Consider the following 50,417-nt stretch of genomic DNA (forward strand, 5'->3'; position numbering starts at 1 on the left):
TGATCGGGATGCGCATCGCGGCGGAGCGGTTGCGCTGCGAGTACACCAGGTTGACCGGCGCCTCGAAGCCCGGCACCAGGCGGTGGTACGAGTTCACCGTCGGGTTGGTGAACGCGAGCAGCGACGGGGCGTGCTTGAGGATGCCGCCGATGTAGTAGCGGGCGGTGTCCGACAGGCCCGCGTAGCCGGCCTCGTCGTAGAAGAGGGGCTGGCCGCCGGCCCACAGGGACTGGTGGACGTGCATGCCGGAACCGTTGTCACCGAAGATCGGCTTCGGCATGAAGGTCGCGGTCTTGCCGTTGCGCCAGGCCACGTTCTTCACGATGTACTTGAAGAGCTGGAGGTCGTCGGCCGCGGCGAGCAGCGTGTTGAACTTGTAGTTGATCTCGGCCTGGCCGGCGGTGCCCACCTCGTGGTGCTGGCGCTCGACCTGGAGGCCGGACGCCTCCAGCTCCAGGGAGATCTCCGCGCGCAGGTCGGCGAAGTGGTCGACCGGCGGGGTGGGGAAGTAGCCGCCCTTGTAGCGGACCTTGTAACCGCGGTTGTCCTCGACCGCACCGGTGTTCCAGGCGCCTGCCTCGGAGTCGATGTGGTAGAAGGACTCGTTCGACTTGGTCTCGAAGCGGACGCTGTCGAACACGTAGAACTCGGCCTCGGGACCGAAGTACGCGGTGTCGGCGATGCCGGTGGAGGCGAGGTACGCCTCGGCCTTCTTCGCCACGTTCCGCGGGTCGCGGGAGTACTGCTCGCCCGTGATCGGGTCGTGGATGAAGAAGTTGATGTTGACCGTCTTGTCGCGGCGGAAGGGGTCCACGCGCGCGGTCGACAGGTCGGCGCGGAGCGCCATGTCGGACTCGTGGATGGCCTGGAAGCCACGGATCGAGGAGCCGTCGAAGGCGAGTTCCTCGTCCGGGTCGAAGGCCGCGGCCGGCAGTGTGAAGTGCTGCATCACACCCGGCAGATCGCAGAATCGGACGTCGACGAACTTGACGTCCTCGTCCGCGATGAATTTCTTGGCCTCGTCGGCGTTCTGGAACATCCACTCCTCCTACTCCCGACCGTCCGTGCCGGGGTGGTAGTTCGTTCGTGCGGCCAGTGCGGTGGCACACGCTGGACCCGACCTTAGGGACGGGGGATTTCTCTGGCGTGACCCATTTGTTTCGCCCAAGTTAACCGGTCCCGGCCCCTCGGGCCCCTCCTGTCCGCATGGCAGTACGAGGGCAGTACCGTGGACGGGTGGACAACAGGGATGCAATCGGCTCATGGCTCTCCGGGCCCCGCGAGGCCGCGGAGCGAGCAGGCGTCGACTTCGGTTACCGCGGCGAGCAGCTCGGTCTGCCCGAGCAGGGCCCCGGTTCGATCGCCCGTCCCGGCCGCCGCCTCGGCGCCCTCGCCGTCGACTGGGCACTGTGCCTGCTGATCGCATACGGCCTGGTCACCCACGGCTACAAGCCGGGAGCGACGGGCAACTGGGCCCTCCTCGTCTTCTTCGTCCTGAGCGTCCTCACGGTCGGCACGATCGGCTTCACCCCGGGCAAGCGCCTCTTCGGCCTCCGCGTCCTCGCCCTCGACACCGGCCGCCCCCACCTCCTGCGCACCCTGCTCCGCACCGCCCTCCTGTGCATCGCGATCCCGGCCCTGGTCTGGGACCGGGACGGCCGGGGGCTGCACGACCGGCTGGCGCGCACGGTCGAGGTGCGTATCTGACGGCGGTCCTGTCGTACGACTGCCGTGCCGGGCGGGTGACGGTGGGCCGCGCTCGGCCCGGGGTCCGGGAACCGGCGGGCCGCGGCCGGGACACTGGCGCCGTTCCCGACGGAAGTGGTGCGCAGTGGAGAGCAGGATGCCGGCAGTCGACACGTCGACGATCGTGACCCGGGCGCCGATGGTCGCCGAGATCGCGGCGCGGTGCGCGGAGGAGGCGGAGACCGCGCGGCGTCTCTCGCCGGAGGTGGTCGAGGCGGTACGGGAGGCGGGGTTCGCCCGGCACTTCGTCCCCTCGGCGCACGGCGGCGAGGCCGGCGGTTTCGCCGAGGTGACCTCGGCGGTCGGCCTGGTGGGGGAGGGCTGCACCTCGGCGGCCTGGGCGGCGTCGCTGGCCGCCTACGCCGGGCGGTACGGGGCGTTCCTGCCCGAGGAGGGGCAGGCGGAGATCTGGGCGGACGGGCCGGACGCGCTGCTGGCCGGGGCGCTCATGCCGTCCGGCAAGGCGGAGCCGGTGGCCGGGGGCTGGCTGCTGAGCGGTGAGTGGAAGTACATCAGCGGGGTGCACTTCGCGGACTGGGCGCTCGCCTGCGCGGCCGTGCCCGCCGAGGGACCGGTGGATGCCGACGCCCGGCCCGAGGTGCGGTTCTTCGCCGTGCCGCGGGCCGACTTCACCATCGAGGACAGCTGGTTCACCGTGGGGATGCGCGGCACCGGCAGCGACACCCTCCTGCTGACCGACGCCTTCGTGCCCGAGCACCGGACGCTGTCCCGGTCGGCGGTGCACGCGGGCCGGGCGCCCGCCTCGGACGCGCGCTGCCACCTCGTCCCGATGCACGCCGTGAACGCCCTGCCGTTCGCCGCCCCGCTGGTCGGCGCGGCCCGGGGCGCGCTGCGGACCTGGATCGCGCGGACCGGGCCGCGCGTCGACCGCCGGGGACAGGCCGTGGCCGAGAAGCCCGCGACGCAGGTCTCCCTGGCCCGCTCGGCGGCCGAGGTGGACGCCGCCGAACTCCTGATCCTGCGTACGGCGGCCGTCGCCGACGGCACCGAGCGCCCATCGGAGGGCGAGGCCGCGGTGCGGGGCGCCCGGGACCTCGCGCTCGCGGTGGAACTGCTGGTGTCCGCCGTCGACCGGGTCTTCCGCGCGGGCGGCACGTCCGGCCAGTCCTCGGCCGACCCCGTGCAGCGCTTCTGGCGCGATGTGAACAGCGCCGCCTCGCATGTGGCCCTCTCCTTCGAGACCACGGGCGCGGCCTACGGCGCTTGGGCGCTGTCCGGCGCGGAAGGGGAGCGGGCGGCGGCCGTGCGCTGAGGCGGCCGTCCCCTTGTCCCGTTCCTGTTCCCGGTTGCCGGTCGGGGGCGCGGGCCGCATAGTCGATCTGAACCCGGGTGACGATTTCGATCACCGTCGGTGAGCCGTGTCCGTGGCCGCCGAACCCGCGAAGGCCTCTTCGGAGGCCCGACAGGTGGTGCCCGTCATGACGGAGCGTCAGGATGTACTGGAAGCCCGACCCGCGGTGGAACCAGGGGACTTCCGGGCGGCGATGGCCCGCTTCCCCTCCGGTGTCGTGGTCGTGACCACGTGCTGCGAGGACGGAACTCCCCGGGGTTTCACGGCCAGTTCCTTCTGCTCGGTGTCGCTGGAGCCGCCGATGGTCCTGGTCTGCCTGGCCAACTCCGCTGATTCGGCACCGTCGTTCGAGCGCTGCGACCGCTTCGCCGTGAGCGTGCTGGCCCCGGACCACCGCCCGCTCGCCGTGCGCTTCGCGACCAAGGGCGGCGACAAGTTCGCCGCCGGCGGCCTGGGCCTGAGCCCGGCCGGCCTGCCGACGGTCGAGCGCGCGCTGTCCGAACTCGACTGCACCGCCCACGCACGACACCCGGCCGGGGACCATACGGTCCTGATCGGCCGGGTGACGGGTGTACGCCTCGGGGAGGGCTCCCCGATGGTGTACTACGACCGGGATTTCCGGACGCTGGCCTGACGGGGGCGGGTGAGCGCCTCAGGACGACGGCGAGGGGCGACCGGATCGGATCCGGTCGCCCCTCGCCGTGGAAGTGGGGAGGTGGAGGCTGTCAGCGGGCCTTGCCGCCGCCCTTGGGGAGCTTCATGCCCTTCGGCATCGGGCCCTTGGGGAGGGGCATGTTGCTCATCAGGTCGCCCATGGCGCGGAGGCGGTCGTTGGTCGCCGTCACCTGCGGGCCCGTCAGGACGCGCGGGAACTTCAGCATCGTCGTGCGGACCTTCTTGAGCGGGATCTGGCCCTCGCCCGTGCCGACCATCACGTCGTGCACCGGGACGTCCGCGACGATGCGGGCCATCTTCTTCTTCTCGGCCGCGAGGAGGGACTTCACCCGGTTCGGGTTGCCCTCGGCGACCAGGACGATGCCGGCCTTGCCGACCGCGCGGTGCACCACGTCCTGGCTGCGGTTCATCGCCACCGCCGGAGTGGTCGTCCAGCCTCGGCCGATGTTGTCCAGTACCGCGGCGGCCGCGCCCGGCTGGCCCTCCATCTGCCCGAAGGCGGCCCGCTCGGCCCGGCGTCCGAAGACGATCGCCGACGCGAGGAAGGCGAGCAGGAGACCGAGAATGCCCAGATAGATGGGGTGCCCGAGCAAGAAGCCGATCGCGAGGAAGACACCGAAGGTGACGATTCCGACAGCCGCGAGTACAAGGCCGATCGTCTTGTCGGCCTTGCGGGTCATCTTGTAGGTCAGAGCGATCTGCTTGAGTCGCCCGGGGTTCGCAGCGTTGTCCGCTGTCGTGTCCTTCCTCGCCATGCCAAGAGTCTACGTGGCTCCCGGAGCGCCGACGACGGCGGTGCCCGAAGGACGGTGAAACAGGAGTGGGAATCAGGAGCGGGAATCAGGAGCGGGATCAGGAGTGGGAGGTGAGGGCCTGGTCGATGACGAGCTGTGCCTCGACCCGGTCCTTGGCACGCCGGCGGTCCTCCAGGACGGAGGTCCACGCGTTGCGGCGGGCGGTCCGCTGGCCGCTGCTCAGCAGCAGGGACTCGACCGCGCGGAGTGCGTCGGTGAAGGACGGGATGGCGGTGGCGCGAACGGGCGCGGCCTGCATGGTGGAGGTCCCCCCTCGGAACGGCTCTGGGTAAGGGTCTACGTGCGGTAAGTCGAGTGTCACTGTTTGGTGTTACCAGGGCGTGACCGACCGGTCAAACACCAATGAAGCCTTGATGCGGAGGGCCCGAACGCTGACGCGGCCCTGATGGGCGCCCTCAGCTGCGAGGACGGTCAGGGCCGCGCCGACGATGCCTATTACCCGCGAGTAGCCGCTTGTGCGCGAATTCACACGGTCTGGGGCCGACCGGGATCGGCCGGGATCAGACCGCCTGCGAGGCCACGTACGCGCCCCGCTTCTCGATCGCCATCTGGTACAGCCGTCCCGCGCGGTACGACGAGCGCACGAGCGGGCCCGACATGACCCCGGAGAAGCCGATCTGGTCGGCCTCCTCCTTGAGCTCGACGAACTCGTGCGGCTTCACCCAGCGCTCCACGGGGTGGTGCCGCACCGACGGCCGCAGGTACTGCGTGATGGTCACCAGCTCGCAGCCCGCGTCGTGCAGCTGGCGCAGCGCCTCGCTGACCTCCTCGCGGGTCTCGCCCATGCCGAGGATCAGGTTCGACTTCGTGACCAGGCCGTGGTCGCGGGCCTGGGTGATGACCTTCAGCGAGCGGTCGTAGCGGAAGCCGGGGCGGATGCGCTTGAAGATGCGGGGGACCGTCTCGACGTTGTGCGCGAAGACCTCGGGGCGGGAGGAGAAGACCTCGGCGAGCTGCTCCGGGACCGCGTTGAAGTCGGGGGCGAGGAGCTCGACCTTGGTGTGGCCGGTCTCGCGGGACGACGTCTGCTCGTGGATCTGGCGGACCGTCTCCGCGTACAGCCAGGCGCCGCCGTCCTCCAGGTCGTCGCGGGCGACGCCGGTGATCGTGGCGTAGTTCAGGTCCATCGTGACGACGGACTCGCCGACCCGGCGCGGTTCGTCGCGGTCCAGGGCCTCGGGCTTGCCGGTGTCGATCTGGCAGAAGTCGCAGCGCCGGGTGCACTGGTCGCCGCCGATGAGGAAGGTCGCCTCGCGGTCCTCCCAGCACTCGTAGATGTTGGGGCAGCCGGCTTCCTGGCAGACCGTGTGCAGGCCCTCGCTCTTCACGAGCGCCTGCATCTTCGTGTACTCGGGACCCATTTTCGCCCGGGTCTTGATCCACTCGGGCTTGCGCTCGATGGGGGTCTGGGCGTTCCGGACCTCCAGGCGCAGCATCTTGCGTCCGTCGGGTGCGACTGCGGACACGATGGGCTCCCTAGCGATTGATTCCTCGGCGTGACCCAGGGTACGCCCGTTGATTTGGTGGTTCCGAGTTGGTGCTGACCTCCAGGGGCTGCCGCCCCCGGACCCCCGCGTCGGCCCCGGAAGGGCCTCGTCCTCGAACGCCGGACAGGCTTTTTCGCGCGGGCCCTCCTCCGAAGCAACGCCGGAGGGCCTGATTTATGCCCGCGCCCTGGCGGAAAGCCGGAGGCGCCGGCGCGGGCCGGCCTACGCTCCCGCCTTCGTCGCAACGCCGGCCGGGGCGGCGGCGTCCCGCTTCTCGATCTCCCGCGGCTTCAGGTCCGCGTTCTCCAGCACGTCCTTCAGATGCCGCTCGACCACCGGCAGCACCTCGGCGATCGTCACGTCCCGGCCCAGTTCGGCGGCGAGCGACGCGACCCCCGCGTCACGGATCCCGCACGGGATGATGCGGTCGAACCAGCGGTTGTCCGGGTTCACGTTGAGGGCGAAGCCGTGCATCGTGACGCCCTTGGCGACGCGGATGCCGATCGCGGCGATCTTGCGGTCCTCGCGGCGCTGGCCGGCGTTCGACGGCGCGTACTCCGGGCCGTTCATCCGCGGGTCGAACTCCTCGTCGTGCAGACGGGGGTCGAAGTCGAGGGAGAGTCCACCGATCGACGGGCGCTGCTCGACCGGGTCGCCCAGCACCCACACCCCGCTGCGGCCCTCGACCCGGCTGGTCTCGACGCCGAACTCCGCGCACACCCGGATCAGCGCCTCCTCCAGGCGTCGTACGTGGGCGACGACGTCCACCGGGCGGGGCAGCTGCTGGATCGGGTAGCCGACGAGCTGGCCGGGGCCGTGCCAGGTGATCTTGCCGCCGCGGTCGACGTCGATCACCGGGGTGCCGTCGAGCGGGCGCTCGTTGTCCTGGGTGCGGCGGCCGGCCGTGTAGACCGGCGGGTGCTCCAGGAGCAGCACGGTGTCGGGGACCTCGTCCGCGAAGCGGGCCGCGTGCACCCGGCGCTGCTCGTCCCACGCCTCCTGGTACTCGACGGCCTCCGCGCCGAAGCCCAACCGGACGAACCGCAACTCACCCACGGCAAGCGCCTCCTCAGCAGCACCTACGAGTCGTAAGGCACGAAACATGCCTACGCCACTGTACGACCGGCCGCTGACGGCCCACCGGGCGGCCGGGGCCGTCAGCCCTGCAACCAATCCTCACACGATCGGATGAATGCACGTCGGAATGTGCGACGTGATGCTTACGCTCCGCTACATTCGCGCCGTTCACGAGGCCAAAAGGGCTGCTCACAGGCAATCCGGGCAGGCAGTGGCCGCATCGGCCTCTGTGAGGCCCGAAAGGCAGGAGACCGCACCGCAGATGACGGAACGACCCGCGCAGCGCACGCCCAACCGCCAGCTCGCCGCGCTCATCGCAGAAGCGGGGTTCTCCAACGCAGGTCTCGCCCGTCGCGTGGACCAGCTCGGTCTGGAGCACGGACTCGATCTCAGATACGACAAGACATCCGTCACCCGGTGGCTGCGCGGCCAGCAGCCCCGAGGCACCACGCCCGCCCTCATCGCCGAGGTCTTCACCCGACGGCTCGGCCGCCGGCTCACCGCCCAGGATCTCGGGCTCGACGCGTGCGCGCCGGTGTACGCCGGGCTCGAGTTCGCCGCGACCCCCGAGGAGGCCGTCGACATCGTCAGCGGGCTGTGGCGCAAGGACTCCGGCAGCCACGCCGAACTGCGGAAGATCGCCTTCACCCCGGCCGGGCTCGTGGTGCCCAGCCGGGACTGGCTGATCGGCCGCGCCGACGACCGGGTCGGCCGCGCCGACGCCACGAACCGGGTGCCCCCGCAGGGCCGCCCCGTCGTCCCCCGCCAGCGCGGCCAGGGCGCCGAGCGCGGGCCGGGACAGAAGGTCACCGGCGGCGACATCTCCGCCCTCCGCTCGGTCGGCGAACTCTTCCGCACCCTCGACAACGCCTACGGCGGCGGCCACGCCCGTCAGGCCCTCGTGCGCTACCTGGAGCACGAGACCGAGCCGATGCTGCGCGGCACCTACGGCGAGCAGACCGGCCGGCGCCTGTTCGCGGCGGCGGCCGACCTCACCCGGCTCGCGGGCTGGACGTCGTACGACATCGCGGCGCACGGGCTCGCGCAGCGGTACTTCGTGCAGGCGCTGCGGCTCTCCCAGGCCGCGGGGGACCGGGCCTACGGCTCGTACGTGCTCATGACCATGAGCCGGCAGGCCGTCTACCTCGGGCACGGGCGCGAGGCCGTGCAGCTCGCGCGGGTGGCGCAGCAGGGGGTGGGGACCAGTGCGCCGCCCGTCGTGCAGTCGCTGCTGCATTCCGTGGAGGCGCGGGCGCACGGGGTGCTGGGGGAGGTGCGGGCCTGCACGTCGGCGCTCGTGCGGGCCGAACGCGCTCTGGAGACGGCGCGGACCGGGGACGAGGTGCCGTACTGGGCGCGGTTCTTCGACGAGGCGCAGCTCGCCGACGAGTTCGGGCACGCGCACCGGGATCTGCAGCAGTTCCGGGCGGCGGCGCAGCACGCGGAGCGGTCGTTGCAGTTGCGGGCGCCCGCGTTCGCCCGGAGCCGGCTGTTCTGCCGGGTCGTCCTCGCCTCCGCCCGGCTCGGGCTCGGTGAGCTCGATCAGGCCTGTGTCCTGGGGGCGGAGGCGGCGGGGCAGGCCGCGGAGATGCGGTCGGTGCGGGCGATCGAGTACGTGCGGGACTTCGAGCGGCGGCTGGAGCCGTACAAGGACGCGGCGCCGGTACGGGGGTATCGCGACAAGGTCGCCGCGTACGGGTGAGCGCGGGGCGTGGTGGGGCGTAGTGGTGGCTGGTGGTGCGTGGGGACTGCGCGGCGCCGTCGTGGCCGGTCGCGCAGTTCCCCGCGCCCTCGGTCTCAGGCGGCCCGTGCCGTCGGGAGGGGGTCCGCCCGGTGCATCGGCGTCGCCGCGCCCAGGTCCTTCAGGATCGCCGTCGACGCCCGGTGCCCCGAATGCAGCGCACCCTGGACCGTGCTCGTGTCGCGGTGGTCGCCGCAGACGTAGAGGCCGGCCAGCAGGCGTACGGGGCGCCGTAGATCGTGCGGTGGGCGCATGACCGGCACGGCGGCGGGGGTGTGGTGGACGGCGAGGGTCTCCCAGCGGGCGGTCGAGGTGCCGTAGAGGCGGGACAGATGGGTGCGTACGGCGGTCTCGACGTCCGGTGGGGGAGGGCCGAGGACGGTCGAGGAGACGAGGGCGCGGCCCGCGGGCGCGCGGCTCGGGTCGACCTCGCTGACGATCGCCGTGTGCGCGACCGGGCCGCCTCGGTCGGAGTCCAGGAGGAGGGCGGCGCCGGTCGCGGGCGGGTCGTCGGTCGTGTGGTGGACCACCGTCACCGGGTGGAAGTCCGGTACGCGCAGGCCGGGGAGGAGTTCGGCCGCCGCGCGCGCGTCCGTCGCGACGAGCACCGCCCGGCACCGGATCTCGCCGTGCTCGGCCGTGGTCACCGACGTCGTCGCCACGGCCGTCGCACGCACCCCGGTGTGCACGGTGCCCGGCGGCAGCGCGGCGGCGAGCACCTCGGGCAGCATCTCCGCGCCGCCCTCCGGCAGGCACAGCCGGCCGCCCGCGAAGGCGCGCAGCGCGAGGTCGGCGCAGCGGCTAGAGGTGGTCAGCTCCGGGTCGCAGAGCAGCGCGGCGAGCAGCGGACGCAGGAAGCCGTCGATGGTGCGGGCCGGTACGCCACGGGCGGCGAGTGCCTGCCCCGCGGCCGACTCGGGGCGGGCGAGGAGGCGTTCGACGGGAGTGGTCGCCAGCCGGGTCAGCGCGGTGCCGAGCCGGGCCTGGTCGACGGGGCCGCCGAGCGGGGCGCCGGACCGGGGCCTGGGTACGGCGGTGGCCCGGGTGTCGGCCGCGCGCTCCTTGAGCGTGGGGCCACCCCAGGAGGAGTCCGGGCGGGCCCTGAGGGTGGGTGCGCTCCGGTCCCTGAGCGTGCGACCGCCCCACGGCGAACTCGCTCGGCCCCGTGTTGCCGGGCCGCCCCACAGGGGTTCCCTCCGTACCGTGCCCTGCCTGGGGGCGCTCGCCAGGGCGCGCACCGCGTGGAGTGCGCCCCATGCGCTCCCTCCGGGCGCCGGAGTGCCCGCGTGGTGATGGCGGCCGTCGCTGTGCAGGAGCACGCCCGGGGCGAAGGGGCGCAGCAGCAGGGCGTCGAGGCCCGGGGTCAGGCGCAGTTCGGGGTACGAGGTGGACAGGAACTGTCCGATCCGGTCGAGCCGGAACCCGTCGACCTTCTCGGTCGACATACGGCCCCCCACGTAAGGGGCGGCCTCCAGGACTACGGTCGTTACTCCTGCGCTGATCAGCCGATGAGCCGCGGCGAGTCCGGCGACCCCGGCTCCCACGACGACGACGTCCGCCTGGTACGCGGGCTCAAGCACGTGCCCCTCCTCAGGGTTGCGCGGCCGGTGAAGGCGTCATGCCCCCAACAGCCTCCAGGGATACCCGAGTTCGGGTCGAGGTTAGGGCCACGCTCGGTCAAGGGAAGTCGCGCATCGACAGGGCACGGTCGCACAACGGTCGCATACGGTCGCCGTGTGTCATCACGTGAAGGGTTGTGGGACTGAGGTGTTCAGAGGGCGTACCCCACCCCTCACACCGCCGCCCGAATCGCCCCCTCGATCTCCGGGAACGCGAAGGTGAACCCCGACTCCAGCAACCGCTTCGGCAGCACCCGTTGGCTGCCCAGCACCTCGGCGGACATCTCGCCGAGCGCGATCTTCAGGGCGGGGGCAGGCACCGTGAAGAGGGACGGGCGGCGCAGTACCCGGCCCATGGCCGCGGAGATCTCACGGTTCGTCAGAGGGTTCGGGGCGGTCAGGTTGAAGGGGCCGGACAGGCCCTCCGTGTCGATGAGATGGCGGATCGCGGCCACCTCGTCGTGCAGGGCGATGAACGACCAGTACTGCCGGCCGTCCCCGAAGTGGCCGCCGAGGCCCGCCTTGTAGAGAGGGAACAGCTTGGCCCAGGCGCCGCCCTCGCGGGCCACGACCAGACCGGTCCGTGCGAACGCGGTACGGATGCCCGCCTCCCGCACGGGTGCCGTCGCCTCCTCCCACTCCACGCACAGCGAGGGCAGGAAGCCGTCACCCGGAGGCGCGTCCTCGTCCACGGCGCGGTCGCCCGTCTCGCCGTAGAAGCCGATCGCGCTGCCGTTCACCCACACGCGCGGCGGCCGGTCCAGCGCGGCGACGGCCTCCGCGAGGGCCGCCGTGCCGAGGACGCGGCTGTCGCGGACCTGCTTCTTGTACGCGTCCGACCAGCGGCGGTCGCCGATCCCCGCACCGGCGAGGTTGACCACCGCGTCACAGCCGTCGAGCCCGGCCGCGTCGACGTACTGCCCCTCGGGGTCCCAGCACACCTCCGCCGCGCTCCGGGCGGTGCGCCGCACCAGGCGCACCACCTCGTGGCCGTCGGCGGTCAGGGACCGCACCAGTGCGCTGCCGATGAGACCGGAGGCGCCGGTCACCGCGATTCGCGAGCGTTCCATGCTGCCCATCCTGCCCCGTTGATCCGTAAAACCCCCATGAGGGCCACGGCGCGCCCGCCGTACCCTGGCCCACATGTCCGAGCCGAACATACGTACAGCCCTGCCCGACGACGACGAGGAACTGGGCGCACTGGACCGCGCCACCTGGTCCCACCTGCACGCGGTCATGCCCCGCCCGCAGCCGCCGTACCGCCCCTTCTTCGACGAGCGGCACGCGCCCGGTGACCATCTCGTCGCCGAACTCGACCGCCGCATCGTCGGGTACATCCGGCTCGCCTTCGCCACCGAGCTGGCCTGCAACGCGCACGTCCGGCAGATCCAGGGCCTCGCCGTCGCCGACGAGGCGCGCGGGCACGGGGTCGGCCGCGCGCTGGTCCGGGCCGCCGTCGAGGAGGCCAGGCGCCGCGGCGCCCGCCGCCTCACCCTGCGCGTCCTCGGCCACAACACCCCCGCCCGCACGCTCTACGAGGCGGAGGGCTTCGCCGTGGAAGGCGTACTGCCCGAGGAGTTCCTGCTCGACGGGCGGTACGTCGACGACGTCTTCATGGGCCGCGCCCTCTGAGCCGCTACGAGGTGACCAGGTCGCCCGTGTCCACCCGGGCCGTCGCGGTCGCCGCCCGTTTCGCGTCCCCGGAGACCTCGTCCGCCGTGAGCACGTACCCCGTCTCGTTGTCCGAGGTGGAGCGCGCGAAGACCACGCCGTAGACCTTGCCGTCGGTCGTCAGGAGGGGGCCGCCGGAGTTGCCCGGGCGGACGGTGGAGCGGATCGAGTAGATCTCGCGGGTGACCGTCCCGTTGTTGTAGATGTTCTGGCCCGTCGCGTTCACCCGGTTGGCGACCGTCGCCGCCTGGAGGTTCAGGTCGCCGTCCTGCGGATAGCCCGCGACCACGGCCGAGTCACCGCGCGCCGCGCTGTCGTCGAAGCGCAGCACGGGCGCGGACAGCCCCGGCACGTACAGCACGGCCACGTCCTTCTGCGGATCGAAGAGGACGACCCGCGCCTCGTACGACCGCCCGACCCCGCCGACACGGACGGTCGGGTTGTCGATGCCGGCCACCACGTGCGCGTTCGTCATCACGTGCCGTGCCGCGTACACGAAGCCGCTGCCCTCACGGCCCTGGGTGCCCGAGGAGCCCTCGATCTTGACCGTGCTCAGCTTGGCCGCGTCCGTCGCGGCGGCCGTGACGGAGTCGCCGGTGGGCTTGGCGACCTTCGCCGTCGACTCGTTCTCGAACGGGTTGAAGACCTGCGGGAAGCCCGCCTCGGTGAGCGCGGAGGTGGCCCGCGAGAACCACGTCGGCGTGGTGTCCGGCATCAGCTCCTGCACGCTGCCCAGCAGCTTCGAGTCCTGGATCGCCGTCGTCACCGTCGCCGACGAGGACGCGCCCAGCACGCTCGCCGCCACCCACGCGACGAGCATCACCGCCACCGAGTTCGCCGCGGCCCCGCCGATGCCGTCGGCCACCCGCAGCGGGCCCTGGTCCAGCTCCTTGCGCAGCTTCAGCGCGAGCCGCCCCGCCAGCTCGTGCCCGACCACCGCCGGCGTCAGGACGGTGAGCACGGCCGTCACCGTCGCCGCCGTCGTCCCCGGTGTCACCAGGTCCATCAGCCACGGCAGCACCCACACGCCGACGACCGCGCCGCCCACGAACCCGGCGAGCGACACACATCCGGCGACGAGGCCGCGCCGGTACCCCGACGCCGCGTAGGCGAGGATCACCAGCAACAACAGCAGGTCGAGCAGGTCCACGGAGCCGCCTTTCTCTCGGAACCCTTAGTACGCGAGGAACGGGCCCACTGATCAGTCCCGCACGCGTGGCCCCCGGGAACCCACCACGCGTGCGTGTACCCCCAGAAACGTGCCCGACCAGGACGATGGTTCCACCGGGTGGCACAGCACACATCGCGGGCGGCGCGAATCCGGCCGAGAGTGTGACCATGCGTGTCCTGAGAAGAACGCCGGGTGCCCGGCGTCGCCGCCGGGTACGGATACCGCGCTCCGCGCTCGTCCTGCTGGCCTGCCTGCCCGGCCTCGCCGCGGTCCTGGTCCTCGCCCTGTGCGCGGACGGCATCGGACGCCGGGCCACCGCCGCCGTACGGCCGCCCGTCGCGGCCCGGCCCGCCGCCGCGCCGCACACCGCGCCCAGGCCGCGCATCGTCCCGCGGTCCGCCTGGCTCGACGCGCTCTCCCGGCACGCGCAGCCGCCGCCGCGGTACGACGACCGGGTCGTCGCCGTCTTCGTCCACCACACGGACTCGCCCAACGGGTACGACTGCGCGGACGCGCCCCGGATCATCCGCTACCTGTACGCCGGCCAGACGGGGGTCCGCGACTGGGACGACATCGGGTACAACTTCCTCGTCGACCACTGCGGGACGATCTACGAAGGGCGGGCGGGGGGCGTCGACCGGGCCGTCACGGGGGCGCACACGCAGGGGTTCAACCATCGGACGGCGGGGATCGCGGCGATCGGGACGTTCACGGCGGGGTCGGTCGTTCCGCGGGCCATGACCGAGGCGATCGCCGCGCTGGCTGCCTGGAAGCTGGGGCTCGCGGACGTCGATCCGCGGGGGAAGGCGCGGCTGGTGTCCAGCAACAGCCTCAGCCGGTATGCCTCCGGTACGACCGCGGTGCTGCCGGTGCTGGCGGGGCACAAGGACGGGTACATGACGAGCTGCCCGGGGGCGGCTCTGCTGGCTCGGCTACCCGAGGTACGGGCGGAGGCGGCGCGGTTGCAGGGACGCTGACGGTCGCGTGCCGGGCGCGGGCCGGTGAGGGCCGGTCGCGCTGTTCCCCGCGCCCCTGGGAGCGCTCCTCCAGGGCGCTGCTATCTGCGGGACAGGTAGACGCTCAACGCCTTTTGCAGGACCTTGCCCTGGGATCCCACCGGGCGTTCCCATTCTCCGAGGTACTCCACCGCCTGGCCGCCCGCGCCCGTCTTGAAGAGGAGGCGGGCCACCAGGCGGTCCTCGGCCCGTAGGGACGGGGTGACGGAGCGGAGGTCGTAGGTGTCCGCGCCCGAGTCCAGGGCCTCGCAGAGCATGCGCCACAACAGGAGGCTGCTGGGCCGGAGTTCGCGGCCCCGGCGGGCGGACGCGGGGTAGGAGTGCCAGACGCGGGGGCCGGTGCTGATCATCAGGGCGGAGGAGAGGACCTCGTCGTCGTACTCGGCGAGGTAGAGGCGGAGCCGGTCCGGCTCCTCGGCGTTCAGCGCCTGCCACATACGGCGGAAGTAGTCGAGGGGCCGGGGCTTGAAGCCGTCGCGTTCCGCCGTGGCCCGGTACAGGCGGTGGAACGCGGGGAGGTCGTCCGCCGAGCCCCAGAAGACCCCGACGCCGCCGGCCTCCGCCGTCTGCAGCGACTGCAGCCAGTGGGGGGAGAGCGCGGCACGCAGCTCGTTCACCGACCGTCCGGCCAGGGGGATGTGGCAGGCGTAGCGCGGCTGCCCGAGGCCGAAGCCGCTCTCGTCCTCCTCCGCGCACCGGCGCCACCCCAGGCGCCGCAGCCGCTCCGCCGCGTCCAGCGCGTAGCCGTCGATGCCGTCCGTGGGGAGATCGCGCAGATGCCGTACGGAGGGGTCGGCGACGCCCGCCGCGACGGTCGCCGGGTCCCAGCGGCGGACGACCAGCGGCGGGCCCATGCGGACCGAGAACGCGCCCTCCTTCTCCAGATGCGCGATCAGCGGGTCCAGGTACCGTTCGGGGCGCTGGCCGCGCCAGTCGATCGCGGGACCGTCGGGGAGGTACGCGAGACAGCGCCCGGTGCCGGGGAACGCGCGGTACAGGACGAGCGCCACGGCCGTCAGCGCCTCCCCCTCGAACCAGCCGACGCTCTCCGCCGTCCAGTCGGGCTTCACGTCGGCCCACTCGGGGATCTGGAGGTGGCTCGCGTCGGGGTGCAGCCGGAGATGCGCGAGGTGTTCCTCGCGGGTGATGCCCTTCACGTACGGGCTGGTCATGGCGCGCGCTCCTGTTCGGCGGCGGCCACCGTACGCCGGGTGTGACGCCGCCGGTCAAGACCTCACGTCTGTGCAGCGGGCGAACACGTGGCCCGCCACGCTCACAGGTTTCTCGCAGGTCACTCACCGGGTTCCCCTGGCCGGCCTCCCTATCGTCATGCACACGCACTGAGCTGGAGGTGGGGAAGATGAACAGCAGTGACTCCGACACCACGGAGAAGTCGGCCGGCTGGGCCAGGTCCGCCCGCGGCCCCTGGGCGGTCGTCTGCGCGGTCGCCACCGTGATCCTCGGCCCGGCCGCCGTCACGGCCTCCGCGCTCGACCAGGCCAACGCGGCCCCGATGCGCCACGCGGTCAAGGTCGAGCAGCCGCAGGCCTACATCCCGGCGGACACCAGCCGCCGCCGTACCGCCGCCTGACGGTCGCGTCAGCGGGCGGCGACCGTCTGCTGCGTGCTGGTGACCGTGCCGTCCGGGTGCTGGGTGAGACGGAGGACCAGGACGTGCCGGCGGTCGGCCGGGGCGGTCACGTAGAGGGGGCGGCCCTTGTTGAGGCCGGGGGCCTTGAACTGCATCCGGGACCCGAAGGCCCCGGCGGCGCTGTTGCAGCCCTTGGCCAGGGTGCGGCCGAAGGGGTCGTGGTCGTGGCGGGTGGCGTCGACGTCGTAGTCGACGAACTTGTCGTCGGGCTCGGAGACCGTGCCGATGTTCATCGTGACCCAGGCGTGGACCTTCACGTCCGAGCAGACGGCGACCTCGCTGACGGCCTGCGGGTCCGGGTCGGCGAGGTTCGAGCCCTCGGCGTCCTTCCCGGCGAACAGGAGCGCGCCGCCCAGCGCGGCGACCCCCACGACGACGACGGCGGCACCGAGCAGGATCATCGAACGCGTGCGGACGATCGGGAACATGACCCCTCCGAGGGGTGAACTGGCTTACGTTGTCGCCCAGTTGGAGGTTCACGGTCCCGGAGTGGTTCTGGCCCCGGTGGCATCAGGACGTTTCTGTGACACTCCTGCCGAGGTCCAGGTACTTCTCGCCGACCGGGTCGATGTCCACGCCGAGGCCGTTCAGGAGACCGGCGAGCATCGTGTAGTAGCCGACCGTCGTGATCACCTCGACCAGTTGACGGTCGGTCAGATGCTTGCGGAGCGCGCCCAACGTGCCGTCCGTGAGCGCGTGGTGGGTCACCAGCTCCTTGGACGCGGTCAGCAGCGCCGATTCGAGCTCGTCGAACTCGCCGTCCTCGGGCCGGAGTTCCACCACCGACGCCAACTGCTCGACGGTGAGCCCCGCGTGCAGCGCGATCGGGCGGTGCTGGACGATCCCGTAGGCGCAGTCGGTGTGCGTGGCCACCGCCATCACCACCAGCTCGCGCAGCCGCACCGGCAGCGAGGTGCCGAGCACCGCCATGCCCAGGTCGATCGCCGGGCCCGTCAGATCGGGGGCGTGGGACAGCATGCGGAACGCGTTCAACGGAGTGGGAAGCGCGTCGACGGCCTTGGCGGGGCGCTCCGGGTACGGTATTCGGGCCACGGTGACCTCACTGGGATCGGGTCGATCGGAGAGCGGGCACCCACGCCAGTACCCCGGCTCAGTCCTGCCGGAACCTCTCCCTGAGCTTCGGGAAGCGCTCCGCGAGCACCGCGTCGTTCTCCAGGTCGAGCGGTGCCCCGAGCGGCTCGGCGGGCGCGGCCGGAATCCCCAGGTCGGGGGCGACGGCACCGGTCAGCTGCTCGTACGCCTCGTCCGCCGCGTAGCCCAGTTCCTCCCCGTCGCCGTCGATCTCGTCGTCGAAGTCGTCGATGAGTTCGGCCAGCGAGTCCGGGTCGTGCACGGCACCCTCGTACACCTCACGGCCCTGGCCGATCAGCCAGCACCGGAAGAAGTCGAACGCGTCGTCGCTCGCGCCGTCCAGCAGTACCCACGCGGCACCCCACAGGTCCCAGGTGTAGGCGCGGTTGTAACGGGCCTCGAAGTGCCGGGCGAAGTCCAGGACCAGCTCCGGGTCGAGCAGCAGCAGCCGGTCGACGAGCAGGTCGGCCTGCTCCTCGGGGTCGCCCTCGGCGGCCTCGCGGGTGCCGTCCACCAGCTCCCAGAACTCCGTCTCGTCCATCACGGGTCAAGCATCGGTCCTTGAGGGGTGGTACGCACGTGGAGTGCAGCGGATTGTCACCTGGAGCGGGGCAGATCGTTATCGGCGGAGGCACGGGGGCCGTGTGACGGGGGTGGCGCGGGTGGTCAGGTCCCGTACAGCTCGGCGAGCCGGGCCGCGTCCCTCGCGAACCGGGCCCGCAGGCTCTCCGGTGCCAGCACCTCCACCTCCGGGCCCAGTTCCGCGAGCTGGCCGCGGGCGACCTCCTCGGACTCCACCGGGAGGGTCACCGTCACCCAGCCGCCCTCGTTCCGCGGCGCGTCCGCCGCCTTCAGCGCCTCCCGCGCGGCGGCCGGATCGACGGCGTACGGAAGTCTTCGCGCGCCGTCCTCGGACAGCCGCACGACCACCTCGGCCCGCAGGATCGACCGCGCGAACTGCTCCGCCCGCTCGTCCCAGAACGCCGGGAGGTCGAAGTCCTCGTCCCGTACGAAACGTTCCTCCGCCTGATCCATCGCCGTGAACCGGTCGATGCGGTAGACGCGGAAGGCGTCACGGTCGGCCACGCGGGCGCACAGGTACCAGACGCCCGCCTTCAGGACCAGGCCGTACGGTTCCAGCGGGCGCTCGACCACGGTGTCACCGCGCCGGTAGCGGGCCACCACGCGCCGGTCGTCCCACACCGCGTCGGCCACGACGGGCAGCAGTTCGGGCGTCTTCGGCTCGCGGAACCAGGCCGGGGCGTCGAGGTGGAAGCGCTGGGCCGCCGTGTGCGAGGCGTCACTGAGGGAGGGGACGAGGGCGGCGGACACCTTCAGGCGGGCCGCCGATGCCGCGTCCTCCAGGCCCATCTCGCGCAGGGCGCCCGGTACTCCGCTCAGGAACAGGACCTCGGCCTCGCTGCGGGCCAGGCCGGTGAGGCGGGTCCGGTAGCCGCCGACCAGGCGGTAGCCGCCGGCGCGGCCCCGCTCCGCGTACACCGGGACGCCTGCCTCGGAGAGGGCCTGCGCGTCCCGGGTGACCGTGCGCTCGGAGACCTCCAGTTCCCGGGCCAGTTCGGCGGCGGTCATGGTGGCGCGGGACTGGAGCAGCAGCACCATTTTGATGAGACGGGCAGCGCGCATACGTCCCATGATGAGGGATCTCGCCCCCGCCGCCCCTACCCGGCCCTGGGGGCCGCCGCCCCCGGACCCCCGCTTCGGCCTGGACGGCCTCGTCCTCGAACGCCGGACGGGCTGATGCTCCAGCCCCTCCGGCGTTCGAGGAGACAGCCCTACAGCCCGTACCGCTCCCGCGCTTCCTTCACCGACGTCGCCTTGACCTCGCCGCGGCGCGCGAGCTGGGCCAGCGCGGCCACGACGATCGACTCCGCGTCGACGCCGAAGTGACGGCGGGCCGCGTCCCGGGTGTCGGACAGGCCGAACCCGTCCGCGCCCAGCGAGGACCAGTCCTGCTCGACCCACTGCGCGATCTGGTCGGGAACCTGCCGCATGTAGTCGGACACCGCGAGGACAGGCCCCTCGGCCCCGTGCAGCGCCTGCCGCACGTACGGCACCCGCTCCTCGCCCCGCAGCAGCGCCGCGTCCGCGTCCAGCGCGTCCCGCCGCAGCTCGGTCCAGGACGTAGCCGACCAGACGTCGGCCGCGACACCCCACTCCTCGGAGAGCATCCGCTGCGCCTTCAGCGCCCAGTGGATCGCCGTACCGGAACCGAGCAGCTGGATCCGCGCCGCGTTGGCGACCGGCGAGAGCCCGGCGGACTCGGCCGTGTTGAAGCGGTACAGGCCCTTGACGATGCCCTCGTCGATCCCGAGGCCGGCCGGCTTGGCGGGCTGGGGGATCGGCTCGTTGTAGACGGTGAGGTAGTAGAAGACGTTCGGGTCCTCGCCCGGTGCCGCCTCGCCGTACATCCGGCGGATGCCGTCCCGCACGATGGCGGCGACCTCGTAGGCGAACGCGGGGTCGTACGACAGGGCGGCGGGGTTCGTCGCCGCGATGACGGGGGAGTGGCCGTCGGCGTGCTGGAGGCCCTCGCCCGTCAGGGTCGTACGGCCGGCCGTCGCGCCGACGAGGAAGCCGCGGCCGAGCTGGTCGCCGAGCTGCCACATCTGGTCGGCGGTGCGCTGCCAGCCGAACATCGAGTAGAAGATGTAGAAGGGGATCATCGCTTCGCCGTGCGTCGCGTACGACGTCGACGCGGCGATGAAGTCCGCCATCGAACCGGCCTCGGTGATCCCCTCGTTGAGGATCTGGCCGTTCTTGGCCTCCTTGTAGTACATGAGCTGGTCGCGGTCGACGGGCTCGTACGTCTGGCCCTTCGGGGAGTAGATCCCGAGCGACGGGAACAGGCTCTCCATGCCGAAGGTGCGCGCCTCGTCGGGGACGATCGGCACCCAGCGCCTGCCGGTCTCCTTGTCGCGGACCAGGTCCTTGACGAGACGGACGAAGGCCATCGTCGTCGCCACGTTCTGGCTGCCGGAGCCCTTGTCGAAGGACGCGAACGCCTTCTCGGCGGGGGCGGGCAGCGCGGGCAGCGGGTGGGTACGGCGAGCGGGTGCCGGGCCGCCGAGCGCAGCGCGGCGCTCCTGGAGGTAGCGGACCTCGGGGGAGTCGGCGCCGGGGTGGCCGTAGGGCACCACACCGTCGACGAAGTCGCTGTCCTTGATGGGGAGTTCGAGCAGGTCACGCATCTGCTTGAACTCGTCCGTGGAGAGCTTCTTCATCTGGTGGTTGGCGTTCTTCGACGCGAAGCCCTCGCCGAGCGTGTGGCCCTTGACCGTCTGCGCGAGGATGACCGTCGGGCCGCCCTTGTGCTCGACGGCCGCCTTGTACGCGGCGTAGACCTTGGACGCCTCGTGGCCACCGCGCGAGAGGTGGAAGCACTCCAGGATCTTGTCGTCGCTCAGCAGCTTCGCCAGCTCGACGAGCGCCGGGTCCTTGCCGAAGAAGTCCTCGCGGATGTAGGCCGCGTCACGCGTCTGATACGTCTGCACCTGGGCGTCCGGTACCTCGCGCAGCCGGCGTACCAGGGCGCCGGTGGTGTCGAGCCGGAACAGCTCGTCCCAGGCGTTGCCCCACAGCGACTTGATGACGTTCCAGCCGGCGCCGCGGAACTGGGCCTCCAGCTCCTGCACGATCTTGAAGTTCGCGCGGACCGGGCCGTCGAGGCGCTGGAGGTTGCAGTTGATGACGAAGGTCAGGTTGTCCAGACCCTCGCGGGAGGCGAGGGCGAGGGCCGCCGTCGACTCGGGCTCGTCCATCTCGCCGTCGCCGAGGAACGCCCAGACGTGCGACTCGGAGACGTCCTTGATGCCGCGCGCGGTGAGGTAGCGGTTGAAGCGGGCCTGGTAGATCGCCGACAGCGGGCCGAGGCCCATCGACACCGTCGGGAACTCCCAGAGCCAGGGCAGCCGGCGGGGGTGCGGGTACGACGGGAGGCCGTTGCCGCCCGCCTCCTGGCGGAAGTTGTCGAGGTGCGTCTCGGTGAGGCGGCCGTCGAGGAAGGCGCGGGCGTAGATGCCGGGGGAGGCGTGGCCCTGGATGTAGAGCTGGTCGCCCGACCCGTCGGCCTCCTTGCCCTTGAAGAAGTGGTTGAAGCCCGTCTCGTACAGCCAGGCCGCGGACGCGAAGGTCGCGATGTGGCCGCCGACGCCGTGTTTGGCACCGCGGGTGACCATCGCCGCCGCGTTCCAGCGGTTCCACGCGGTGATCCGGCGCTCCAGCGCCGCGTCGCCGGGGGCGGCGGGTTCGGCGGCGGTCGGGATGGTGTTGACGTAGTCCGTCTCAAGCAACTTGGGCAGCGCGAGGCCGTTGCCCTCCGCGCGCTCCAGCGTGCGGCGCATCAGGTACGCGGCGCGGTGCGGGCCAGCGGCCTTCGCGACGGCGTCCAGGGAGGCCTGCCATTCGGCGGTCTCCTCGGGGTCGCGGTCCGGGAGCTGGTCGAGCTCGCTCGGCTGGATGGCGTAGGGGTCGGTCATAACGCCGCCTTCCTCAGTCGAAGGGGGGTTCCCTCGTCGGCAAGGGGATGTCGGGGGTGCCCTTGGTCTTTGGCAGGACAGGGCGGCGGGCTCTGTGGTGGGAGCCCGTCCGTGACTGTAACTCCCTGATCGATGATCGATCAAAGGTTCCCGGGCAAAATATCTTGATTACCGGAAAGTCGGCACGGGGTGCCTTGAGCGGCGGCACAGGGTGTCGTGGAAATCCGGGGTTTTCGCAGGTGAGCCAGGGTGTGCGCAGATGTGCCCGGCCGTGTCACGGGCGCGGGGCGCACCCCAGAACATGCGCCTTCACCAGCTCCGCGATCCGCGGATCCCGGCGCCGGAACGCGGCCACCAACTCCTCGTGCTCCTCCGCGTACGACTGCTGCACGGTCCCCAGCCACCGGATCGACAGCGCCGTGAAGACCTCGATGCCCAGGCCCTCCCAGGTGTGCAGCAGCACGGAGTTGCCCGCCGCCCGCACCAGCTCGCGGTGGAAACCGACGGTGTGACGGACCTGGCCGGTGCCGTCCGCGGCGCGGTCCGCGTCGTAGAGCGCGGCGACGTGCGGCTCCAGGGCCGAGCAGTCCTCGGCCAGCCTCCCCGCCGCCAGCTCCGCCGCGATGGCCTCGAGACCGGCCCGCACCGGATAGCTTTCCTCCAGGTCGGCCGCCGTCAGATTCCGTACCCGTACGCCCTTGTTCGGCGCGGACTCGATCAGCCGCAGCGACTCCAGCTCGCGCAGCGCCTCCCGCACCGGCGTCTGGGACACCTCCAGCTCGGTCGCGATCCGCCGCTCCACGATCCGCTCGCCCGGCTTCCAGCGACCGCTCACGATCCCCTCCACGATGTGCTCGCGGATCTGTTCGCGCAGCGAGTGGACGACGGGCGCGGTCATGAGAGCTCCTTAAGGGCGTTTGACGTTTAGACAATAAGGCCGCACGCCCGCTCGGGAGGGGCGCACGGGGGCGCTTTCATGCAGGTGAGACGAGACTTACACGCCGACGGCACGATCGGCGCGATGGCCGTCCGGGGCGTCGGGGGCGCCGCGGAACAGGGGGCTCGGGGCGGGAGTGGCGGTGGTGGCGTCCGGGACTTCGTGAGACCGGACGGCGCCCGGGAGTCCGGCCGAGTCGGCCGGGGTCCCCGCGTCGCGGCGGCGGCATCGGCGCGCGCACGACGGGATCGTACGCCCGGACCCGGGACGGCGGGCGAGGCGGCGCACCCGGAAACGCGCGGTGCCCCCGCCCGGAGGACTCCGGAACGGGGGCACCGTACAGACAACGGACCTGGCGGCCGACTACAGGCCGAGCTCGACCTCGAACTCGCCGGCCTCGAGGATCGCCTTGACCGCCGTCAGGTAACGGGCCGCGTCGGCGCCGTCGACCAGGCGGTGGTCGTAGGAGAGGGTCAGGTAGGTCATGTCGCGCACGCCGATGACCGTGCCGTCCTCCGTCTCGATCACGGCGGGGCGCTTGACCGTGGCGCCGATGCCGAGGATCGCGACCTGGTTCGGGGGCACGATGATCGTGTCGAAGAGCGCGCCGCGCGAACCGGTGTTGGAGATGGTGAAGGTCGCGCCGGACAGCTCGTCCGGGGTGATCTTGTTCGCCCGGACCTTGCCCGCGAGCTCGGCGGTGGCCTTGGCGATACCGGCGATGTTCAGGTCGCCCGCGTGCTTGATGACCGGGGTCATCAGGCCCTTCTCGGAGTCCACCGCGATACCGACGTTCTCGGTGTCGAAGTAGGTGATCGTGCCGTCCTCGACGTTGATCCGGGCGTTGATGGCCGGGTGGGCCTTCAGCGCCTGGGCCGCCGCCTTCACGAAGAACGGCATCGGGGAGAGCTTGACGCCCTCGCGCGCGGCGAAGGAGTCCTTGGCCTGGCCGCGCAGCCGCATCAGCCGCGTGACGTCGACCTCGACGACCGAGGACAGCTGCGCCTGCTCGTGCAGCGCCTTGACCATGTTGTCGCCGATGACCTTGCGGATGCGGGGCATCTTGACGGTCTGGCCGCGCAGCGGGGAGGCCTCCAGGACGGGGGCCTTCCTGGCGGCGGCCGGTGCGGCAGCCGCGGCCGGAGCCGGAGCGGCGGCGGCCTTCGCGGCCTCGGCGGCGGCGATGACGTCCTGCTTGCGGATACGGCCGCCGACGCCGGTGCCCTTGACGGTGGACAGGTCCACGCCGTGCTCGGACGCGAGCTTGCGCACCAGCGGGGTGACGTAGGCGCCGTCGTCCGCGGGCTGTGCGGCGGCGGGCGCCGGAGCGGCCGGGGCGACCGGAGCCGCGGCGACCGGGGCGGGCGCCGGGGCGGCGGGAGCGGCCGGAGCGGCGGCGACCGGGGCGGGCGCCGGAGCCGGAGCCGCGGGCGCGGCCGGGGCGGGCGCAGCGGCCGGAGCCGCGGGGGCGGCCGGTGCGGGGGCCGGAGCCGGAGCGGCAGCCGCCGGAGCGGGCGCCGGGGCGGCCGGGGCCGGGGCAGCCGCGGGAGCGGCACCCGGGGCGCCGACGACGGCGAGCTTGGCGCCGACCTCGGCGGTCTCGTCCTCGCCGACCAGGATCTCCAGCAGGACGCCGGCGACCGGGGAGGGGATCTCGGTGTCGACCTTGTCGGTCGAGACCTCCAGGAGGGGCTCGTCCTCCGCGACCTCCTCGCCGACCTCCTTCAGCCAGCGGGTGACGGTGCCCTCGGTGACCGACTCGCCCAGGGCGGGCAGCACGACGTCGGTGCCGGAGGCGCCGCCCGCCGGAGCGGCGGGGGTCTCGGCGGGGGCGGCCGGGGCGGGCGCCGGAGCCGCGGGGGCCTCGGCGGCCGGGGCCGGAGCGGGCTCGGGGGCCGGAGCCGCCTCGGGCTCGGCGGCCGGCGCCGGAGCCGCGGCGGGCGCGCCGGTGCCGTCGTCGATCACGGCCAGCTCGGCGCCGACCTCGACGGTCTCGTCCTCGGCCACCTTGATGGAGGCCAGCACGCCGGCGACGGGCGACGGGATCTCGGTGTCGACCTTGTCGGTCGACACCTCGAGGAGCGGCTCGTCGGCCTCTACTCGCTCACCCTCGGCCTTCAGCCAGCGGGTGACAGTGCCCTCGGTGACGCTTTCACCGAGCGCCGGAAGGGTTACGGAAACCGCCATGGTTTCGGTTGCTCCTTACGAATTGCGGAAGTCTGTGTCGTCGTCCGACCGAGGGGGTCAGTCGTGGGAGTGGAGAGGCTTCCCGGCCAGTGCCAGGTGCGCCTCGCCGAGAGCCTCGTTCTGCGTCGGGTGGGCGTGGATCAGCTGGGCGACCTCGGCGGGCAGCGCCTCCCAGTTGTAGATCAGCTGGGCTTCGCCGACCTGCTCGCCCATACGGTCGCCGACCATGTGGACGCCGACCACGGCACCGTCCTTGACCTGGACGAGCTTGATCTCGCCCGAGGTGTTGAGGATCTTGCTCTTGCCGTTGCCCGCGAGGTTGTACTTCAGAGCGACGACCTTGTCCGCGCCGTAGATCTCCTTGGCCTTGGCCTCGGTGATGCCCACGGAGGCGACCTCGGGGTGGCAGTACGTCACCCGGGGGACACCGTCGTAGTCGATCGGGACGGCCTTGAGACCGGCCAGACGCTCCGCCACCAGGATGCCCTCGGCGAAGCCGACGTGCGCGAGCTGGAGCGTGGGGACGAGGTCGCCGACGGCCGAGACGGTCGGGACGTTCGTCCGCATGTACTCGTCGACCAGGACGTAGCCGCGGTCCATGGCGACGCCCTGCTCCTCGTAGCCGAGACCGGCGGAGACGGGCCCGCGGCCGACGGCGACGAGCAGGACCTCGGCCTCGAACTCCTTGCCGTCGGCGAGGGTGACCTTGACACCGCTCTCGGTGTACTCGGCCTTCGAGAAGAAGGTGCCCAGGTTGAACTTGATGCCGCGCTTGCGGAACGCGCGCTCAAGAAGCTTGGAGGAGTTCTCGTCCTCGAGGGGGGCGAGGTGCTTCAGGCCCTCGATGATCGTCACGTCGGCGCCGAAGGACTTCCACGCGGAGGCGAACTCCACGCCGATGACACCGCCGCCGAGGATGATCGCGGACTGCGGCACGCGGTCCAGGACGAGGGCGTGGTCCGAGGAGATGATCCGGTTGCCGTCGATCTCCAGGCCCGGCAGCGACTTCGGCACGGAGCCGGTCGCCAGTAGGACGTGGCGGCCCTGGATGCGCTGGCCGTTGACGTCGACGGAGGTGGGGGAGGAGAGCTTGCCCTCACCCTCGATGTAGTGCACCTTGCGGGATGCGATCAGACCCTGGAGACCCTTGTAGAGGCCCGAGATCACGCCGTCCTTGTACTTGTGGACGGCCGGTACGTCGATGCCCTCGAAGGTGGCCTTGACGCCGAACTGCTCGCTCTCGCGGGCCTGGTCGGCGATCTCGCCCGCGTGGAGCAGGGCCTTGGTGGGGATGCACCCCCGGTGCAGGCAGGTGCCGCCGACCTTGTCCTTCTCGATCAGGGCGACGTCCAGGCCCAGCTGGGCCCCGCGCAGGGCCGCGGCGTAGCCGCCACTACCACCGCCGAGGATCACTAGGTCGAAAACGGTGCTGGCGTCGTTCGCCACGTCACGTCCTCCATGCATGTGCGCCACGCCGGTCAGCGGTGACCGGTCGGCGGCTGGTGTCCGGCCGCTCTTTCTTCGGCCCTGTGGTGGGGGCCCTGTCCTGCCGAGCCCATCTTCGCACTTGTCGGAGGCCGACGAGACGCCGGGCCGGGGTGTGAGACACCACACGCTCACATGAGAGACGGCGCACGGGTGAGACACCCGGGCGCGATCCCCCGGGAGGCGCGGGGAACTGCGCGACCGGCCACAACCGGCCCGCAGCCGCCCGCGCACCCGGGGAACCGAGCCACTGGGCGGAGAACGTCAGCCCAGATCCCCCGCGGCGGTCAGCTCCGCCAGCCGTACCAGCGTCCGCACGGCCGAGCCCGTCCCGCCCTTGGGGGTGTAGCCGAACGGCCCGCCCTCGTTGAACGCGGGCCCGGCGATGTCGAGGTGCGCCCAGGCGATGCCCTCGCCCACGAACTCGCGCAGGAACAGCCCGGCGACCAGCCCGCCACCCATCCGCTCACCCATGTTCGCGATGTCGGCGGTGGGGGAGTCCATGCCCTTGCGCAGGTGCTCGGGCAGCGGCATCGGCCACGACGGCTCGCCGACCTCCTCGGCCGCGTCGACGATCGCCGCGCGGAACGCGTCGTCGTTCGCCATCACGCCGAAGGTCCGGCTGCCGAGCGCCAGCACCATCGCGCCGGTCAGCGTCGCCACGTCCACGATCGCGTCCGGCTTCTCGGCGGACGCGGCCCACAGCGCGTCCGCGAGGACGAGACGGCCCTCGGCGTCCGTGTTGAGCACCTCGACGGTCTTGCCGCTGTACATCCGCAGCACGTCACCGGGACGGGTCGCGGAGCCGGACGGCATGTTCTCGGCCAGCGCCAGCCAGCCGGTCACGTTGACCTCGAGGCCGAGCCGCGCGGCGGCGACGACGGCCGCGAACACCGCGGCCGCACCGCTCATGTCGCACTTCATCGTCTCGTTGTGCCCGGCCGGCTTGAGCGAGATGCCGCCCGAGTCGTACGTGATGCCCTTGCCGACGAACGCGAGGTGCTTGGTGGCCTTGGCGTTCGTGTACGACAGCTTCACCAGCCGCGGACCGGCCGCGGACCCGGCGCCGACGCCGAGGATGCCGCCGTAGCCGCCCTTCTCCAGCGCCTTCTCGTCGAGCACCTGGACCTTGATGCCGTGCTCCTTGGCCGCGGTCTGGGCGACGGCGGCGAAGGCCTCGGGGTCGAGGTCGTTCGGCGGGGTGTTGATGAGGTCGCGGGCGCGGTTGAGCTCCTCGGTGACCGCGAGCGCACGCTCCACGGCCGCCTTGTACTCCTTGTCGCGCGGCTTGCCGCCGAGCAGGGCGGCCTCTGCGAGGGGGGCCTTGCCGCCCGCCTTGGCGTCCTTGGCGCTGCCCTTGTACGCGTCGAACGAGTACGCGCCGAGCAGCGCGCCCTCGCCGATCGCGCCGGCGTCGGCGGCGTCGGTGAGGGGGAGCGCGAAGGCGGCCTTCTTGGCGCCGGTGAGCGCGCGGGCGGCGACTCCGGCGGCCCGGCGCAGCGCCTCGGCGTCGTAGGCCTCGCCCTCCTCGGGCTCCGCGCCGAGTCCCACCGCGAGCACGAGCGGGGCCTTGAAGCCGGCCGGTGCGGGCAGCTTCGTGATCTCGCCTTCGGCACCGGTGGCGCCCAGGGTCTCCAGGACGCCGGCCAGCCTGCCGTCGTACGCCTTGTCCACGGCGTCGGCGCCCGGTGCGACGACCGGGCCCTTGCCGCCCTTGCCGACACCGATCACGATCGCGTCGGCCCGCAGGCCGGGCGCCGCGGCGGTGCTGAGAGTGAGAGCAGTCACAGTGGTGAAATCTCGCTTCCGATGTTGAGTTGCTGTGGTCGATCGGGGTGGGTCGACCGGGCCCGACGGACGACCCTATTTCCGACCTGCGGCGGTGGTGGGAACAGGGGGCTGCCGAGCACCCGGGACGAGCCTACGCGCGTGTGCCCACCGGCTCATTCCCGCGGGGTCCGCGGAGCGGCGGAACGGGGTCCGTCCGGGTGGGCCCTCCGAGCACGCCGGTCCCGTCGACGTACAGCAAAGGCGAGCTGCCCGAAGGGCGCGGGGAACCGCGCGACCGGCCGGGACGATCCCGCGCTCGGCCGCTCAGCCGTTTAGTGAAAGCACCAAGAGAGCGGCCGTGGCCGCGCTCTCCGCGAGCCCCCCGAACACGTCCCCGGTCACCCCGCCGAACCGCCGCCGGCAGTGCCGCAGCAGCAGCTCCGCGACGACCAGCGCCACGACCACCGCGGGCACGACCCCGTACACCCCGAGCCCCCACCCGCACACCCCGCCCACCACCACGACCCCGGCCGCCAGCCCCACCGCGGAGCGAACCGGCACGACCCCCGCGACCGCCGCCCCCAGCCCCTCGGGCCGGGCCGCGGGCACCCCCGTGCGGGCGGCGAGGGTGAGCGCCAGGCGGGCCACGACCCCCGAGACGACCGCCCCGACCGCACCCCGGCCCCACGAGTCGCCGTAGAGCTGGGAGAGCGCGGCCACCTGCGCGAGCACCACGAAGACCAGGGCCAGCACCCCGAACGGCCCGATGTCCGACTGCTTCATGATCCGCAGCGCGTCCTCCGCCGGCTTCCCGCTCCCCAGCCCGTCGGCCGTGTCCGCGAGCCCGTCCAGATGCAGCCCGCGCGTGAGCACGGCGGGCACGGCGGCACTTCCGACGGCGGCGAGCAGGGGACTCGCTCCGAGCAACAGCAGCAGCAGTCCGGCCCCGGCCGCGCAGCCACCGACGACCACGCCCACCACCGGTGCCGCCAGCATCCCCGCCCGCGCGGCCTCCCGGTCCCAGCGGGTCACCGTGACCGGCAGAACGGTCAGGGTGCCGAACGCGAAGCGGAGGCCGTCGAGAGGCGGGGTCTTGGACACCGGCGCAGGCTACCCGGCGATCGGGAGGGCACCCGAGCGGGCCGTGGCTAAAGTGCCCATATGGGACATTGGCTGTACCGCAACATCGTCGAGCCGGGCAAGCTCCCGCTCCTCCTCGCGCTGACCGCCTTCGTCCTGACCTTCCTCGTCACCCGTGTCATCACCCGCATGATCCGCGCCGGCAAGGGCCCCTTCGGCAACATCAAGGCCGGTGACGTGCACATCCACCACGTCGTCCCGGGGGTCGTGCTCAGCGTCCTCGGCGGGTTCGGCGCGGTGGCCAGCACCCGCTACGGCGTCGGATCGGCGATCTTCGCGATCGTCTTCGGGATCGGCGCGGGCCTGGTGCTCGACGAGTTCGCGCTGATCCTCTACCTCGACGACGTGTACTGGACCGAGGCGGGCCGCAAGAGCGTCGAGGCGGTGGTCCTCACGGCGGCCCTGGTCGGGTTCGTCCTCGCCGGCTTCTCGCCGTTCGGCGTCAACGACCTCACCGACTCCGAACTCCACGACCGCGCCAGCGTGATCGTGAGCGTCGCCGTGAACTTCTTCTTCTCCCTCATCGCCCTGAGCAAGGGCAAGGCCCGCATGGCGGTCTTCGGCGTCCTGGTCCCGCTGGTCGCCTTCGTCGGCGCGGTCCGGCTGGCCCGCCCGGGCTCCCCCTGGGCCAAGCGCTTCTACCGCAAGCGCCGCCACCGGGCCCGGGCGCGCTCCACCCTCCGCGCCTACCACCACGACCGCCGCTGGGCGGGCCCGCGCCGCAAGGTCCAGGACTGGATCGGCGGCAAACCGGACCCGGAGCCGGTGCGGATCCCCGGCCGCGGGCAGCCGCCCGCCGCCTAGGCCAGGGGAAGCCCGCGGTGCCGTACCGCCGAGATCAGGCACAGCAGGCCGACCGCGATGATCGCCGCCAGGTGTTCCTTGCCCGCGAGGTTGCCCTTGAGCATCACCTCGACCGCTATCGCGGCGGTGACCGCGAGGGCGGTGACGTACGCGCCGTAGCGCCATGCGACGAAGACGGCGAGGCCGACCACCGCGGCGGACGGGCCGGTGTCCACGACCAGCCGGTCCGATCCGGGCAGTCCGAACGGGTTGTCGAAGCCGAGCCGGATGCCGAGGCGGGCGTAGAGCGTGCCGGCCAGGGTCGCGGCATAGGCGATGACCAGCGTGCGCCAGCGGCCGAGGGCGATCTCCGCGATGCCGAACACGAAGAGGATCTGGGCCAGCGCGCCCCACACGGGGAGGTCGAGGGCCGGGACGAACAGGGAGAGCGGGGTGCGGAGAAGGGCCAGCCACAGCGGGTCCACGGCCCTGACCGCGCCCGTGTTCTGCACGAACTGGTAGCCCCAGGACCGGTTCTGCACGAACTGGAGCAGCGCCGTCAGCAGCACCGCGCCGATCGTCATCGGGATCGCCCGCCAGCGCCGCTTCACCAGCGGCTCGCGCACGGTGACGTGGAGCAGTCCCCATTCGGCGCGGGCCCAGCGGGCGAGGCGGTTCATCTGTGCGTCTCCAGGTGCTTGCGGTGCAGCCACTTCGGCAGGCCCGGAGCCTCCAGGAACCCTTCCGCGCGCGCCGACGCGAGGCCGATGCGCAGCAGGTCCGCGCTCTTCTCGAAGAGGAGGAAGCGGGGCTCCCAGATGGGCCGGTACTTGGCGTTGGCGCGGTACAGCGACTCGATCTGCCACCAGCGCGAGAAGAAGCTGAGGAGCGACCGCCACAGCCGCAGCACCGGCCCGGCGCCGATCCGCGCCCCGCGTTCGAAGACCGAGCGGAACATGGCGAAGTTGAGCGAGACCTGCGTGATGCCGATCTCCTGGGCGCGGCGCAGGAGTTCGATCACCATGAACTCCATCAGCCCGTTGTCGGAGTCGCGGTCACGGCGCATCAGGTCGAGGGAGAGCCCGTGCGGCCCCCACGGCACGAAGGACAGCACCGCCCTCAACTCGCCTTCCCCGTCCGTGCATTCGAGCATCACGCACTGCCCGTCGTCCGGGTCCCCGAGCCGTCCGAGCGCCATGCTGAACCCGCGCTCGGTGGCCCCGTCGCGCCAGTCGTCGGCGCGCTTGAGCAGATACGCCATCTCGTCGGCCGGAATGTCCTCGTGGCGCCGGATCCGCACGGTGTACCCGGCCCGCTTCACCCGGTTGTAGGCCTGCCGGACGGTCCGCATGGCGCGTCCTTCGAGGGTGAACTCGGCGACCTCGACGAGGGCTTCGTCCCCGAGTTCGAGGGCGTCCAGGCCGTGCCGGGCGTAGACGGTGCCGGCCTCCTCGCTCGCGCCCATCACGGCCGGGATCCAGCCGTGCACCCGGGCTTCGGCGAGCCACGGCTCGATCGCGCCGGGCCATGCCTCCGGGTCGCCGATCGGATCGCCGGAGGCCAGCGAGACCCCGCCCACGACCCGGTAGGCGACGGCCGCCTTGCCGGTCGGCGACCACACCACGCTCTTCTCCCGGCGCAGCGCGAAGTACCCGAGCGAGTCCCGCTCGCCCTGGCGCTCCAGGAGTGCCCGCAGCTGCTTCTCGTCGTCCTCGGTGAGCGGGTCGACGGCGCGCCGGGAGCGGAAGGCGGCGTAGAAGACGGCGAGGACGAGGAGGGTGCTGAGGACGTTGATGGCGACGTTGACCCAGTTCGGCGTCCAGATGCCGGGGAAGCGATTCTCCGGGGCGGCGATGGAGACCAGCCGGAACGCGCCGTAGTGCCAGCGTTCCACGAAGGTCGAACGGGACGCGTCCCGAGCCTGGTTGGTGACCGTCACCAGCAGGCCGGCGAGCAGCGAGGCGGCCAGGGTTCCGGCGACCGCGACGACGGCGGCGAGCCGGGGGTTGGAGCGGTCGCCCTTCGCGTAGAACTCCCGGCGCCCCACGAACAGGGAGGCGACGAAGGCGGCGGTCAGGACCAGGGAGATCCAGTTCTGCGGGTACCTGCGGATCTCCGGGAACGACATCGCGAACCCGAACAACGCCAGGAACAGCCCGCTGACCACCAGGTTCAGGATCCACGCGGCGCGTTTGCGGCGCCGCATGGTGATGGCGAGGAACGCGGTGAACACCCCGGACGCGAAGCCCGCCGTCAGCAGGTACGGCGTGAAGTAGTTCTCCTGGTTGTGCCGCCGCACGTCCTGCCCCAGCGAAACCCACGCCGCGCTGAGGAAGTTGATGAACGCCACCGCCCGCAGATACCAGACGGCGAAGGCCGCGGCCCGCCGCGAGGCCGCTGAGCTGTGACGTTCCTGAACGGACCCGACCCGGACATCTCCCATGAAGGAGGATCATATGGGCGTCGACGCGGCGGACGGTCATTCGCCACCTGGGCACCCTGTGCGGACCGGCCCCCTCCGCCCGGGCGGGACCCCGTGCTCGTCCCCGCCGAGGTCACTCGGGGTTCTTGACGGCTTCCGCGTCGACGGCCGGTTCCGCCGCGAGGGCCTGGTCCGCGGACTCTCCGGCCTCCGCGGGCTCCACGGACCCCTCCGTGCCCGTGTCCGCCGACTCCGCCGACTCCTCCGCCCGGAGCGGCAGTTCGGCCGAGAGGGCCGCCGCGGCCTGCACCAGCGGCAGGGCGAGCAGCGCGCCCGCGCCCTCGCCGACGGTCACGCCGTGGTCGAGGAGGGGCTCCAGGGCCATCCGGTCGAGGGCCTTCGCCTGGCCCGGTTCGCCGCTGTTCTGGCCGGCGAGCCACCAGTCCGGGGCGCGGAAGGCGACCCGCTGGCCGACCAGGGCGCAGGCGGCGGCCACGACGCCGTCCAGGATGACCGGAAGCTTCCGTACCGCGCTCTGCAGCAGGAACCCGGTCATCGCCGCGAGGTCGGCGCCGCCCACCGTCGCGAGCAGCTGCAACTGGTCGCCCAGCACCGGCCGGGCCCGCCGCAGCGCGTCCCGGATCGCGGCGCACTTGCGCATCCACGCCAGGTCGTCGATCGCGAGCCCGCCCCGCCCGGTGACGACCGAGGCGTCGGTGCCGCACAGCGCCGCGATGAGCACGGACGCCGGGGTGGTGCCGCCGACGCTGACATCGCCGAGCACCACCAGATCCGTACCGGAGTCGGCCTCCTCGTTCGCGACGGCGACACCGGCGTTGAAGGCGGCCTCCGCCTCCTCCGGCGTCAGCGCGTCCTCGATGTCGATCCGCCCGCTGCCCCGCCGTACCCGGTGCTCCACGACCGCGTCCGGGAGTGAGTCCGGCTCGCAGTCCAGGGCCATGTCCACGATCCGCACCGGTACGCCGAGCCGCCGGGCGAGCACTGCGGCGGGGCTGCCGCCCTCCAGCACGGACCGCACCAGCTCGGCTGCGCTGCCCGCGGGCCGGCCCGACACACCGAGCGAGGCGATCCCGTGGTCGCCGGCGAACAGCACCACGCGCGGCCGTTCGACCGGCCGCACCGGCACGGCGCCCTGCGCCGCCGCCAGCCACTCACCCAGGTCGTCGAGTCGGCCCAGCGCTCCGGGCGGCACGATCTGACGTTCCCGCCGGGCCTCGGCGTCACGGCGCACACCGCCGTCGGGGCGCTCGATCAGATCGGTGAAGTCGTCGAGATTAAGCGAGCTCATTCGCCGAACAGTACCGGCAGTGGTCGAACACCACGGAGCCACATGGCCACCACGCGCCCCCGACGTCCTTGCCCCGAAGATCAAGATCCCGTACGTATCGTTTTGCACCGTTTTGCCGTACGTCTTCGGGAGCCGCCCATGAACAGCCTGCGCACCCGCGTCAGCACCCGTGTCAGCACCCGTGTCAGCACTCTCGACGCGTACCGCCGCCACCGCGCGCTGGCCCGCGCGATCCTGCGGCTCCTGCCCGAACCGGAGAGCTGGCTCGACGTCGGCACGGGCGACGCCCGCTTCCCGGAGACGGCGAAGGCGTTCTTCCCGTACACCTCCTTCGACGGCGTCGACCCCACCCCCCGCGTCGTCCGCGCCCGCGCCGCCGAACGCATCGAGGAGGCCCACGCCGGCCACCTCTCGGACCCGCACCTCACGACCGCCCTCCGGGCCCGCTACGACGTGGTCACCCTCCTCCGCGACCGCTCACCCGCCCCCGACCCCGACGCCGAACTCCACGCGGCCCTCACGGTCCTGCGCCCCGGCGGCCTCCTCCTCCTGGAAGGCCCCCCGGACACCCTCCGCCCCCGACTGGAGCCCCACGCCGTCGAGTTCGTCACGGAAGCCCGCAGCCTCCCGGACACCTTCCCGCCCCCGCAACGCCTGATCGCCCGCAGAAACCGACAGCTCTAGGGCCTGTCCGGTCCTTGCGGTCCGCTACCGTCCGCCCCGCAACGCCAGCGCCTGACCCGCCACCACCAGCAGCACGTGCTCGCACTCGCCGGCGATCGCGGAGTTCAGCCGGCCCAGCTCGTCCCGGTACCGGCGTCCGGACGCGGTCGCCGGGACGATCCCCGAGCCGACCTCGTTGGACACGGCGACCAGCGTCCGCCGGGTCGCGCGCACGGCGGCGGTCAACTCCCGTACCCGCTCCCGCAGCCGCTTCTCCCCGCGGTCCCCCCACTCGGCGTCGTCCCACGCGCCCACGGAGTCCATCGCGTCGGTCAGCCACAGCGACAGACAGTCGATGAGCAGCGGCGGCCCGTCCTCCGCCAGCAGCGGCACCAGGTCGCAGGTCTCGGCGGTGCGCCACGACCCGGGCCGCCGGTCCCGGTGCGCGGACACCCGGGAGGCCCACTCGGTGTCCCCGTTGCGCGAGCCGCCCGTGGCGACGTACAGCACGTCGGGAAACGCCTCAAGCCGCCGCTCGGCCTCCACCGACTTCCCGGACCGGGCCCCGCCCAGCACCAGCGTCCGCCGGGGCACATCGGGCACGTCCTCGTACACCCCCACGGTCACCGTCGTCCCGTCCGGCACGGCCCGCGCCCCCACCGCCGCCAGCCGCCGCGCCGACTCGGCGCCCGGCGGCACGTCGTGGTCCAGATGGACGGCGACGACATCGGTGGCCGGACCCACCGCCCCCACCGCCCGCAGTTTGGCGAGCGCGTCCGGCCGCCCCACGACGTCGGCGAGCACCATGTCGTACGACTCCACCCGCCCCTCCTCCAGCCCGGCGGGCGCACCACCCGGCGGCAGATACAGCACCCGCTGTCCGTCGGGCCCCGTCACGGCGTACCCGGTACCCGGCGCGTCCATGGCGACCGCGCGCACCCGGTGACCCGTCAGCAACGCCAGCTCCTGCCCGTCCGGCACCCGCCCCGGCTGCGGCAACCCGGCGGGCACCTCCACCGCAGGACCGTCATGCGGATGCGACAGCAACACCTGCCGCACACCGCCCAGCGAATGCCCCGCCCGAGCGGCGGCGAAGGCCGCCCCCGGCGTCAGATCGAGCAGCAGGGTCCCGTCCACCAGCACCGCGGTGGCCGCCCGGGCGTCCGGCCCGAGCGACACGGCACAGGCCGCGCAGGGGCAGCCGGGGCGAGGGAGTCCAGCAGGGGCACCGGTGCCGAGCAGAGTGAGTTCCACGGGTCGATTTTCACCGCTCACGGGAAGACCCGCGCGCCCTGACCCCCTGAGGGGCGCGACAAGCCTCCGCTCAGCCGCACCCGACAAACTTCCGCAACATGATCACAACGAACCCGGCGGAGCGCATACGCTGCAGGTCTGCATGCGCTCAGACACGGGAGGCATACATGGCGGCATGGATCTGGCGGTTCGAGAAGTCCGACGGGACCGAGGTCGAACCCGCGGTACAGCCCGAGGAGTTCACCACCCAGGGCGACGCGGAGTCCTGGCTCGGCGAGGTGTGGAAGGACCTCGTCGCCGGCGGCGCGGACCAGGTGTTCCTGTTCGAGGACGGCACACAGATCTACGGTCCGATGAGCCTGCACGCCGAGGACGCGTAGCCCGTCGTGGGCACAGGGGGCGGGGGCGGCCGGAGAACCACCGGCCGCCCCCGCCCCGTTCCCCGGAGGGCTACTGCTCGCCCAGCGTGACGTCGGCCTTCGTCGACGCCCCGTTCCGCGTGTACGTCACCGTCGTCCGCTGCCCCGGCTTGTCGGCGGCCAGGGCCTCCGACAGCGAGGTGATCGTGGTGATCCCCGTGTCACCGAGCTTCGTGATGATGTCGCCGGGCCGGATCCCCGCCTTGTCGGCGGCCCCGCCGTCCTTCACCTCGACCACGGCGACCCCGGCGGCCTGATAGCTGTCGTCGACGACGGTACGGCCGGTGATGCCGAGGGCCGCCCGCCCGGAGTCGGTGACCTTGCCGTCCTTGACGATCTGGCCGGCGACCGTCTTCACCATCGAGGACGGGATCGCGAACCCGATGCCGGGCGCGGCGCTGCCCCCGAGGTCGGGATCGGTGGCGGCGAGCGTCGGGATGCCGATGACCTGCCCGTTCAGGTTCACCAGCGCGCCCCCGCTGTTGCCGGGGTTGATCGCCGCCGAGGTCTGCACCATGTTGGCGATGGTCGCGCCCGTACCGCCGCCGGAGCTGCCCTCGCTGACGGTCCGCCCGGTCGCCGACACGATGCCCTGGGTGACGCTGGAGGAGAGTCCGAGCGGTGAGCCCATGGCGAGGACGATCTGCCCGACCTCGACCTTGGAGGAGTCCGCGAAGGTCGCCGCCTTGAGCCCGTCCGGGACCTTGTCCAGCTTGACGACGGCGAGGTCCTGCTCGGGGTAGGAGTAGACGAGCTTCGCGGTGAGCACGTCCTCGCTGTTCGCGGTGGTCACCTTGAAGGTCTTCTCGTTCCCGACGACATGCGCGTTGGTGACGATGTGCCCCTGGCCGTCGTACACGATCCCCGATCCCAGGTCACTGCTGGCCTGGATCTGCACGACCGACGGCAGGACCTCCTTGATCACCTTCAGGTAGTCGCTCTGCAGGTCGCCGCCCGCCATCGGTACGGCGGCCTCGGCGGCCTGGGTGGTCGAGCCGTCCTTCTTCGACGAGGAGGCCGCCGGTGAACCGGAGCCGGAACATCCGGCGACCAGCGCGAGGGAACAGGCGAGACCGGCGAGCAGGGCGACCGGCCGCGGGGCGCGGAAGCGGGTGCGGGAGGAGTCCATACCGCGAGTGTCTCTTCGGGGTGAATGTCCGGCTCGTACTGCTGACCCGAACGGGCCCCGGGGAGGGGCGCGCGCTCAGCCCCGCACGCCGCACAGATGCAGCAGCGCGGCCACCGCGCGATATGGGTCGGTCCGCCCGGCCCGCTCCTCGGCGGCCACCAGCGATTCGACGTCCGCCGGGATCTCCACGCCCTCGGGAGCGGTGTCGGTGAAGACCCGCACGCCGTACCAGGCCTGGAGCGGCGCCCCGATCCCGGCGAGCGTGGCCGTCAGGGTGCCGAGCCGGTCGGCCCGCACGTCGAGACCGAGCCGGTTGCGGTAGGCGGTGGAGTCGAACGCGCCCAGCGCGCCCGCCCAGTCCCAGGACAGTCCGGGCCGCATGGCCAGCGCGTCGGCGTTCCGCACCAGCAGCGACAGCAGTCCGCCGGGTGCCAGCATCCGGGCGAGCCCCGCGAGCAGCGGATCGGGCTCGGACACGTACATGAGGACGCCGTGACAGAGCACGACGTCGAAACTGCCCGGCAGGAAGTGCACGCCGGTGTCCCGGCCGTCGCCCTCGATGATCCGCACCCGCTCCCGGATGCCCTCGGGCTCACCGGCCAGCGCCGCACGGGCGGTGGCGATCATCTTCGGTTCCTGCTCCAGCCCGGTCACCTGATGCCCGGCCCGGGCCAGCCGCAGGGCCTGCGTGCCCTGGCCCATCCCGACGTCGAGCACCCGCAGCCGCTGTCCGACCGGATACCGGCCGGCTATCTGCTCGTCGAGCTGCCGGGCCACCAGCTCCTGGCGTACGACATCCCGCAGCCCGCCCAGCCTGCTCAGCCAGGCGTCCGCCGCGCCCCCGGAGAAGGAGTCCGCGCTCAGGGCCGCTCTCCGCGCTTGACCAGCGGCTTCGGCAGCCGGAGTCGACGCATCTGGAGGGATCGCATCAGGGCGTAACGGACGGTGCCCTTGGTGTCCTGACCCGGGAAGCGCTCGGCGAGCAGCTTGCGCAGCTTGAACGCGCTCCAGAAGGAGTCGACCACGATCAGCACGATCACCACGAGCCACAGCAGCAGCGCGATGTTCTGCAGCGCGGGGATCTGCACCACGCTGAGCACCAGGATCACCACGGCCAGCGGCAGGAAGAACTCGGCGATGTTGATCCGCGAGTCCACGTAGTCGCGCCCGAACTTGCGGATCGGGCCCCGGTCACGGAGCGGCAGGTCCCGCTCGTTGCCCCGGCCGGCGAGCGCCTGGCGCTGCTTCTCCATCGCCAGGCGCCGCTCGTCGCGCTGGCGCTTGGAGGCGTCCTTGCGCGTCATCGAGGAGTTGGCGACGCTGCGGCGCTGAGTCTGTGACTCACTGCGCTTGGGCGTGGGCCGACCCTTCGGGGCCTGAGGGTCTCGGGGCATCTTGGAGTCGGTCAGCGACACCTTGTCGGTGGTCGCCGCCTTCTCTTCCTTGGCGCGGCTACGGAACACAAAACCCAAGGGTAAGGGGTGAATGGGGTTGGACCCCAGCCCCGTGGGGAACGATCCGGCAACACCAGTCGTCTGTAGGGGGACAGAGAAGGACGTCGTGAGGGGTCCTCCCAGGGGAGCACCTACTCCTTACGCCGGATCGGAACCGGGGTCAGTCGTCCTTGGGGATGAGCGCATCCGTCCCCGAACAGTGCGGTAATGGATGCAGGGCCCGTACTGTGGGTTCTGTTGCAGTCGCTGGAGCTGGAGTCCGTCAGAAGGGGGCGCGCGAAGCCCATGAGCGGTGTCATGAAGCGTATGGGGATGATCTTCCGCGCGAAGGCGAACAAGGCCCTTGACCGGGCCGAGGACCCGCGCGAAACCCTCGATTACTCGTACCAGAAGCAGCTGGAGCTGCTTCAGAAGGTGCGCCGGGGTGTGGCCGACGTCGCCACCTCCCGCAAGCGTCTGGAGCTCCAGCTCAACCAGCTGCAGTCGCAGTCCTCCAAGCTGGAGGACCAGGGCCGCAAGGCGCTCGCCCTCGGCCGCGAGGACCTGGCCCGCGAGGCGCTCTCGCGCCGCGCCGCGCTCCAGCAGCAGGTGACCGACCTGGAGACGCAGCACACGACCCTCCAGGGCGAGGAGGAGAAGCTCACCCTCGCGGCCCAGCGCCTCCAGGCCAAGGTGGACGCCTTCCGCACGAAGAAGGAGACCATCAAGGCCACGTACACGGCGGCCCAGGCACAGACCCGGATCGGCGAGGCCTTCAGCGGCATCTCCGAGGAGATGGGCGACGTCGGCCTGGCGATCCAGCGGGCCGAGGACAAGACCCAGCAGCTCCAGGCCCGCGCCGGCGCGATCGACGAGCTCCTCGCCTCCGGCGCCCTGGACGACCCGACCGGCATGGCCAAGGACGACATCCAGGCCGAGCTGGAACGCCTGTCCGGTGGTACGGATGTAGAGCTGGAACTCCAGCGCATGAAGGCGGAGCTGGCCGGCGGCTCGTCCGCTCCGCAGCAGGCGATCGAGGGCGGCACCGACAAGGCGCAGCCGCAGCAGCCGCAGGACACCCCGCGTTTCGACAAGCAGTAGGCCCACGCCTGAGGAGGGCGACATGATCGTACGGATCATGGGGGAGGGGCAGGTGAGGCTGGCCGACGGCCACCTCACCGAGCTGAACAAGCTGGACGACGTACTCCTGGCAGAAGTGCGCAACGGAGACGGCCCCGCCTTCCGCGAGACCCTCCAGGCACTCCTGTCGAAGGTCCGCGAACTGGGCGAGCCGCTGCCGGACGACTCCCTGGAACCCTCCGAGCTGATCCTCCCGTCCCCGGACGCCACTCTGGAGGAGGTCCGGGACCTGCTGAGCGACGACGGTTTGATCCCGGGGTAGAGGACGGCGCCTTCCGCGTCCTTCCACGGCGCCGGCCTCGGTTGCCGTCGCGGGTCCCGGCACGCCCACGCCCACTCCGCACCACCACAGGAACCCCGTTGCCGGAATGACCGCCTTCGACCGAGCCCGCTGCCGGGCGAACGCCCACCCCTCGGCCCTGGACGTCGCCCTCGCCGCAGCCGTGCTGGTCTGCATGGTCGTCGGTTCCTTCGTCGACCCGCACGGCGACCACGGCGTCAGCTGGGGCGTCCGCACCCCCGACACCCTCAGCCTGATCCTGATGGCGGTCGGCGCCGTCGCACTGGTCAAGCGCCGCCGCGCCCCCATGCTGGTGCTCGCCGTCACGGCCACCGCGTCCCTCGTCGAGAGCGTCACCAGCGACCCCCGCGCCCCGGTCGCGATGTGCGCCGTGGTCGCCCTGTTCACCGTCGCCGTCACCACCGACCGCTCCACGACCTGGCGCGTCGCCCTGCTCACGATGACCGTGCTGACCGGCGCCGCGATGCTCGGCGGCCCCCTCCCGTGGTACGCCCAGGAGAACCTCGGCATCTTCGCCTGGACCGGCATGGCCGCCGCCGCGGGCGACGCCGTACGCAGCCGCAAGGAGTTCGTGCACGCCATGAGGGAGCGTGCCGAACGGGCCGAACGCACCCGGGAGGAGGAGGCCCGCCGGAGGGTCGCCGAGGAGCGGCTGCGCATCGCCCGGGACCTGCACGACGTGGTCGCGCACCACATCGCCCTGGTCAACGTCCAGGCCGGAGTCGCCGCGCACGTCATGGACAAGCGGCCCGACCAGGCCAAGGAGGCGCTCGCGCACGTGCGCGAGGCCAGCCGGTCCGCGCTCAACGAACTCCGGGCCACCGTCGGCCTGTTGCGCCAGTCCGGCGACCCCGAGGCCCCCACCGAACCGGCACCGGGACTCGACCGTCTCGAAGAACTCGCCGGCACCTTCCGCAGCGCGGGCCTGCACGTCGAGGTGGCCCGCGCCGACAACGGCACCGAACTGCCCGCGGCCGTCGACCTGGCCGCCTACCGCGTCATCCAGGAAGCCCTCACCAACGTCCGCAAGCACGCCGGTACGGAGGCCAAGGCCGAGGTCAGCGTGGTCAGGGTGGGCCCGAACGTGGAGGTCACCGTCCTCGACAACGGCTCCGGCGAGCCCGGTGAGCCGGGCGAGGACGAGGCTCCCGACTCCGGCGGCGGCCACGGCCTGCTCGGCATGCGCGAGCGCGTCACCGCCCTGCGCGGCACCCTCACCACCGGTCCCCGCTACGGAGGCGGCTTCCGCGTCCATGCGATCCTGCCGGTCAAGACCCGCCCACGTGCCTCGGGGGACCCCGTATGACGACGATCCGTGTCCTGCTCGCCGACGACCAGGCCCTGCTGCGCAGCGCCTTTCGCGTGCTCGTCGACTCGGAGCCGGACATGGAGGTCGTGGGAGAGGCCTCGGACGGCGCGCAGGCCGTGCGGCTGGCCAAGGAGGAGCGGGCCGACGTCGTGCTGATGGACATCCGGATGCCCGGCACGGACGGCCTCGCCGCGACCCGGATGATCAGCGCGGACCCGTCGCTCGCCCATGTCCGGGTGGTGATACTGACGACCTTCGAGGTCGACGACTACGTGGTGCAGTCCCTGCGCGCGGGCGCGTCCGGCTTCCTGGGAAAGGGTTCCGAGCCGGAGGAACTGCTGAGCGCGATCAGGGTCGCGGCGGCGGGCGAGGCGCTGCTCTCCCCGGTGGCGACCAAGGGCCTGATCGCCCGCTTCCTCGCCCAGGGCGGTGACCTGGACGACGACCGCGACCCGGCCCGCGCCGAACGGCTCGACGCCCTCACCGTCCGCGAACGCGAGGTCCTCGTCCAGGTCGCGGGCGGCCACTCGAACGACGAGATCGCCGAACGCCTGGAGGTCAGCCCGCTGACGGTGAAGACCCACGTCAACCGCGCCATGTCCAAGCTCGGCGCCCGCGACCGGGCCCAACTCGTCGTCATCGCCTACGAGTCGGGGCTGGTCCGGCCGCGGGTGGAGTAGCCCGGTACGGCTACGGCAGTGCCAGCATCCGCTCAAGCGCCAGCTTGGCGAACGCCTCCGTCTCCTTGTCCACCTCGATGCGGTTGACCAGCTTGCCCTCGGCGAGGGACTCCAGGGTCCACACCAGGTGGGGGAGGTCGATGCGGTTCATCGTCGAGCAGAAGCAGACCGTCTTGTCGAGGAAGACGATCTCCTTGCCCTCGGGGGCGAAACGATGCGCGAGCCGGCGTACGAGATTCAGCTCGGTGCCGATGGCCCACTTCGAACCGGCCGGGGCGGCTTCGAGTGCCTTGATGATGTACTCCGTCGAGCCGACGTGGTCGGCCGCGGCCACGACCTCGTTCTTGCACTCCGGGTGCACGAGGACGTTGACACCCGGTATCCGGGCCCGCACGTCCTCCACCGACTCCAGCGAGAAACGGCCGTGCACCGAGCAGTGGCCGCGCCACAGGATCATCTTCGCGGACCTCAACTGCTCCGTGGTGAGGCCCCCGTTGGGCTTGTGCGGGTTGTAGAGCACGCAGTCGTCGAGGCTCATGCCCAGGTCGCGGACGGCGGTGTTGCGGCCCAGGTGCTGGTCGGGGAGGAACAGCACCTGCTCGCCCTGCTCGAAGGCCCACTCCAGGGCGCGCTCGGCGTTCGACGAGGTGCAGATCGTGCCGCCGTGCCTGCCCGTGAACGCCTTGATGTCGGCGGACGAGTTCATGTACGACACCGGCACGACCCGGTCGGCCACGCCGGCCTCGGTCAGCACGTCCCAGCACTCGGCGACCTGCTCGGCGGTGGCCATGTCGGCCATCGAGCAGCCGGCCGCGAGGTCCGGGAGCACGACCTTCTGGTCGTCGCCGGTGAGGATGTCCGCGGACTCCGCCATGAAGTGCACACCGCAGAACACGATGTACTCCGCCTCGGGGCGCGCGGCGGCGTCCCGGGCCAGCTTGAAGGAGTCGCCCGTGACATCGGCGAACTGGATGACCTCGTCGCGCTGGTAGTGGTGGCCGAGCACGAAGACCTTGTCGCCGAGCTTCTCCTTGGCCGCGCGGGCCCGCTCGACCAGGTCGGGGTCGGACGGCGAGGGCAGGTCGCCGGGGCACTCGACACCGCGCTCGCTGCTCGGGTCGGCCGCACGGCCGAGAAGGAGCAGGGCGAGGGGCGTCGGCTGTACGTCGAGCTCCTGGGTCTGGGCGGTGGTCACGACACGCACCCTTTCTGTTCTGCGGGCTGGGCTCTTCTGCCGGCTGTTCCGGTGGAGAGAACGTGCCTTTTCGTCGAATTGACGTTATCTATCATAACCGCTTCACGTCAGTTTGACGATGGCGATGTCGTCGATGTGACATCAATCCCGGCGGACGCCCTCCGGCCGCTCGGCGGGGGGACCTTGCGGGCGTGTGCGAGCATGGAGAGAGGAGCCAGGGGAAAGACACCGGAGATGGTCCGGAATGAATCCCCGGCCCCGGCGGTTGACATCGTCGGCAAGCAGTCTCCGTACAACCCGGGAGAGATGTAGATGTCCGTATCGGACGAGACCAGCACCGTCACCGACGGCATCATCCTGTCCGACGCCGCCGCGGCGAAGGTCAAGGCCCTGCTCGACCAGGAAGGCCGTGACGACCTGGCCCTGCGCGTCGCCGTCCAGCCCGGCGGCTGCTCCGGCCTGCGTTACCAGCTCTTCTTCGACGAGCGTTCCCTCGACGGCGACGTCGTCAAGGACTTCGGCGGAGTCAAGGTCGTCACCGACCGCATGAGCGCCCCGTACCTGGGCGGCGCCTCCATCGACTTCGTGGACACCATCGAGAAGCAGGGCTTCACGATCGACAACCCGAACGCGACGGGCTCCTGCGCCTGCGGCGACTCGTTCAGCTAGACCGGACGCGTCGCGCGTGGCCGACAGGCCGCGTCGCGCGACTGAGCGGAACGAAGGCGGCGGCCCCCTCCGACAGGGCCGCCGCCTTCGTGCTCTTCCGGTGCCGTGGCTACCGCGCGAGCGAGGGCCCGGCGCCGACCTCCACCTTCTGCTCCACGGGGATCGCCCTGCCGTCCGCGCCCGTCACCTTCCGGTCGCCGAGCGGCGCCTTCAGCTGCACGGTCTGGTGGTAGACCTTGGCGATCATGACGCAGATCTTCTTCGGCCACGGGGTCGCGGTCACCGTGACCGTCACCCGGCCCGAACTCTCCACGGCCGACGTCCGGTAGTCGGCGCACACCCCGCCGGTGAAGGCCACGGTGAGACTCTTCCCGTCGGCCGTGTAACCGTCCGCCTTGACGTCGTGCGGAGCCGCCGTCGCCGACGAACTCGCCGTAGGGGCGGGCGTGGCGGCGGAGGTCAGGTACTTCGGGTCGATCGCCGGGTACGTCACCGTGAAGCCGTCCTGCCCGCCCGGCTGCCGCACCTCGAACAGCCAGGACGGCACCAGCGTCTGCTTCCCGCCCACGGAGTGCACGGCGAGCCCGAACTCCGCGTGCTCGACGACGGTCGGGGCCTGCGTCGGAGTGGCGGGGGAGGCGGTCGACGCACCGCAGGGGGCCTCCAGCCGGTCCTTCAGCGGTACGGGGCTGGCGCACCCCCCGATGCCCATACGGTGATCCGACCCCGGCGCCGCGTTCATCAGGTCCAGCGTCTTGCGCGCACTCAGCACCGGATAGACGTCACCCTTCACCGGCGCCGCCAACTGCCCGCTGCCGCCCACCACTTCTCCCTGGGCGCCGACCGTCAGCCCGGTGGTCCAGCCATGCGTCGGCAGCCCGCCGATCACCGGCTCGGCGTTCACCACCCGCTGCGCGCCCATGAGCTGGCTCGCGTCGACCTTCGCGTCGTCCTGACCGACGGCCTTGAGGACCGGGGCGGCGGCCTGCTTCGCCGCGGCGACACTCACCGGGTCGACGGCGGGCGCGGCCGGGTCCTTCCGGCAGGTGACCGTGCCGGTGCAGTCGTCGGTGCCGGGGGCGTAGCGGGTGAACGTCCACATGCCCGGCGCGGCCTTGTTCACCTGGAGACTCGGCCCGGTGCCGTCCTGTCCGCCGACCTTCCAGACCTGCCCCTCGGCCACCGGCGTTCCCGCGACCCCGAGCGCCCGCGCGAGCCGGACGACCGCGTCCTTGGTGACGTCACCCTGCGGGGCGTACACGGCCGCGGACTCCGGTCCGCCGGGCAGGCTCCCCGCGGCCTGATAGGTCACGCCGTACGGATTCGGCTCACCGGCCGCGATCCCGCCGGTCCCGCCGGAGGAGTAGCCGTCGAGCGCGAGCGGCGGGGGAGTACCGTCCGCACCGGACGAGCCGGTCCCGCTCCCGGTCCCGTCCCCCGCGCCGGACGAGGAGGACGCCGCGAGATACGCTCCGCCGCCACCGACCAGCAGCACGGCGGCGGCCACGGAAGCGACGACCAGCGGGGAGCGGGACCGCCGGGGGTGCGGGTCGTCGGTCCCGGGGGACGTGGGCTCGGCGGCTTCCGGCCGGCCCACCTCGGCGTCGGACCCGGTGGACTCGGTCCCGTCCGGCCGACCGGGCCCGGCCTCGGCACCGGATTCGGTGGAAGCCGCAGCCGCGCCGGACGCCGTAGAACCGGCCTCTGCGCCGGACGCCGTTGCGGCGGCCTCTTCCTTACGACCGTCCTCTTCCTTACGGCCGTCCACTTCGGCTCGGCCGGTTCCGGTGCGGTCGGTGTCGGTGTCGGTGTCGGTGTCGGTGTCGGTGTCGGTCCGGTCCTCCCCGGCCTTGCCGACCTCGGCCCCGTCGGCCCCGGCCCCCTCGATCCCCGCGGCGGAGCCCCTCGCACCCCGCACGTCACCGGGCGTGCCGGTCGTGTCGTCGTTGTCGGGTCGCTCGGTGTTCACCGCATCGCTCCTTCGGCTGCGCAACTGTCCCGTGACCCTGACCCGCCCCTGTCAAAGAGGCGGACGGAAGGGTCGTATCCCGCATCCCCTTTACGGGGGACGGCGATGGGACGCAGCGAGGGGGCGCACGGTTCCCCCGAACGCGCCGATCCGGCCGAGAGGCTCCGCTCAGTCGCCGTACTCGGACATTCCGTCGAGCAGCCGGGCCGATGCCGGCGGCACGGTCACGCCGTTGATGCGGGACGGCGACACCGGACGGGAGACGATCCGGTCCGGAACCGTCCAGTGGGGAGCCATCCGGGCGCAGTCGCCGCGCAGCGCCGCGAGACCGGTCTCGCCCTCGCCGTCGAAACGGACCGGAAGGGCGGTGTGCACATCAAGGTTCGCCATAACGGCACCGTAGACACGCTTCAGCCCGCGAAGAAAGATCTACTATCGGGTAGTTTTGGCCGCTTCAGAGCCACCGTGCCGACCGGGTAGCGTGAACTGTCAACGCAGCCTCCCTCAGGAGAGTCCTCGCCGTGCGCATCGCAGTCACCGGCTCCATCGCCACCGACCACCTCATGACCTTCCCCGGCCGCTTCGCCGACCAGCTGGTCGCGGACCAGTTGCACACGGTGTCGCTCTCCTTCCTGGTCGACAACCTCGACGTGCGCCGGGGCGGCGTCGGGGCCAACATCGCCTTCGGCATGGGCCAGCTCGGCACCAAGCCGATCCTGGTCGGCGCGGCCGGCTCCGACTTCGCCGAGTACCGCGACTGGCTTGACCGGCACGGTGTGGACACGGACTCGGTCCGGATCTCCGAGACGCTGCACACCGCCCGCTTCGTGTGCACCACGGACGCCGACCACAACCAGATCGGTTCCTTCTACACCGGCGCCATGAGCGAGGCCCGGCAGATCGAGCTGAAGACCGTCGCCGACCGCGTGGGCGGCCTCGACCTGGTCCTCATCGGCGCCGACGACCCCGAGGCGATGCTCCGCCACACGGAGGAGTGCCGGACCCGTTCCATCCCCTTCGCCGCGGACTTCTCCCAGCAGATCGCGCGCATGGACGGCGACAACATCCGCATCCTGCTGGAGGGTTCGGCGTACCTCTTCTCGAACGAGTACGAGAAGGGGCTCATCGAGTCCAAGACCGGCTGGAGCGACGAGGAGATCCTGGCGAAGGTCGGGCACCGGGTGACCACGCTCGGCGCGCACGGTGTCCGGATCGAGAGCGTCGGGGCCGACCCGATCGAGGTCGGCTGCGCGGAGGAGGAGCGCAAGGCTGACCCCACGGGCGTCGGCGACGCGTTCCGCGCGGGATTCCTCTCGGGCCTCGCGTGGGGGGTCTCCCTGGAGCGGGCGGCGCAGGTCGGCTGCATGCTCGCCACCCTGGTGATCGAGACGGTGGGCACGCAGGAGTACCAGCTGCGGCGCGTGCACTTCATGGACCGGTTCACCAAGGCGTACGGGCATGACGCCGCGGCTGAGGTGCGAGGGCACCTGGGCTGATCTCCGCCCCTCGCGGAGATCGGGCCAGGGGATCGGGTCAGGGATCGGAGCAGGGGATCAGGTCGCCCGGCGGACCAGATACGCCGGGCCCTCCTCCTCGCCGATGTACTCCTGGCCCCGCATCTCGCACCAGGCCGGGATGTCCAGGCGGGCCGCTTCGTCGTCCGAGAGGACCCGGACCGTCCCGCCCACCGGCACATCGCCGATGACCTTCGCCAGTTCGATGACGGGGATCGGGCAGCGCTTGCCGAGGGCGTCCACGACCAGGACGTCCTCCTCCACGGCGGTCACCGGGGTCCGCGCCCCCAGTTCCTCGCGGACTCCGGCCACCGCGTCCGGCAGCACGGCGAGGAAGCGTTCGACGTCCTCCTCCGTCGCGCCGAGCGGCAACGACACCCGCACGTTTCCCTCACTCAGGACGCCCATCGCCTTCAGCACATGGCTGGGCGTCAGGGTGCTGCTCGTGCAGGACGAGCCGGACGAGACGGAGAACCCGGCGCGGTCGAGCGCGTGCAGGAGGCTCTCCCCGTCGACGTAGAGGCACGAGAAGGTGACGATCCCGGGCAGGCGCCGGACGGGATCGCCGACCACGTCCACGCCCGGCACCAGTCGCGGCACCCGTGCACGGATTCGGTCCGTCAGTTCCCGCAGCCGTAGCGCCTCCTGGGTCGCCTCCGCGTGGACCGCGCGGAGGGAGGCGGCGGCGGCCACCACGGCGGGGATGTTCTCGAAGCCGGGGGCGCGTCCCGACTCCCGTTCGTCGACCGGGCCTTGGGGTGCGAAGCGCGCGCCCTTGCGGACCGCCAGCAGGCCCACGCCGGCCGGGCCGCCCCACTTGTGCGCGCTCGCCGTGAGCAGCGACCAGGCGCCCTCGACCGGGCCCCACCCCAGCGACTGCGCCGCGTCGACCAGCAACGGCACCCCGACCGCCCGGCACGCCTCCGCCACCTCGGCGACCGGCTGGACCGTCCCCACCTCGTGGTTGGCCGACTGGAGACAGGCCAGCGCGGTGTCCGAACGGAGGGAGCCGGCGTAGTCCTCCACGCTCACCGCACCCGTACGGTCCACCGGCACCTCGGTGGACGAACCGCCGTCCGCGACCAGCGTCTCGGCCGAATGGAGCACGGAAGAGTGTTCCACCGCTGACACGATCAGGTGACGCCCGACGCGCCGCCGTCCCGCCAGCGCTCCCGCGATACCGCTGTGCACGGCCCGGGTTCCGGAGGAGGTGAAGACGAGTTCGTCGGCCCGGCACCCGACAGCCTCGGCGGCGGCCTCCCGCGCCGCGTCCAGCAGCAGCCGCGCCTTGCGCCCCTCCCGGTACAGCCGGGCGGGATCGGCCCACCCGTCGTCCAGGGACGCCAACAGCGCCTGCCGCGCGACGGGATGAAGGGGATGGCTGGATGCGGCATCGAAGTAGGACACACGCCAACGTTAAAGCGGACGGGAGCTTTCCATGGGGGCGCGAGGAACTGCGCGAGCAACCACAACGCACCCGCACCCGCCCAAACCACCTGATCCCCCGAGCTATTAGACGCACGGAGTAACCCGCGGCGCGTATGCCACCCTCCCCGCGAACCCCCGGAGGGCGTCGGCTAGGGTTTGGTCCGCATAAACATCCAAACCCCTGCCCGACGCAGGGCGGCGACCGACCCGCGTGAAGGCAGGCCGCAGCCAATCCGCGCGGGCGAGACTCTCGGGAAGGCGCTACGTGAGTCCCAACGGCTCCGACCGCTCGCCGCGGCGCCCGATGCGGCGGAAGCTGCTGCAGGCAATGACTGCGGGCCTGGTCCTGGCGACCGCGACCGGTTGCACATCCAAGGACTTCCCTCGCCTTGGTTTCCCCACCCCGACCACGGAGGAGGGTCCGCGGATCCTCTCCCTGTGGCAGGGATCCTGGGCTGCCGCGCTCGCCGTCGGCGTCCTGGTATGGGCCCTGATCATGTGGAGCGTCGTATTCCACAGGCGCAGCCGCACCAAGGTCGAGATCCCCCCGCAGACCCGGTACAACATGCCCATCGAGGCGCTGTACACGGTTGTTCCGCTCATCATCGTCTCGGTGCTGTTCTACTTCACGGCCCGCGATGAGACGAAGCTCCTGAGCCTCGACAAGAAGCCCGATGTGACGGTCAACGTCGTCGGCTTCCAGTGGAGCTGGGGCTTCAACTACATCGAGAACGTCGACGGTGTCAGTGGTGACGCGACGACCGACAAGAACCTGGCCGCGATCCCGGACCGGTTCAAGAAGGAGTTCCCGGCGAACGCCGGCGGCGTCTACGACGTCGGCACGCCCGCCACGAAGAACCCGCAGACGGGCAACCCGGGTCCGACCCTCTGGCTCCCCAAGGGCGAGACGGTCCGCTTCGTCCTCACCTCACGTGACGTCATCCACGACTTCTGGGTGGTGCCGTTCCTGATGAAGATGGACGTCGTCCCGGGGCACACCAACGCCTTCCAGGTGACCCCCACCAAGGAAGGCACCTACCTCGGCAAGTGCGCCGAGCTCTGCGGCGTCGACCACTCCCGGATGCTGTTCAACGTGAAGGTCGTCTCGCCGGAGCGCTACCAGCAGCACCTCAAGGACCTCGCCAAGAAGGGGCAGACCGGTTACATCCCCGCTGGCATCGCGCAGACGAGCCACGAGAAGAACCGGGAGACGAACAACCTGTGAGCATCCTCAACGAACCTCAGGGTGCCGCGGCAGCAGAGTCCCACTACGCGGACGAGCTGCCGGTAAGGCGCAAGCAACCCGGTAACGTCGTGATCAAGTGGCTCACCACCACCGACCACAAGACGATTGGCACGCTGTATCTGGTCACGTCGTTCGCGTTCTTCCTGATCGGCGGCGTCATGGCGCTGCTGATGCGTGCCGAGCTGGCGCGGCCGGGTCTGCAGATCCTGTCGAGCGAGCAGTTCAACCAGGCGTTCACGATGCACGGCACGATCATGCTGCTGATGTTCGCGACGCCCCTGTTCGCCGGTTTCACGAACTGGATCATGCCGCTGCAGATCGGCGCGCCCGACGTGGCGTTCCCGCGGCTGAACATGTTCGCCTACTGGCTCTACCTGTTCGGCTCGACCATCGCGGTCGGTGGCTTCCTCACCCCGCAGGGTGCCGCGGACTTCGGCTGGTTCGCCTACAGCCCGCTGTCGGACGC

At 71.8% G+C, this 50,417-nt stretch carries 48 protein-coding genes (1 of these 48 cut by a window edge); 18 read left to right on the top strand and 30 right to left on the bottom strand.

The genetic code is table 11. The features are described 5' to 3' along the window. Positions 1 to 1,039, bottom strand: the 5' portion of a protein-coding gene (gene glnA / locus ACIPTO_RS15470) for a type I glutamate--ammonia ligase (protein ID WP_366314369.1). Its footprint begins 371 nt before the window's first position; the window shows 1,039 of its 1,410 coding nt (coding positions 1–1,039); the start codon lies at positions 1,037 to 1,039; the stop codon falls past the left edge of the window. Positions 1,040 to 1,236: 197 nt separating this feature from the next. Here glnA and ACIPTO_RS15475 point away from each other — a divergent pair, with 197 nt between their 5' ends. The 3 genes from ACIPTO_RS15475 (at position 1,237) to ACIPTO_RS15485 (ending at position 3,692) form a co-directional block, all read left to right on the top strand. Continuing rightward, positions 1,237 to 1,707, top strand: coding sequence for an RDD family protein (locus tag ACIPTO_RS15475; RefSeq protein WP_401192022.1), 471 nt, complete (start codon positions 1,237 to 1,239; stop codon positions 1,705 to 1,707). Positions 1,708 to 1,843: 136 nt separating this feature from the next. Next, the gene (locus tag ACIPTO_RS15480; RefSeq protein WP_401192025.1) at positions 1,844 to 3,019 is read left to right on the top strand and encodes an acyl-CoA dehydrogenase family protein; all 1,176 of its coding nucleotides are present in this window, start codon (positions 1,844 to 1,846) and stop codon (positions 3,017 to 3,019) included. A 166-nt stretch (positions 3,020 to 3,185) separates the two neighbouring features. Beyond that, positions 3,186 to 3,692 carry a flavin reductase family protein gene (locus ACIPTO_RS15485; RefSeq protein ID WP_366314375.1) on the top strand — a complete coding sequence of 169 codons (507 nt, stop codon included), beginning with the start codon at positions 3,186 to 3,188 and terminating at the stop codon, positions 3,690 to 3,692. Between the two features lie 91 nt (positions 3,693 to 3,783). On the opposite strand, the gene ACIPTO_RS15490 is transcribed toward ACIPTO_RS15485, so the two are convergent. The 4 genes from ACIPTO_RS15490 to lipB form a co-directional block, all read right to left on the bottom strand. Next, positions 3,784 to 4,488: a DUF4191 domain-containing protein gene (locus tag ACIPTO_RS15490; protein ID WP_366314377.1), complete on the bottom strand. Its 705-nt coding sequence runs from the start codon at positions 4,486 to 4,488 to the stop codon at positions 3,784 to 3,786. 97 nt (positions 4,489 to 4,585) lie between these two features. Further along, entirely contained in the window at positions 4,586 to 4,786 is a 201-nt protein-coding gene (locus ACIPTO_RS15495; RefSeq protein ID WP_366314379.1) for a hypothetical protein, read from the bottom strand. A gap of 262 nt (positions 4,787 to 5,048) precedes the next feature. After that, the gene (gene lipA, locus ACIPTO_RS15500) at positions 5,049 to 6,014 is read right to left on the bottom strand and encodes a lipoyl synthase (protein ID WP_366314381.1); all 966 of its coding nucleotides are present in this window, start codon (positions 6,012 to 6,014) and stop codon (positions 5,049 to 5,051) included. Between the two features lie 243 nt (positions 6,015 to 6,257). Continuing rightward, complete coding sequence (gene lipB, locus ACIPTO_RS15505) at positions 6,258 to 7,091, bottom strand: lipoyl(octanoyl) transferase LipB (RefSeq protein WP_366314383.1); 834 nt, start codon at positions 7,089 to 7,091, stop codon at positions 6,258 to 6,260. 283 nt (positions 7,092 to 7,374) lie between these two features. Here lipB and ACIPTO_RS15510 point away from each other — a divergent pair, with 283 nt between their 5' ends. Further along, positions 7,375 to 8,814: a regulator gene (locus ACIPTO_RS15510; protein WP_366314385.1), complete on the top strand. Its 1,440-nt coding sequence runs from the start codon at positions 7,375 to 7,377 to the stop codon at positions 8,812 to 8,814. Between the two features lie 95 nt (positions 8,815 to 8,909). Here ACIPTO_RS15510 and ACIPTO_RS15515 read toward each other — a convergent pair whose 3' ends face one another. Beyond that, positions 8,910 to 10,433, bottom strand: coding sequence for an NAD(P)/FAD-dependent oxidoreductase (locus ACIPTO_RS15515; protein ID WP_401192031.1), 1,524 nt, complete (start codon positions 10,431 to 10,433; stop codon positions 8,910 to 8,912). A 212-nt stretch (positions 10,434 to 10,645) separates the two neighbouring features. Next, complete coding sequence (locus tag ACIPTO_RS15520; RefSeq protein WP_366314388.1) at positions 10,646 to 11,542, bottom strand: TIGR01777 family oxidoreductase; 897 nt, start codon at positions 11,540 to 11,542, stop codon at positions 10,646 to 10,648. Between the two features lie 73 nt (positions 11,543 to 11,615). On the opposite strand from ACIPTO_RS15520, the gene ACIPTO_RS15525 reads away from it, so the two are divergent. Then, positions 11,616 to 12,104, top strand: coding sequence for a GNAT family N-acetyltransferase (locus ACIPTO_RS15525; protein ID WP_366314390.1), 489 nt, complete (start codon positions 11,616 to 11,618; stop codon positions 12,102 to 12,104). A 4-nt stretch (positions 12,105 to 12,108) separates the two neighbouring features. Here ACIPTO_RS15525 and ACIPTO_RS15530 read toward each other — a convergent pair whose 3' ends face one another. Next, positions 12,109 to 13,293 (bottom strand): MarP family serine protease, encoded by a 1,185-nt coding sequence (locus ACIPTO_RS15530; RefSeq protein ID WP_366314392.1) that lies wholly within the window; start codon positions 13,291 to 13,293, stop codon positions 12,109 to 12,111. 188 nt (positions 13,294 to 13,481) lie between these two features. On the opposite strand from ACIPTO_RS15530, the gene ACIPTO_RS15535 reads away from it, so the two are divergent. After that, positions 13,482 to 14,291 (top strand): peptidoglycan recognition protein, encoded by an 810-nt coding sequence (locus ACIPTO_RS15535; protein ID WP_401192034.1) that lies wholly within the window; start codon positions 13,482 to 13,484, stop codon positions 14,289 to 14,291. Between the two features lie 80 nt (positions 14,292 to 14,371). Here the strand turns inward: ACIPTO_RS15535 and ACIPTO_RS15540 are convergent, their stop codons facing one another. Further along, positions 14,372 to 15,502 (bottom strand): lipid II:glycine glycyltransferase FemX, encoded by a 1,131-nt coding sequence (locus ACIPTO_RS15540; protein ID WP_401192037.1) that lies wholly within the window; start codon positions 15,500 to 15,502, stop codon positions 14,372 to 14,374. Between the two features lie 188 nt (positions 15,503 to 15,690). Between ACIPTO_RS15540 and ACIPTO_RS15545 the strand changes: the two genes are divergently transcribed. Further along, positions 15,691 to 15,921 carry a hypothetical protein gene (locus ACIPTO_RS15545; protein ID WP_366314398.1) on the top strand — a complete coding sequence of 77 codons (231 nt, stop codon included), beginning with the start codon at positions 15,691 to 15,693 and terminating at the stop codon, positions 15,919 to 15,921. An 8-nt stretch (positions 15,922 to 15,929) separates the two neighbouring features. Here the strand turns inward: ACIPTO_RS15545 and ACIPTO_RS15550 are convergent, their stop codons facing one another. From ACIPTO_RS15550 to ACIPTO_RS15595, 10 genes are all read right to left on the bottom strand, one after another. Further along, positions 15,930 to 16,409, bottom strand: coding sequence for a hypothetical protein (locus ACIPTO_RS15550; protein ID WP_401192040.1), 480 nt, complete (start codon positions 16,407 to 16,409; stop codon positions 15,930 to 15,932). A gap of 82 nt (positions 16,410 to 16,491) precedes the next feature. Continuing rightward, positions 16,492 to 17,034: a carboxymuconolactone decarboxylase family protein gene (locus tag ACIPTO_RS15555; RefSeq protein ID WP_366314402.1), complete on the bottom strand. Its 543-nt coding sequence runs from the start codon at positions 17,032 to 17,034 to the stop codon at positions 16,492 to 16,494. A 58-nt stretch (positions 17,035 to 17,092) separates the two neighbouring features. Then, the gene (locus ACIPTO_RS15560) at positions 17,093 to 17,614 is read right to left on the bottom strand and encodes a DUF4240 domain-containing protein (protein WP_366314521.1); all 522 of its coding nucleotides are present in this window, start codon (positions 17,612 to 17,614) and stop codon (positions 17,093 to 17,095) included. A 125-nt stretch (positions 17,615 to 17,739) separates the two neighbouring features. Further along, complete coding sequence (locus ACIPTO_RS15565) at positions 17,740 to 18,717, bottom strand: helix-turn-helix transcriptional regulator (protein ID WP_401192043.1); 978 nt, start codon at positions 18,715 to 18,717, stop codon at positions 17,740 to 17,742. A gap of 149 nt (positions 18,718 to 18,866) precedes the next feature. Beyond that, positions 18,867 to 21,569, bottom strand: coding sequence for a pyruvate dehydrogenase (acetyl-transferring), homodimeric type (gene aceE / locus ACIPTO_RS15570; RefSeq protein ID WP_366314406.1), 2,703 nt, complete (start codon positions 21,567 to 21,569; stop codon positions 18,867 to 18,869). Positions 21,570 to 21,843: 274 nt separating this feature from the next. Then, positions 21,844 to 22,467: a GntR family transcriptional regulator gene (locus ACIPTO_RS15575; protein ID WP_366314408.1), complete on the bottom strand. Its 624-nt coding sequence runs from the start codon at positions 22,465 to 22,467 to the stop codon at positions 21,844 to 21,846. 402 nt (positions 22,468 to 22,869) lie between these two features. Continuing rightward, a complete protein-coding gene (gene sucB, locus ACIPTO_RS15580; RefSeq protein WP_401192046.1) occupies positions 22,870 to 24,693 on the bottom strand; it encodes a 2-oxoglutarate dehydrogenase, E2 component, dihydrolipoamide succinyltransferase in 1,824 nt (607 codons plus the stop codon). 57 nt (positions 24,694 to 24,750) lie between these two features. After that, positions 24,751 to 26,139: a dihydrolipoyl dehydrogenase gene (gene lpdA / locus ACIPTO_RS15585; RefSeq protein WP_366327271.1), complete on the bottom strand. Its 1,389-nt coding sequence runs from the start codon at positions 26,137 to 26,139 to the stop codon at positions 24,751 to 24,753. A gap of 303 nt (positions 26,140 to 26,442) precedes the next feature. Beyond that, positions 26,443 to 27,966 carry a leucyl aminopeptidase gene (locus ACIPTO_RS15590; protein ID WP_366327273.1) on the bottom strand — a complete coding sequence of 508 codons (1,524 nt, stop codon included), beginning with the start codon at positions 27,964 to 27,966 and terminating at the stop codon, positions 26,443 to 26,445. Positions 27,967 to 28,272: 306 nt separating this feature from the next. Further along, on the bottom strand, positions 28,273 to 29,049 hold the full coding sequence (locus ACIPTO_RS15595) for an adenosylcobinamide-GDP ribazoletransferase (protein WP_366327275.1): 777 nt from the start codon (positions 29,047 to 29,049) through the stop codon (positions 28,273 to 28,275). A 60-nt stretch (positions 29,050 to 29,109) separates the two neighbouring features. Between ACIPTO_RS15595 and ACIPTO_RS15600 the strand changes: the two genes are divergently transcribed. Then, entirely contained in the window at positions 29,110 to 29,892 is a 783-nt protein-coding gene (locus ACIPTO_RS15600; protein WP_401192050.1) for a hypothetical protein, read from the top strand. On the opposite strand, the gene ACIPTO_RS15605 is transcribed toward ACIPTO_RS15600, so the two are convergent. From ACIPTO_RS15605 to cobT, 3 genes are all read right to left on the bottom strand, one after another. Next, positions 29,889 to 30,551: a hypothetical protein gene (locus tag ACIPTO_RS15605; protein WP_401192053.1), complete on the bottom strand. Its 663-nt coding sequence runs from the start codon at positions 30,549 to 30,551 to the stop codon at positions 29,889 to 29,891. The genes ACIPTO_RS15600 and ACIPTO_RS15605 overlap by 4 nt on opposite strands. After that, positions 30,548 to 32,314 carry a phosphatidylglycerol lysyltransferase domain-containing protein gene (locus tag ACIPTO_RS15610; RefSeq protein ID WP_401192056.1) on the bottom strand — a complete coding sequence of 589 codons (1,767 nt, stop codon included), beginning with the start codon at positions 32,312 to 32,314 and terminating at the stop codon, positions 30,548 to 30,550. The genes ACIPTO_RS15605 and ACIPTO_RS15610 overlap by 4 nt, the downstream gene beginning before the upstream one ends. Before the next feature lie 112 nt (positions 32,315 to 32,426). Next, entirely contained in the window at positions 32,427 to 33,602 is a 1,176-nt protein-coding gene (gene cobT, locus ACIPTO_RS15615; protein WP_401192058.1) for a nicotinate-nucleotide--dimethylbenzimidazole phosphoribosyltransferase, read from the bottom strand. Between the two features lie 138 nt (positions 33,603 to 33,740). On the opposite strand from cobT, the gene ACIPTO_RS15620 reads away from it, so the two are divergent. Then, positions 33,741 to 34,286 (top strand): methyltransferase domain-containing protein, encoded by a 546-nt coding sequence (locus ACIPTO_RS15620; protein ID WP_401192060.1) that lies wholly within the window; start codon positions 33,741 to 33,743, stop codon positions 34,284 to 34,286. 24 nt (positions 34,287 to 34,310) lie between these two features. Here the strand turns inward: ACIPTO_RS15620 and ACIPTO_RS15625 are convergent, their stop codons facing one another. Next, a complete protein-coding gene (locus ACIPTO_RS15625) occupies positions 34,311 to 35,519 on the bottom strand; it encodes a bifunctional adenosylcobinamide kinase/adenosylcobinamide-phosphate guanylyltransferase (protein WP_401192062.1) in 1,209 nt (402 codons plus the stop codon). A 167-nt stretch (positions 35,520 to 35,686) separates the two neighbouring features. Here ACIPTO_RS15625 and ACIPTO_RS15630 point away from each other — a divergent pair, with 167 nt between their 5' ends. Then, on the top strand, positions 35,687 to 35,899 hold the full coding sequence (locus tag ACIPTO_RS15630; RefSeq protein WP_266767875.1) for a hypothetical protein: 213 nt from the start codon (positions 35,687 to 35,689) through the stop codon (positions 35,897 to 35,899). Positions 35,900 to 35,969: 70 nt separating this feature from the next. On the opposite strand, the gene ACIPTO_RS15635 is transcribed toward ACIPTO_RS15630, so the two are convergent. The 3 genes from ACIPTO_RS15635 to ACIPTO_RS15645 all read right to left on the bottom strand — a co-directional run bounded on the left by ACIPTO_RS15635 (position 35,970) and on the right by ACIPTO_RS15645 (position 38,482). Further along, the gene (locus ACIPTO_RS15635; protein ID WP_401192065.1) at positions 35,970 to 37,067 is read right to left on the bottom strand and encodes a S1C family serine protease; all 1,098 of its coding nucleotides are present in this window, start codon (positions 37,065 to 37,067) and stop codon (positions 35,970 to 35,972) included. 75 nt (positions 37,068 to 37,142) lie between these two features. Next, entirely contained in the window at positions 37,143 to 37,844 is a 702-nt protein-coding gene (locus ACIPTO_RS15640) for a class I SAM-dependent methyltransferase (RefSeq protein ID WP_401192067.1), read from the bottom strand. Between the two features lie 83 nt (positions 37,845 to 37,927). Beyond that, a complete protein-coding gene (locus ACIPTO_RS15645; protein WP_366327314.1) occupies positions 37,928 to 38,482 on the bottom strand; it encodes a DUF3043 domain-containing protein in 555 nt (184 codons plus the stop codon). Positions 38,483 to 38,806: 324 nt separating this feature from the next. Between ACIPTO_RS15645 and ACIPTO_RS15650 the strand changes: the two genes are divergently transcribed. The 4 genes from ACIPTO_RS15650 (at position 38,807) to ACIPTO_RS15665 (ending at position 41,930) form a co-directional block, all read left to right on the top strand. Next, on the top strand, positions 38,807 to 39,601 hold the full coding sequence (locus ACIPTO_RS15650) for a PspA/IM30 family protein (protein WP_366327293.1): 795 nt from the start codon (positions 38,807 to 38,809) through the stop codon (positions 39,599 to 39,601). A 22-nt stretch (positions 39,602 to 39,623) separates the two neighbouring features. After that, a complete protein-coding gene (locus ACIPTO_RS15655) occupies positions 39,624 to 39,902 on the top strand; it encodes a hypothetical protein (protein WP_366327295.1) in 279 nt (92 codons plus the stop codon). Between the two features lie 106 nt (positions 39,903 to 40,008). Then, complete coding sequence (locus ACIPTO_RS15660; protein ID WP_366327297.1) at positions 40,009 to 41,247, top strand: sensor histidine kinase; 1,239 nt, start codon at positions 40,009 to 40,011, stop codon at positions 41,245 to 41,247. Further along, on the top strand, positions 41,244 to 41,930 hold the full coding sequence (locus ACIPTO_RS15665; protein ID WP_366327299.1) for a response regulator transcription factor: 687 nt from the start codon (positions 41,244 to 41,246) through the stop codon (positions 41,928 to 41,930). The genes ACIPTO_RS15660 and ACIPTO_RS15665 overlap by 4 nt, the downstream gene beginning before the upstream one ends. Before the next feature lie 10 nt (positions 41,931 to 41,940). Here ACIPTO_RS15665 and nadA read toward each other — a convergent pair whose 3' ends face one another. Further along, a complete protein-coding gene (gene nadA / locus ACIPTO_RS15670; RefSeq protein WP_401192071.1) occupies positions 41,941 to 43,125 on the bottom strand; it encodes a quinolinate synthase NadA in 1,185 nt (394 codons plus the stop codon). Positions 43,126 to 43,437: 312 nt separating this feature from the next. Between nadA and ACIPTO_RS15675 the strand changes: the two genes are divergently transcribed. Then, positions 43,438 to 43,794, top strand: a complete 357-nt coding sequence (locus ACIPTO_RS15675) for an iron-sulfur cluster assembly accessory protein (RefSeq protein ID WP_030582488.1) — start codon at positions 43,438 to 43,440, stop codon at positions 43,792 to 43,794. 109 nt (positions 43,795 to 43,903) lie between these two features. Here the strand turns inward: ACIPTO_RS15675 and ACIPTO_RS15680 are convergent, their stop codons facing one another. Beyond that, positions 43,904 to 45,763, bottom strand: a complete 1,860-nt coding sequence (locus tag ACIPTO_RS15680) for a hypothetical protein (protein ID WP_401192075.1) — start codon at positions 45,761 to 45,763, stop codon at positions 43,904 to 43,906. A 168-nt stretch (positions 45,764 to 45,931) separates the two neighbouring features. After that, the gene (locus tag ACIPTO_RS15685) at positions 45,932 to 46,153 is read right to left on the bottom strand and encodes a hypothetical protein (RefSeq protein WP_366327305.1); all 222 of its coding nucleotides are present in this window, start codon (positions 46,151 to 46,153) and stop codon (positions 45,932 to 45,934) included. A gap of 131 nt (positions 46,154 to 46,284) precedes the next feature. Between ACIPTO_RS15685 and ACIPTO_RS15690 the strand changes: the two genes are divergently transcribed. Further along, positions 46,285 to 47,259, top strand: a complete 975-nt coding sequence (locus ACIPTO_RS15690) for a carbohydrate kinase family protein (protein WP_366327307.1) — start codon at positions 46,285 to 46,287, stop codon at positions 47,257 to 47,259. A 57-nt stretch (positions 47,260 to 47,316) separates the two neighbouring features. Here ACIPTO_RS15690 and ACIPTO_RS15695 read toward each other — a convergent pair whose 3' ends face one another. Continuing rightward, positions 47,317 to 48,684 carry a cysteine desulfurase/sulfurtransferase TusA family protein gene (locus tag ACIPTO_RS15695; protein ID WP_401192078.1) on the bottom strand — a complete coding sequence of 456 codons (1,368 nt, stop codon included), beginning with the start codon at positions 48,682 to 48,684 and terminating at the stop codon, positions 47,317 to 47,319. A 286-nt stretch (positions 48,685 to 48,970) separates the two neighbouring features. Between ACIPTO_RS15695 and coxB the strand changes: the two genes are divergently transcribed. Next, positions 48,971 to 49,930, top strand: a complete 960-nt coding sequence (gene coxB, locus ACIPTO_RS15700; RefSeq protein WP_328831917.1) for a cytochrome c oxidase subunit II — start codon at positions 48,971 to 48,973, stop codon at positions 49,928 to 49,930. Further along, a partial coding sequence (locus ACIPTO_RS15705) for a cbb3-type cytochrome c oxidase subunit I (protein WP_366327312.1) occupies positions 49,927 to 50,417 on the top strand: 491 nt, incomplete at its 3' end. The genes coxB and ACIPTO_RS15705, both read left to right, overlap by 4 nt.

Origin of the sequence: Streptomyces sp. NPDC090083 (assembly GCF_044747445.1) — a bacterium.
Classification (GTDB): Bacteria; Actinomycetota; Actinomycetes; order Streptomycetales; family Streptomycetaceae; genus Streptomyces.

Excerpts from the sequence above, each read along its gene's own strand:
- ACIPTO_RS15480 (WP_401192025.1), top strand. The coding sequence starts at position 1,844 with ATGCCGGCAGTCGACACGTCGACGATCGTGACCCGGGCGCCGATGGTC.
- ACIPTO_RS15485 (WP_366314375.1), top strand. The coding sequence starts at position 3,186 with ATGACGGAGCGTCAGGATGTACTGGAAGCCCGACCCGCGGTGGAACCA.
- ACIPTO_RS15490 (WP_366314377.1), bottom strand. The coding sequence starts at position 4,488 with ATGGCGAGGAAGGACACGACAGCGGACAACGCTGCGAACCCCGGGCGA.
- ACIPTO_RS15495 (WP_366314379.1), bottom strand. The coding sequence starts at position 4,786 with ATGCAGGCCGCGCCCGTTCGCGCCACCGCCATCCCGTCCTTCACCGAC.
- ACIPTO_RS15510 (WP_366314385.1), top strand. The coding sequence starts at position 7,375 with ATGACGGAACGACCCGCGCAGCGCACGCCCAACCGCCAGCTCGCCGCG.
- ACIPTO_RS15520 (WP_366314388.1), bottom strand. The coding sequence starts at position 11,542 with ATGGAACGCTCGCGAATCGCGGTGACCGGCGCCTCCGGTCTCATCGGC.
- ACIPTO_RS15525 (WP_366314390.1), top strand. The coding sequence starts at position 11,616 with ATGTCCGAGCCGAACATACGTACAGCCCTGCCCGACGACGACGAGGAA.
- ACIPTO_RS15535 (WP_401192034.1), top strand. The coding sequence starts at position 13,482 with ATGCGTGTCCTGAGAAGAACGCCGGGTGCCCGGCGTCGCCGCCGGGTA.
- ACIPTO_RS15540 (WP_401192037.1), bottom strand. The coding sequence starts at position 15,502 with ATGACCAGCCCGTACGTGAAGGGCATCACCCGCGAGGAACACCTCGCG.
- ACIPTO_RS15545 (WP_366314398.1), top strand. The coding sequence starts at position 15,691 with ATGAACAGCAGTGACTCCGACACCACGGAGAAGTCGGCCGGCTGGGCC.
- ACIPTO_RS15550 (WP_401192040.1), bottom strand. The coding sequence starts at position 16,409 with ATGTTCCCGATCGTCCGCACGCGTTCGATGATCCTGCTCGGTGCCGCC.
- ACIPTO_RS15560 (WP_366314521.1), bottom strand. The coding sequence starts at position 17,614 with ATGGACGAGACGGAGTTCTGGGAGCTGGTGGACGGCACCCGCGAGGCC.
- ACIPTO_RS15565 (WP_401192043.1), bottom strand. The coding sequence starts at position 18,717 with ATGCGCGCTGCCCGTCTCATCAAAATGGTGCTGCTGCTCCAGTCCCGC.
- aceE (WP_366314406.1), bottom strand. The coding sequence starts at position 21,569 with ATGACCGACCCCTACGCCATCCAGCCGAGCGAGCTCGACCAGCTCCCG.
- ACIPTO_RS15575 (WP_366314408.1), bottom strand. The coding sequence starts at position 22,467 with ATGACCGCGCCCGTCGTCCACTCGCTGCGCGAACAGATCCGCGAGCAC.
- sucB (WP_401192046.1), bottom strand. The coding sequence starts at position 24,693 with ATGGCGGTTTCCGTAACCCTTCCGGCGCTCGGTGAAAGCGTCACCGAG.
- ACIPTO_RS15600 (WP_401192050.1), top strand. The coding sequence starts at position 29,110 with ATGGGACATTGGCTGTACCGCAACATCGTCGAGCCGGGCAAGCTCCCG.
- ACIPTO_RS15605 (WP_401192053.1), bottom strand. The coding sequence starts at position 30,551 with ATGAACCGCCTCGCCCGCTGGGCCCGCGCCGAATGGGGACTGCTCCAC.
- ACIPTO_RS15610 (WP_401192056.1), bottom strand. The coding sequence starts at position 32,314 with ATGGGAGATGTCCGGGTCGGGTCCGTTCAGGAACGTCACAGCTCAGCG.
- cobT (WP_401192058.1), bottom strand. The coding sequence starts at position 33,602 with ATGAGCTCGCTTAATCTCGACGACTTCACCGATCTGATCGAGCGCCCC.
- ACIPTO_RS15620 (WP_401192060.1), top strand. The coding sequence starts at position 33,741 with ATGAACAGCCTGCGCACCCGCGTCAGCACCCGTGTCAGCACCCGTGTC.
- ACIPTO_RS15630 (WP_266767875.1), top strand. The coding sequence starts at position 35,687 with ATGGCGGCATGGATCTGGCGGTTCGAGAAGTCCGACGGGACCGAGGTC.
- ACIPTO_RS15635 (WP_401192065.1), bottom strand. The coding sequence starts at position 37,067 with ATGGACTCCTCCCGCACCCGCTTCCGCGCCCCGCGGCCGGTCGCCCTG.
- ACIPTO_RS15650 (WP_366327293.1), top strand. The coding sequence starts at position 38,807 with ATGAGCGGTGTCATGAAGCGTATGGGGATGATCTTCCGCGCGAAGGCG.
- ACIPTO_RS15655 (WP_366327295.1), top strand. The coding sequence starts at position 39,624 with ATGATCGTACGGATCATGGGGGAGGGGCAGGTGAGGCTGGCCGACGGC.
- ACIPTO_RS15660 (WP_366327297.1), top strand. The coding sequence starts at position 40,009 with ATGACCGCCTTCGACCGAGCCCGCTGCCGGGCGAACGCCCACCCCTCG.
- ACIPTO_RS15665 (WP_366327299.1), top strand. The coding sequence starts at position 41,244 with ATGACGACGATCCGTGTCCTGCTCGCCGACGACCAGGCCCTGCTGCGC.
- ACIPTO_RS15675 (WP_030582488.1), top strand. The coding sequence starts at position 43,438 with ATGTCCGTATCGGACGAGACCAGCACCGTCACCGACGGCATCATCCTG.
- ACIPTO_RS15685 (WP_366327305.1), bottom strand. The coding sequence starts at position 46,153 with ATGGCGAACCTTGATGTGCACACCGCCCTTCCGGTCCGTTTCGACGGC.